At 58.9% G+C, this 57,671-nt stretch carries 46 protein-coding genes (2 of these 46 cut by a window edge); 16 read left to right on the top strand and 30 right to left on the bottom strand.

The genetic code is table 11. From position 1 onward, the window contains the following. From ACURWW_RS01880 to ACURWW_RS01910, 7 genes are all read left to right on the top strand, one after another. Positions 1-522 carry the final stretch of a glycosyltransferase gene (locus ACURWW_RS01880; protein WP_445615315.1) on the top strand. Its footprint begins 588 nt before the window's first position, so 522 of the gene's 1,110 nt are visible here — the last part of the coding sequence; its start codon lies beyond the left edge, outside the window; it ends in the stop codon at positions 520-522. Between the two features lie 20 nt (positions 523-542). After that, positions 543-1,775, top strand: a complete 1,233-nt coding sequence (locus ACURWW_RS01885) for a glycosyltransferase family 4 protein (protein WP_445615316.1) — start codon at positions 543-545, stop codon at positions 1,773-1,775. A 366-nt stretch (positions 1,776-2,141) separates the two neighbouring features. Further along, positions 2,142-3,401: a polysaccharide pyruvyl transferase family protein gene (locus ACURWW_RS01890; RefSeq protein ID WP_445615317.1), complete on the top strand. Its 1,260-nt coding sequence runs from the start codon at positions 2,142-2,144 to the stop codon at positions 3,399-3,401. A 93-nt stretch (positions 3,402-3,494) separates the two neighbouring features. Further along, positions 3,495-4,685, top strand: coding sequence for a glycosyltransferase family 4 protein (locus ACURWW_RS01895; RefSeq protein WP_445615318.1), 1,191 nt, complete (start codon positions 3,495-3,497; stop codon positions 4,683-4,685). Between the two features lie 124 nt (positions 4,686-4,809). Beyond that, positions 4,810-6,276, top strand: coding sequence for a lipopolysaccharide biosynthesis protein (locus ACURWW_RS01900; protein ID WP_445615319.1), 1,467 nt, complete (start codon positions 4,810-4,812; stop codon positions 6,274-6,276). Positions 6,277-6,497: 221 nt separating this feature from the next. Continuing rightward, entirely contained in the window at positions 6,498-7,472 is a 975-nt protein-coding gene (locus tag ACURWW_RS01905) for a hypothetical protein (protein WP_445615320.1), read from the top strand. A gap of 295 nt (positions 7,473-7,767) precedes the next feature. Beyond that, entirely contained in the window at positions 7,768-8,739 is a 972-nt protein-coding gene (locus ACURWW_RS01910) for a hypothetical protein (protein WP_445615321.1), read from the top strand. 76 nt (positions 8,740-8,815) lie between these two features. On the opposite strand, the gene ACURWW_RS01915 is transcribed toward ACURWW_RS01910, so the two are convergent. The 4 genes from ACURWW_RS01915 to ACURWW_RS01930 form a co-directional block, all read right to left on the bottom strand. Beyond that, positions 8,816-10,135 (bottom strand): phenylacetate--CoA ligase family protein, encoded by a 1,320-nt coding sequence (locus tag ACURWW_RS01915; protein WP_445615322.1) that lies wholly within the window; start codon positions 10,133-10,135, stop codon positions 8,816-8,818. Further along, positions 10,132-11,316 carry a glycosyltransferase gene (locus ACURWW_RS01920; protein ID WP_445615323.1) on the bottom strand — a complete coding sequence of 395 codons (1,185 nt, stop codon included), beginning with the start codon at positions 11,314-11,316 and terminating at the stop codon, positions 10,132-10,134. The genes ACURWW_RS01915 and ACURWW_RS01920 overlap by 4 nt, the downstream gene beginning before the upstream one ends. A 242-nt stretch (positions 11,317-11,558) precedes the next feature. After that, positions 11,559-12,899 (bottom strand): O-antigen ligase family protein, encoded by a 1,341-nt coding sequence (locus tag ACURWW_RS01925; protein WP_445615324.1) that lies wholly within the window; start codon positions 12,897-12,899, stop codon positions 11,559-11,561. Beyond that, positions 12,883-13,452 carry an arsenate-mycothiol transferase ArsC gene (locus ACURWW_RS01930; RefSeq protein ID WP_445615325.1) on the bottom strand — a complete coding sequence of 190 codons (570 nt, stop codon included), beginning with the start codon at positions 13,450-13,452 and terminating at the stop codon, positions 12,883-12,885. The genes ACURWW_RS01925 and ACURWW_RS01930 overlap by 17 nt, the downstream gene beginning before the upstream one ends. 308 nt (positions 13,453-13,760) lie before the next feature. Here ACURWW_RS01930 and ACURWW_RS01935 point away from each other — a divergent pair, with 308 nt between their 5' ends. Next, complete coding sequence (locus tag ACURWW_RS01935) at positions 13,761-14,729, top strand: carboxylate--amine ligase (RefSeq protein ID WP_445615326.1); 969 nt, start codon at positions 13,761-13,763, stop codon at positions 14,727-14,729. A gap of 52 nt (positions 14,730-14,781) precedes the next feature. Here ACURWW_RS01935 and ACURWW_RS01940 read toward each other — a convergent pair whose 3' ends face one another. After that, a complete protein-coding gene (locus tag ACURWW_RS01940; RefSeq protein WP_445615327.1) occupies positions 14,782-15,951 on the bottom strand; it encodes a glycosyltransferase in 1,170 nt (389 codons plus the stop codon). A 202-nt stretch (positions 15,952-16,153) separates the two neighbouring features. Between ACURWW_RS01940 and ACURWW_RS01945 the strand changes: the two genes are divergently transcribed. The 4 genes from ACURWW_RS01945 (at position 16,154) to ACURWW_RS01960 (ending at position 20,427) form a co-directional block, all read left to right on the top strand. Beyond that, positions 16,154-16,984 carry a polysaccharide deacetylase family protein gene (locus ACURWW_RS01945; RefSeq protein WP_445615328.1) on the top strand — a complete coding sequence of 277 codons (831 nt, stop codon included), beginning with the start codon at positions 16,154-16,156 and terminating at the stop codon, positions 16,982-16,984. Between the two features lie 114 nt (positions 16,985-17,098). After that, the gene (locus ACURWW_RS01950; RefSeq protein WP_445615329.1) at positions 17,099-18,061 is read left to right on the top strand and encodes a polysaccharide deacetylase family protein; all 963 of its coding nucleotides are present in this window, start codon (positions 17,099-17,101) and stop codon (positions 18,059-18,061) included. A 3-nt stretch (positions 18,062-18,064) separates the two neighbouring features. Further along, positions 18,065-18,964: an XrtA system polysaccharide deacetylase gene (locus ACURWW_RS01955; RefSeq protein WP_445615330.1), complete on the top strand. Its 900-nt coding sequence runs from the start codon at positions 18,065-18,067 to the stop codon at positions 18,962-18,964. Further along, entirely contained in the window at positions 18,955-20,427 is a 1,473-nt protein-coding gene (locus tag ACURWW_RS01960; RefSeq protein ID WP_445615331.1) for a FemAB family XrtA/PEP-CTERM system-associated protein, read from the top strand. The genes ACURWW_RS01955 and ACURWW_RS01960 overlap by 10 nt, the downstream gene beginning before the upstream one ends. A gap of 136 nt (positions 20,428-20,563) precedes the next feature. On the opposite strand, the gene ACURWW_RS01965 is transcribed toward ACURWW_RS01960, so the two are convergent. The 6 genes from ACURWW_RS01965 to ACURWW_RS01990 form a co-directional block, all read right to left on the bottom strand. Beyond that, a complete protein-coding gene (locus ACURWW_RS01965) occupies positions 20,564-21,568 on the bottom strand; it encodes an ExeA family protein (protein WP_445615332.1) in 1,005 nt (334 codons plus the stop codon). Positions 21,569-21,579: 11 nt separating this feature from the next. Beyond that, positions 21,580-22,887, bottom strand: coding sequence for a hypothetical protein (locus ACURWW_RS01970; RefSeq protein ID WP_445615333.1), 1,308 nt, complete (start codon positions 22,885-22,887; stop codon positions 21,580-21,582). An 11-nt stretch (positions 22,888-22,898) separates the two neighbouring features. Then, positions 22,899-23,750: an XRE family transcriptional regulator gene (locus ACURWW_RS01975; RefSeq protein ID WP_445615334.1), complete on the bottom strand. Its 852-nt coding sequence runs from the start codon at positions 23,748-23,750 to the stop codon at positions 22,899-22,901. A 3-nt stretch (positions 23,751-23,753) separates the two neighbouring features. Continuing rightward, entirely contained in the window at positions 23,754-25,277 is a 1,524-nt protein-coding gene (locus tag ACURWW_RS01980; RefSeq protein WP_445615335.1) for an XrtA system polysaccharide chain length determinant, read from the bottom strand. 93 nt (positions 25,278-25,370) lie between these two features. Continuing rightward, complete coding sequence (locus ACURWW_RS01985; RefSeq protein ID WP_445615336.1) at positions 25,371-25,991, bottom strand: XrtA/PEP-CTERM system exopolysaccharide export protein; 621 nt, start codon at positions 25,989-25,991, stop codon at positions 25,371-25,373. A gap of 77 nt (positions 25,992-26,068) precedes the next feature. After that, positions 26,069-27,487 (bottom strand): TIGR03013 family XrtA/PEP-CTERM system glycosyltransferase, encoded by a 1,419-nt coding sequence (locus ACURWW_RS01990; protein WP_445615337.1) that lies wholly within the window; start codon positions 27,485-27,487, stop codon positions 26,069-26,071. 1,215 nt (positions 27,488-28,702) lie between these two features. Here ACURWW_RS01990 and ACURWW_RS01995 point away from each other — a divergent pair. Both ACURWW_RS01995 and ACURWW_RS02000 read left to right on the top strand, forming a co-directional pair. After that, positions 28,703-29,983, top strand: a complete 1,281-nt coding sequence (locus ACURWW_RS01995) for a nucleotide sugar dehydrogenase (protein WP_445615338.1) — start codon at positions 28,703-28,705, stop codon at positions 29,981-29,983. After that, entirely contained in the window at positions 29,984-30,991 is a 1,008-nt protein-coding gene (locus tag ACURWW_RS02000) for an NAD-dependent epimerase (protein ID WP_445615339.1), read from the top strand. Positions 30,992-31,009: 18 nt separating this feature from the next. Here the strand turns inward: ACURWW_RS02000 and ACURWW_RS02005 are convergent, their stop codons facing one another. From ACURWW_RS02005 to leuB, 16 genes are all read right to left on the bottom strand, one after another. Next, positions 31,010-33,046, bottom strand: a complete 2,037-nt coding sequence (locus tag ACURWW_RS02005) for a transglutaminase TgpA family protein (RefSeq protein WP_445615340.1) — start codon at positions 33,044-33,046, stop codon at positions 31,010-31,012. Then, on the bottom strand, positions 33,043-34,041 hold the full coding sequence (locus tag ACURWW_RS02010; protein ID WP_445615341.1) for a DUF58 domain-containing protein: 999 nt from the start codon (positions 34,039-34,041) through the stop codon (positions 33,043-33,045). The genes ACURWW_RS02005 and ACURWW_RS02010 overlap by 4 nt, the downstream gene beginning before the upstream one ends. Before the next feature lie 89 nt (positions 34,042-34,130). Then, positions 34,131-35,054 carry an AAA family ATPase gene (locus ACURWW_RS02015; RefSeq protein ID WP_445615342.1) on the bottom strand — a complete coding sequence of 308 codons (924 nt, stop codon included), beginning with the start codon at positions 35,052-35,054 and terminating at the stop codon, positions 34,131-34,133. Positions 35,055-35,154: 100 nt separating this feature from the next. Beyond that, positions 35,155-36,342 (bottom strand): O-succinylhomoserine sulfhydrylase, encoded by a 1,188-nt coding sequence (locus ACURWW_RS02020; RefSeq protein ID WP_445615343.1) that lies wholly within the window; start codon positions 36,340-36,342, stop codon positions 35,155-35,157. Between the two features lie 501 nt (positions 36,343-36,843). Next, positions 36,844-38,382, bottom strand: a complete 1,539-nt coding sequence (gene purF / locus ACURWW_RS02025) for an amidophosphoribosyltransferase (protein WP_445615344.1) — start codon at positions 38,380-38,382, stop codon at positions 36,844-36,846. A 96-nt stretch (positions 38,383-38,478) separates the two neighbouring features. Further along, entirely contained in the window at positions 38,479-38,976 is a 498-nt protein-coding gene (locus ACURWW_RS02030) for a CvpA family protein (protein ID WP_445615345.1), read from the bottom strand. A gap of 194 nt (positions 38,977-39,170) precedes the next feature. After that, positions 39,171-39,764: an SPOR domain-containing protein gene (locus tag ACURWW_RS02035; RefSeq protein ID WP_445615346.1), complete on the bottom strand. Its 594-nt coding sequence runs from the start codon at positions 39,762-39,764 to the stop codon at positions 39,171-39,173. Between the two features lie 51 nt (positions 39,765-39,815). Further along, positions 39,816-41,129 carry a bifunctional tetrahydrofolate synthase/dihydrofolate synthase gene (gene folC, locus ACURWW_RS02040; protein ID WP_445615347.1) on the bottom strand — a complete coding sequence of 438 codons (1,314 nt, stop codon included), beginning with the start codon at positions 41,127-41,129 and terminating at the stop codon, positions 39,816-39,818. A 15-nt stretch (positions 41,130-41,144) separates the two neighbouring features. Continuing rightward, the gene (trpA, locus tag ACURWW_RS02045; RefSeq protein ID WP_445615348.1) at positions 41,145-41,951 is read right to left on the bottom strand and encodes a tryptophan synthase subunit alpha; all 807 of its coding nucleotides are present in this window, start codon (positions 41,949-41,951) and stop codon (positions 41,145-41,147) included. 38 nt (positions 41,952-41,989) lie between these two features. After that, a complete protein-coding gene (gene trpB, locus ACURWW_RS02050; protein WP_445615349.1) occupies positions 41,990-43,204 on the bottom strand; it encodes a tryptophan synthase subunit beta in 1,215 nt (404 codons plus the stop codon). 22 nt (positions 43,205-43,226) lie between these two features. Continuing rightward, the gene (locus ACURWW_RS02055; RefSeq protein ID WP_445615350.1) at positions 43,227-43,904 is read right to left on the bottom strand and encodes a phosphoribosylanthranilate isomerase; all 678 of its coding nucleotides are present in this window, start codon (positions 43,902-43,904) and stop codon (positions 43,227-43,229) included. Positions 43,905-44,055: 151 nt separating this feature from the next. Next, entirely contained in the window at positions 44,056-44,931 is an 876-nt protein-coding gene (gene truA, locus ACURWW_RS02060) for a tRNA pseudouridine(38-40) synthase TruA (protein ID WP_445615351.1), read from the bottom strand. 87 nt (positions 44,932-45,018) lie between these two features. After that, the gene (locus ACURWW_RS02065; protein WP_445615352.1) at positions 45,019-48,306 is read right to left on the bottom strand and encodes a FimV/HubP family polar landmark protein; all 3,288 of its coding nucleotides are present in this window, start codon (positions 48,304-48,306) and stop codon (positions 45,019-45,021) included. A gap of 370 nt (positions 48,307-48,676) precedes the next feature. Continuing rightward, positions 48,677-49,687, bottom strand: coding sequence for an aspartate-semialdehyde dehydrogenase (locus tag ACURWW_RS02070; RefSeq protein WP_445615353.1), 1,011 nt, complete (start codon positions 49,685-49,687; stop codon positions 48,677-48,679). A gap of 76 nt (positions 49,688-49,763) precedes the next feature. Further along, positions 49,764-50,870, bottom strand: coding sequence for an aspartate-semialdehyde dehydrogenase (gene asd, locus ACURWW_RS02075; RefSeq protein WP_445615354.1), 1,107 nt, complete (start codon positions 50,868-50,870; stop codon positions 49,764-49,766). Between the two features lie 204 nt (positions 50,871-51,074). Next, positions 51,075-52,151 carry a 3-isopropylmalate dehydrogenase gene (leuB, locus tag ACURWW_RS02080; protein WP_445615355.1) on the bottom strand — a complete coding sequence of 359 codons (1,077 nt, stop codon included), beginning with the start codon at positions 52,149-52,151 and terminating at the stop codon, positions 51,075-51,077. 212 nt (positions 52,152-52,363) lie between these two features. Here leuB and ACURWW_RS02085 point away from each other — a divergent pair, with 212 nt between their 5' ends. After that, a complete protein-coding gene (locus ACURWW_RS02085) occupies positions 52,364-54,802 on the top strand; it encodes a hypothetical protein (protein ID WP_445615356.1) in 2,439 nt (812 codons plus the stop codon). 9 nt (positions 54,803-54,811) lie between these two features. Here ACURWW_RS02085 and ACURWW_RS02090 read toward each other — a convergent pair whose 3' ends face one another. The 3 genes from ACURWW_RS02090 to ACURWW_RS02100 form a co-directional block, all read right to left on the bottom strand. Then, on the bottom strand, positions 54,812-55,330 hold the full coding sequence (locus ACURWW_RS02090) for a regulatory protein RecX (protein WP_445615357.1): 519 nt from the start codon (positions 55,328-55,330) through the stop codon (positions 54,812-54,814). 44 nt (positions 55,331-55,374) lie between these two features. Further along, a complete protein-coding gene (recA, locus tag ACURWW_RS02095; RefSeq protein ID WP_445615358.1) occupies positions 55,375-56,415 on the bottom strand; it encodes a recombinase RecA in 1,041 nt (346 codons plus the stop codon). A 191-nt stretch (positions 56,416-56,606) separates the two neighbouring features. Further along, positions 56,607-57,104, bottom strand: a complete 498-nt coding sequence (locus tag ACURWW_RS02100) for a CinA family protein (protein ID WP_445615359.1) — start codon at positions 57,102-57,104, stop codon at positions 56,607-56,609. A 111-nt stretch (positions 57,105-57,215) separates the two neighbouring features. Here ACURWW_RS02100 and ACURWW_RS02105 point away from each other — a divergent pair, with 111 nt between their 5' ends. Next, positions 57,216-57,671, top strand: partial view of an MFS transporter gene (locus tag ACURWW_RS02105; protein ID WP_445615360.1) — the beginning only. 849 nt of this gene lie beyond the right edge of the window; only the first 456 of its 1,305 coding nucleotides appear in the window; the start codon lies at positions 57,216-57,218; the stop codon falls past the right edge of the window.

Raw genomic sequence — 57,671 nt, forward strand, 5'->3', positions numbered from 1 at the left:
GGATTGGTGGGGCGACTCGATCCGGTAAAAAGGATCGATATCTTCCTGAGAATGGCCGCTATCCTACTGGCTGAAGCTCCGCACCACAGGTGGCATTTCCACGTGTTCGGCGAGGGGCGTCAGGAGGCTGCCCTGAAGCAATTGGCGCACGATCTTAATATCGCGCGATCGGTTCGTTTCCACGGTCACCGCTCGGATGTGCGCAGCTGCATCGCCGGCCTCGACGCGCTGGTGATGCCTTCGGACCACGAGGGCCTGCCCATGGCCGCTCTCGAAGCTCTGGCCCTGAACACTCCGCTCGTCGCGCACGACACAGGAGGGCTTCGGGAATTGCTGATCAAGCAACCGGAGTGCCTCGTGCAAGACCACGAACCCTCAGGCTACGCACGGGCGCTGCGGCGGCTGATTGAGGGTGATACGCCAGCTCCGGTGCTGGCGGCGGACTACCTGGCCGGCAGCAACGCGGACCGCGTCCTCGCATTGTACGTACCCGTCCAGGCAGTTTGCACAGCGCCGGGCTGAGGCCCACAAGAGGAATGTCGATGGATAAAGTCAATGTTTTGATTGTGGACCAGTCCCTGGCGTTCGGCCGCTCACTGGCCTCTGCCGTCAGCCTCTTTCGGGGCATCGATCGCAGGCGATTCCGGCTGGTGTTTGTCAGCGCAGCGGATGAAAGCACAGCCCGCGACTCTCTCGCCGAGGTCACGACCAACACCCGGCTCATTTTCAGTCGCCGAACCCTTCATGACGACAAACTGCAGGCATTGTTGCCTCGCCTAGGTCGCTCCCGCTTTGCCGTCCTTCGGAACATGCGAGCCATTGCCCTTTATACGGCCCGGATGCTCGCCAACCTCTCATACATGGTCAGGATCGCCCGTATTATCCGGGCATTCGACATTCAGATCGTCCAGCTCAACGACGGCATCAATGACGAGGTTGCCCTGGTGTGTCGGCTCCTGAAGGTTCGCCAGGTTGTCTACGTTCGTACCCGTGCTTCGTTCACGCCGTTACAACGGCACCTCCTGGTCCCTTTCGTAAGCCAATTCCTGACTGAGTCGCACTTCCTGCGCGATGAGATTGTGCACCATGTAGAACCCGGACGGGTCATGGTGGCCACGCCCCCCGCCGTGCGCCAAAAGCTGCCTGCGCGCGGCGTCGAGAGACTCAGGCGGCATTACCGGCTTTCGGGCACGGACACGGTGATTGGCATATTCGGCCCCATTTCCCAATGCAACGGGCAGCTCCAGTATCTGCGTGCAGCAGCCACTGTCCTGCAGCACCAGTCGAATGTAATGTTCGTTCTTGTTGGAGCTATCAACGAAGACACGCCTTATTTCCGGAGCCTGGAGAATTTCATCGAGACTGCCGGAATGCAGGATCGCACGCTGTTCACCGGGAAGGTCGATGCCGCCCAGGATTTTTACCAACTCGTCGACCTTGTGGTGCAGTGCTCCTCAGAGGCGGAGCCGTGCTGCCCCGCCATCGTCGAGGCTATGAGCCACGGCAAGCCGGTCATCGCCTCTTGTCTCGGCAGTCCAGGGGAGTTCATTGACCACGGTGTCGACGGCTACCTTGTCGATGCACACAACCCCGACGCGCTGGCTGCGCGCATGCTCGAGCTCATCCAAGACCCCGGCACTGCAAAGCAGGTGGGCGCCGTGGCGCAAATCAAGATGGAACACCTTTACAATAAAGCAGCTTACGCCCAACGTCTTGAAAGCTGCTACGAACGCTGCATTATTGGCAACGTGCCGCATATCCCTGTGGAGTCTTGATCGCTTCCGTTCCCGCTCGGGAAATTTTTCAATTCGACAGAACGATTTTCAGTCTTTCCCCTGACAGGCACCCCTCCCCACCTCGGAAATCAGTGCTGCTCGAAGCGCGTGGTTCCTCAACTTTCACGTTTCCCAAGCACAACCTCATGCATTCGGCATGCTTATCGCATCGACTTCGCCGTTGGTTCATGGGAGCTGACGACGCACTCCGCATGACCGTTGATTGTTGGCGAATAACCATCCCTGGACTCGTGGACTTGTGTGGAGCGGCGCACCCGCCAGTCTTGGCACCTCGAACCGCGGGGCGGCTTGGGCATCTACCTCACAAAATCCACCTCCGACACCCAATCATCAAAGGATCTGGCAATGCATGAAGAGATGAAACAGGACGTGCTGTCCGACTCCCTCGAGAATCTCTCCTGGACCAGTCAATCGGACGGCGACATTTCCGGTGATTTCCTTCCACCGCGCATTCTGATGCTGGCGGACATTTCCGGGGCCGGTCCGGAATACCACGTTGGCGACGAGGCGATGGCCGAAGTGGCCATCAACCGCCTCAAGGCCCTGGTCGGTGCCGAGAACCTGGTCATGGCCTGCGCAAAACCCGCGGCCGTTCCCGCCACCTATGGAATCGCCGCCTTCCCCTTTTACAGTCGAACCGATCAGGAACGGCGAAAACTCTGGTGGCGACGACCGCTATCGGCTGTGAAAGCGAACCTCTTGATGTTTTATCACCTGCTCCGGTGCGACGTGGTCTTCGTGTGCGGCGGGGGCAACCTGACCAGCGTGTGGCCGGGTGTTCTCGAGGCCAGACTGCACCTGCTCAAGTGGGCCCGACGGCTGAAGAAGCGCCTGATCCTGGTGAGCCAGACGCTGGGGCCCTTCTCCCCGGAACATGAGGCGCGCTGCCGCGACATTCTGTCTGGAGCGGACTGGATCGGAGTGCGTGATCGCAAGTTCTCCGCGAATCAACTGGGGCTGCCGGTGCACTTCGCGGTGGACGACGCTGCGTTCCTCGAACCGAAGCACTCTGCCGGCACCCGCAAGGTGGTGAGCGCACAGGCGCCGGCCATGGCGCTCTCATTCCGGCAGTTCGGCGGCGTCACCCGTCATCATCTCCTCGCACTCTGCTCCCGCATCAACCGGGTAGCGCGACACAATGGTCTCAACGCCATCTTCATTCCCCACCACTCCCCGGGTGGAGGCGGCGATACGGCGATCGCCAAGGATGTCCAACAGCACTGGGACCGTTCCGTGGGGTTCACCGTTATAGACCCAATTCCCCTGGCCTCGGAACTCAAGGCCCTCACAGGAGACTGTGAGCTGGTAATCAGCATGCGCTACCACCAATTGATATTCGGCCTGTCCATGGGGGTCCCCTCCATTGGCATCTACGTTGACAAGTACACGAAGGCCAAGCTGAACGGTGCATTCGAACAGTTCGGTCTGGAGCCGCGGATCATCTCCATTGACCAGGCTCACAAGCTGGAATCCCTCGTGGAACAGGTGAAGGCCGACAGGGTTCTGTTTCGCAGCGCGGCTGCCAAAGTGGCGAGTGATTCCCTGGGGGGCAACCTTCAGGGATACCGGCAGCTACAAGAACTTAGCGCCGCGCGTGCTGACTAACACGCTGACACTGAAGCCCGGAACCACGGCGAGGCGCAGATCTCATTTACGGCGACCCCGAACAGGACATCAATTCAACAAGGATGAAGAGCTTTGGTTGGGATACTGATCTTCTTTCATTGCGAATCCAACCCCGGTTTCGCGGCAGCGAGTCACGAAATCACCTTCTACAACATGGCCAGGCGGCTGGTGGGTGATCCTGCCAATATCCATTTCGCCTATCGCACCACCGAAAATGGTCGTTCTCCCACTCTGCCGGAGGATCTGGTCCATGTGTTCGAATTTGATGCGGCCTCCCGTTCCCATGAGTACCTGAGTCAGATCGAAGCCTACGTGCGCAAGCACAATATTCAGATCGCCTTCGGCTTTGATCAGCCGGTACGACGGCTGTCCCATAAATACTTGCGCCGGGGTGGCGTCAAGCACATTGTGTCCTACTGGGGCGCACCAATGAGCAGCCTCAATCATGGTCTCAAGCTTGCGCTGAAAAAACTCTACGTAAGCCTGTGCCGTCACCGGCCGGATCATTTCATCTTCCAGTCCGAGGGTATGCGGCTTACCGCCACTCATGGCCAGGGTATCCCTGTCGAAGCTACCTCCCTGGTCCGGAGCGGAATCAATACGGAACGCTTCTGTCCACCCAGAGGTCGGGACTGGTACGCCCATGACATCTTCAATATCGACCGGAAGCGGAAGATTGTTTTTTTCTCGGGGCACATGGAGGAGAGAAAAGGCGTCGACGTAATCATCCGCACCGCCGTTCACCTGTGTGAAACGTTGGGCCGCACGGATGTGCACTTTCTATTGCTCGGAAACAGGGACGGTCAGGAGAAACACTTCCTGCCTCTCTACCAGGGCACTGCGGCGGAGCAACACATCACCTTCGGAGGATATCGCCACGACGTTCCCCAGTTGTTGAAATCCTGCACCTTGGGGATGATCGCATCCACCGAATGGGATTCCTTCCCCATGTCCTCGATCGAGATGGCGGCGACCGGTCTGCCCCTGGTCGTATCGGATCTTCCCGGTCTGCGGGAAGCCGTTACTCCCGAGACGGGCTTCCTCTACCCGGTCGGCGATCACGAAAGCGCCGGCGCACAGTTGCGAACCCTGCTCGATGACGAGGTTCTACGGGTGCGGATGGGGCGTGCCGCTCGGCACCGGGCAGTCACTGAATTTTCGGTCGAGCAGCAAATGCTCGGGATGGAGGCAGTGGTCCGCCAGGTGGCCGGCCACCTGCTCCCCGAGGATACACCGGATAACGCAACGTTCGCGGTGACCTGAATGCGAGTAGCGGTGCGGGGAAGCACCCGGCTGCCCCTATCCTCGCATCTATTACCCATGTCACACGCAGAAACCTCCAGCTAATCACGGTCGCCCGCCGCTAATTGAGGCTACGACGCAAGCTATGCATCAGACCAAGCGGATGTTGAAGCACTCTTCAATCTACGCCATCGGCAACCTCAGCCGCCAGCTGGTGGGCTTTGTTATGCTGCCTGTGTACACCCGCTATCTGAGCCCGGCCGATTATGGAGTAGTCGGCTTGCTGATATCCATGGTTACGCTGATTGAACTGGTGTTCGGCGCCCGCATGTTTCACGCGGTGCCGAAGTTCTACTACGAACAAAAGGACCCTGGCAATGCCCACCGGGTGATTTCTACCTCACTCATGATTACGGCCCTCGCAAGCATGGTTACGGTGGCTGCAACCGTCGGCTTTCGCGATCCGATCTCGGGAGTCATTTTCGGCACGGCGGACCATGGCTTGCTCGTAGGTCTTTTTTCGTTGCTGATACTGACCCAGGGTCTGGAGAATTACTGCCTCGGGTATATCCGAATTCAGCAAAGGCCCTGGCTGTTTATCAGTGCGACCAGCGCCAAGCTGGTGCTACAACTGACCCTGAATATCGTTCTGGTCGTGGTACTCGAGATGGGCGTCCTGGGCGTGGCCATCAGCAGCGTGACCTCCGCCCTGATCTTCGTCCTCGCGTTGACGACTTACACCCTTTGGAGCACCGGTCTCGGGTTCAGTCGCCACATCGCCGGCCGCATGCTCGCGTTCTCCTGGCCGCTATGGCTGTCCGGTCTGGCTGCTCTCTACATCGGCTCGTCGAACCGCTACTACATCCGCATTTTCAGCTCGCTGGATGATGTGGGCCTCTTTGAACTGGCGGCCAAGTTCGGAACCATGATCGCCCTGCTGGTATGGATGCCATTTTCCCAGTACTGGCAAACCGAGCGCTTCAACGTATACCACCAGCCAAACCCGGTTCCCATATACCAGTCGGTTTTCCGCTTTATCAGCACTTTACTGATCATGGTGGCCCTGGGTGTGGCCATATTCGGGGCACCAGCGGTGCGAATCATGGCCGCCCCGGAATTCCATGCGGCTGCCCAGGCGATTCCCTTCCTGGCCTTTTCGTCTGTATTTCACTGTTTTGTGTACTTCAATAATTTCAGCTTTCTGGTGAAGGAAAAAACCGGCTGGATGACGCGGAACACCTACCTGACCGCGGTGTTCGCCACCGCCTTTTACCTTGCGCTCACCCCTGTTCTTGGTTTTGTGGGCGCCGCCCTGGCGCTGATGCTCGCCAACGCGACCCAGTTTCTCATCGTCCATTTCGCAGCCAAGAAGCAGTACGACATGTGTCTTTCCCTAAGGCCGGTGGGGTTCTATCTTGCTGTGTCGGTGGTGTGCTGCGTGCTGGCGTTCCGCCTGGAACAACCCAATCTTATTCAGGATATCGCCCTGAAGGTCGTGATCTACATGAGCGGTTGTGCTTTGATGCTCGGATCTCTCCTGTTGAAACCGGAGGTGCGGGACTACCTCGCGGGCTTGATACAGGAACGCAGGTTCTTGCGCAGCCGGCTCTGACCCTGTCGGGCCGCCAACGGGTGGAAGAGGCCCGACACGGGGTTTCCGGGTTCGCTTCGAGCCTCCAGTGGGACCCACGTTTGAGTTGCCCGTGCATCTCGTCACAAAAATCTGAATCACCAGGCTGTCGATCCTGTTTTCTTTGTTTTCCCGGACGCGAGTTCCGTCTTACCGTCTATATTCAACCTGACGTTTAAAAGCACTCAAGGGTCCAGAAGTAAATGAAACCTTTTTCAAAATGCCTGATTTCCATGGCCTTTCTCACAGCCGCGTCCGCCCAGGCGCAGACTGTTATTACAGACTCATTCGAATCCAGAGACCTCAGTGCCCGATACACGAGCGGTCTGAAGTGGAACGGGACCAACCGCACTTCCCTGGTTACGCGCGATCCGATTCTGGGTGACCTGATCGTCTACAACGGTAGCGGGAAGGTCGAAATCCAGGAGGGATTCAATAAAGACTGGGTCGCAAAGGATGGCGACTATGCCATGCGTTTCGACTTCCCGTCCGGCAGCAACAGTTGGGCCGAGCAGCGGTTCAGTCTCGATAGCGCCTATAAGGATATCTGGCTTGGATTCTGGCTGAAAGTGCCGAACAACTACAAACATTCATCCCGCTCGCCCTCCAACAGCAAATTGTTTGCTTTGTGGATGGACGGCTACTCGGCCAAGGGTCTCGGCCCCACTGTCATCTGGGAATTCTGGAATGACGGTTCCGGCGGAAGCCGTCTCGCCTACCATTACAGCCCCGGCGGCTACAAGACGGCGAACAGCCACAAGCAGAACACCCCGTTCATTCGCTACCCGGAAGACCAGGGCCGCTGGATGCAGATCGTGCTGCACGTAAAAGCCGCGCGCACAACTGGTTCTGATGATGGCGTAATCGAAACCTACCGGCGCTGGGAGAATGAAACTGAATTCCAGCTCATGCATAAAGACTACGGTGCAGACATCGGTCCGCCCAGCACAGGCCCCAACGGGTGGAAAGCTGGCTACATTCTGGGCTGGAGCAACCCTGGATACGATCAGCAGACCGAGTTCCTGCTGGACGACTTCAAGGTATCCAGTACCAGCCTTCTGGATACGGCGGATTCCCCTTCACCGTCACCAGAGCCTGCCCCGGAACCTGCACCTGAGCCCGCTCCGGACGACTCGGCCGAATGTAGAACACCACGAATCCCCAACATCTTTTCTTAAGGGATTTACCCCCGGCACCCGTTGGGTGCCGGATTTCCACCCGACTCTGTGGTCGCGACTATTCGTGGATCACCAGAGAAAAGTCCCTCAACGTTTTGCTCGGGCTCATCAATAAACTCCTTTCGTGCAAACAAAGATCGACGTCATTGCAGAGTTCGGTCGAATGAAGCACACGCCACTTTTGTGTCCCCCATCACACATCACCCAGTCTCAGGTAGTATCAGCCGCCAAAGTGAAAGCTCAGCCATTTTTGCTTGGCTAGTCTTGGAGCGTGTCAACAACATGGCTGGATCTGATGAAACTAAAATCTCTGCTCTCACTTCCTCTGGTATTTGCGATTTCCACTCCTTCGCTTGCCCAAATCAATTTCATGGACTCATTTGAAACGCGCGATTTGAGCGCGAACGTCTCCCCGGATTTTACCTGGGAAGGTATGAATCGCACCTCCCTGGTAAGCAAAGACCCCATACTCGGAGACCTGATCATCTTCAATCGATCCGGTGCCGTCGAACTGCAGCAGACGTCCGACAAGGGCTGGTCGGCGAAAGCGGGTGACGTTTCCATGCGATTTGATTTTCCCGCCGGGAAAGGCACCTGGTCGGAACAACGATTCAGCCTGGCCATGCCCCAGGAGGATATCTGGATTCGCTATTGGCTGAAGGTTCCCACGAATTTTAAACATGGTTCCGGCAGTCCCTCGAACAACAAGCTGTTCGCCTTGTGGATGGATGATTATTCCCACAAAGGAGCCGGTCCGACCGTAATCTGGGAGTTCTGGAACGACGGTTCCGGCGGCAGCCGCTTGGCGTACCACTACAGTCCCGGCGGGCATAAAGTGGCGGGGGGGCATAATCAGGAAGCGCCGTTCATCCAATATCCCGCTGACCAGGGTCGCTGGATGCAGATCGTCATGCACGTAAAAGCGGCAACCGGTCCGTCCGCAAACGACGGCATCATTCAGCTGTATCGACGCTGGGATGGGGAAGAATCGTTTACTCTGCTTCACGACGATCAGAAAGCCAACATCGCCATGCCAGCGGGTGGCCCCGCAGGTTGGAAAGCCGGTTACTTCATGGGATGGAGCAACCCCGGCTATGAACAAGCTACCGAATGGCTGATGGACGATCTGGTTATCTCCAACAGTAACCTGCTGACCAACCCGGATTCCATGGACGGCCCCAGTGGCCCACTGGCCTCGGCCCAGAACTCGGGAGCCGGTGCCAGCTGCAGTAAATCCAACATTCCCTCACTGATCAAGCCTGCATAAAAGGCGGCGAACAATAACTGCAAACCTCACAGCCCCGGTCCACGCCGGGGCTTTTTTTGCCTCCGTAGAACGAAATTCAGGCGGCCACCTCACTCTTGACGAGTCGCATTTTTCCGGATTTTTCCCGCTCGATGCCAGCAACCAGTTCGACCCGGTAATCCATGGCCGCGGATAGTTTTGCCTTCATCCGCTGAACCAGTTGCCCGGCACAGTCTTCTGTCCAGGCGCTGTTGGGCACCACATAAATGTCCACCTGGCGATGGGAGCGCTGGATCGCCTGAAACTGCGTGATTACATCCCGCTCGGACTTGAAGTCTTCCACCACATAGATAAGGGATTCCGGATGAATGGAGGTACCATTCTCCAGAGTGAGTAGATCGTAGGCGCGACCGTAGACTTTGTCGAGCACCGGCAGACCACGGCCACACGAACAGGCCGAATCAGACAGGCGACCGTAATCCCCGACACGGTAGCGAATCAGCGGCGTTTTATAGTTGAAAAAGTCAGTCACCAGCAACTCCCCTTCCCTGTCCCCGTCCACTTCCACAAACAGATTGTCCGCCATGAGATGAAGTCGACCATCCTCGCACTCATGTGCCACCGAACCCACCTCGCCGCAGCCGTACTCGTTGAACACACTCACCTGGAAAGCAGCTTCGATAACAGCCCGGGATTTCGGGTAGAGGATCTCCGACGTGGTAATAATGCTTTTGATCCCTACTATGGGGCCGAGGCCCTGGTCGCGAATGAATCGGGCAAGGGCTTCGATCACACTGACATAACCGTAAAGGTACCGGGGCCGGAAGGCCTGCAATTCCCGATAGTAATCCGCCATCGACTGGTCGTTCAGGTTGAAGGCGGACAAACGTTTGCGATTGGCAACCAGGTCCGTCAACCAGGCTTTGGCACGCGCCTTCCGTGTGTGCGGCACACCCCAGAAGCGCCCCTGAGGATCTCCCACACTCACACCCGCCCACTCGTAGGCACGCCAGGTGACAGCGCGCTCCATGGCCAGTGCATTGGCGTTTTTGACAACTCTCACTGGGTGGCCCGTGGATCCTCCGGTCGTCTTGGTTTCGCATTTCCCGCCGATTTGCGTGACCATCCGGCCCTGATTAAGGATCAGATCCGTCTTGCTGATGCTCGGCAAGGTCGCCATGTCTTCCAGAGTGAGAATCCGGTCCGGATTCACCTGGCGGTACAGATCTGAGTAGAACGGCGACTTCTCCTTGGCCCAGCGCACGATATCCCTGACCCGTTCTATCTGGTAGTCGCGAATCCTTTTTTGGTCGAGCCACTGGAACTGCCGGCTACGTTTCAGCGCCGGCCCGATCCGCTCGCCCTTTAGCAAGGTGGCCGGGTAGTAACACAGATAACGGGAAATATATCTATTCACGCCTTTGCCGCAATCTCCCTGTAGTAATTGCACAAGGTATCTCCCACACGGCGCGCTTCGTACTTCTCGGCGATCAGATCGTGAGCGCGCTGTCCGATCTTCCGAGCCCGATCGGAGTCTTGTAGCAGATCAGTGATGGCCCGCGCGAACTCGTCCGGATCCCCGGCAATCATCGCGTGTTCGCCCTGGCGCACGTCAATACCTTCACAGGCCTCCGGATAGCCGACCACCGGCAGATAATGGGCCATTGCGTCCAGAACCTTGAGCTTGGTACCGCCCCCATCGCGAATGGGACAGATGAATATGTCAGCTTTCCGATAGAAGGCTTTGATGTCGTCGACGAAACCGTGCACTCGAACACGAGAATCATTCCGGACACGATCCAGAACGTCCCGATCCGGGTTCTTGCCCACGATGTCCACTTCCACGTCCAGCCCGCTGGCACGGAGCCCGGGCCAGATATCCTTCAGGAAATGCAGCACGGCATCCCGGTTCGGATACCAATCCAGGCCACCGATAAAGAGAAGGCGGCCGACACGACCGTCCGTGTCGATGCGGGTGAAGCTTTGGTCCACCCGGACAGAATTGGGAATCGCCTGTACATCAATGTCGCCGCCGATTCTCAACAGGCGCTCACTATCGATCTCGGAGCAGGTGATGTGACCGTCGAACAGATTCAGCACCTTCTTCTCATACGCCTGAAGCCGGTAGCCTTCCTGGTAGAAGTAAAGCTTTCGCGCCAGATTGGGTTCCTTCTCTGCACGGCGCAGCATCATGTGCGATTCCACATTGTGATGATCAAGTACCGTTGGAATGTTCTGAACGAGGTCGCGATACTGGGCGAGGCCAACTGTATCGAAGTGAACCAAGTCGTATCGCTCCCGCGCCAGACAATCAGCAATCGCCCCAGCCAGGTCCTCGGATTTCAACCACGCCACCGAATAGGGAAGCTCGGAGAACAGGGATTTAAGAGCCAGCAAGCGTTTGCGACCGTCGCTGCCGGCCGTGTCAAAGTCAAAAAAGTACAGTTTATTGAAATTTTCTCCCAAGGCTTCCCTTGCGGCTGTCAGCCCCTCCTCGAGGGTACTATAGTACGCGCCCAGCAAACGGGACTGGTTCAATGCTACCAGGTCCACCGTATGATTTCTGGCCAGTTCAGTAGCCAGATAGTTGCTCCTCATTAATACGCCGCCTTTGGGGGGGAAGGGAATCAGGTGCGAAACCCACAGGATTTTCAAACGCTCCCGAACTGTTGGCATAGGCCTCCTGCCAATTGGTTGAAGTGGATGATTTGGTGGACGTCTTTCGACCCTTGTACGGGATGACAGCGCGCCACCCCAGAACCGCGAACGAACAACGAACTCCGCCACGCGTGCAGGTTGGCCGTAATCAATGAAGGGCGCCGAACCCGCTCTCACGGAAATCAGTGGATTCTGACGGTTCCGTTCAACGACACGGCCCCCTCGCGCTCGGGAAAAACCTTGCGGTTCGGCTCAGTGACCTCGTGCCGAATGGCTACGTTGTTGAGGGCCACAATAAACGACAGGCCAATCCACAAAAACGGGTAGTAGGCGACGGTGACGAATTGCCCCGCAATCACGAAGCCTATGATCCCGTATCCCAGGCCTGCGGCGGTGCCACTCAGTACCGAATCGACGCCAGGTTCCGAGCGAAGTCTGAAGGCCGTGCGAATTCCGGTCAGAATCAGCATCATAAAGACGGCCAGACCAACGAAACCGGCGTCAGTACCCACCTGGATGAAGATGTTGTGCGCCAGTTCGGCCTGCTCGTTGACAGTAATGATGTCCTCCGGGTAATGCATGGCAAAGTATGGTGGGAAGTTGAAGTAACCCACACCCAGCACCGGGTACTCCTTCATCATCTCCCATCCATTCTCGAGGTACAGCATGCGTTGCTGCGATGTTCTGTCCTCCCCGATCTGGGTGAAGCGCTCTTTCTGCTCCTCAGGAAGCAGGAAGACGCTCGCGACCAGGAGAACAGCGACCGCGATCATGGGCTTGATGCGAAAGATGTTTCGCCGGTACATGAGAACCAGCGTTACCGCGAGAGCGATCTGAGCACCCCGGCTGCTCGCACCCAGAATGGTGAGCAGTGGCGCCGCAAAGAATGCGAACAGGAGCCCCTTTTCCCACCACCGAACCTGTTCCTTCTTGCGCATTTCCAGGAACAGATAGAACGCCACCGGGAACAGCGTCAGCATCAGGATTGCGAGTTCTCCCGAGTTCTGAAAATAGCCGCGCGGGCCCATCAGGCCCCAGTCCGTAAAACTGAATCCGCGGGAAGCCCAACTCAGCGAAGTCCCCAGGGCGATCTTGGCGGCGCAGAACAGAAATATCATCAGGAAAATGTAAAAACGCTCCTTGGTGTTGACGATATTAATAATCAGAAAGTAGATAACGAACCAGCCGTAAAAATCGATGTAGTACTCCCGCGAGACCTCGGGGAAGTACGCGAACACACTGGATAGATAAATGATCCCAGCAAACAGCACCATCCAGAAATTAAGTCGGTGCGAAACCCAGGTCACGCTTCGATCGAACAATGCGCCCACCAACGCGGCGATGATGAAGATCTGGGCCCAGGGTGCCACATCAATGACCGGGTAGATCGCCTGGGGGCGGAAGTATTCGAAGAACAGATACAAGCAGATCATCCAGAAGGAGAAATGATCGCGAAAAAAGTGCCCCAGCATTGTCCAGGCCCGGAAGGCATAGAAATCCCCTATGCTAATCGTCCTTGCCATCTAATCGCTCCTTGAGGTTGTCAAGTGCCGTTCGTATATGCGTCCCGCATTTATCGAAGTAGTTGATGTTGCCTGAGAAGGGATCATGTAAGTACAGATAAGGTTCCCCCATCCAGAGGGAAATAAGGGTGACTTGTGCAGTTGTCGTGACTTCGTTGGGAAGACTTTCCACGTGTGCAGGCTCCATGGCGACCACCAGATGGTCACTGGCGGGCCGATAGTCCCGAATGTTCCTGGTGCGATGCCCCGAAACATCGAGTCCCATTGTGGTTGCCACCTGGATCATCCGTCCGTCAGCGGGATCGCCACCCCGACATTCCAGCCCGAAGGACTCCGCATCCAGTCCTATACTCCGTGCGTACCACTCGGCAAGGGGGCTGCGACACAGATTTCCTGCACAAACAAAAACCAGTTTGCGAACACGGGCGAACTCCACCTCTCTAAGTTCGCGCAAGTAGCCCATGCGGTGTAAGCAGTAGTACTTGCTGCTGGCAAGGAAACCCCGTTTGGAGCCGTAATTGTCGTTGATATAGGTCTTGAGAACACTCAACATAACTTCACAACCAGGCGGAATACATGATGTCAGTAGAAAAGCCTACAATCCTTGTGCTCGATGCCAACCAACGCAGTGCCCTCGCGGTAACCCGGTCCCTGGGCCGATGCGGAGCGGGACGAATTCTCACGGCAGACAGTTCGCCGCGGTCCCTGGCGGCAGCGTCCAGGTTCTCGGCAGGCTATTTGCGATGCCCGCCTCCGGATCGGAGACCGGAGGACTTCCTTCAGTGGCTACGAAACGCCGTTTCCTCCTACAACATTGATGCCATTTTTCCAATTACCGAAATCACCAGTCAGCTGGTGTTGATGAATCGTGAAGATATTCACTGCAATCTACCTTTTGCCGACTACGAAACTGTAATGGCACTGGCAGACAAGGGACGTCTCCTGCAAACGGCGCGAAGCGCACGACTCCCCGTGCCCGATTTTTCGATTTTCGATCGGGCCAGCCAAGTGGATGTCAAACGGTTCTCCGGCTATCCCCTGGTGGTTAAGCCTTGTCTTTCTCATATATGGACGGGGGACCGGTGGATCAGCACCACCGTCCGGGTGGTCAACAGCAGGGAGGAATTGAGCGAAGTTTTGAGAGCCACGCCATACCTGCGTGATTATCCGTTCATGATCCAGTCTTTCATCCCCGGCTCCGGCGCGGGAATTTTCGCCCTGTTCGACAGCGGAGAGCCCGTCACCTGGTTCGCCCACCGTCGGATTCGGGAGAAGCCCCCGCGCGGTGGGGTCAGCGTTCTCAGTGAAAGCGTTGCAGTCGATTCCCGCCTCAAGGACTACGCGGAGGTGCTGCTCCGCTCCGTCAACTGGCATGGTGTCGCCATGGTGGAATTTCGGGTCGCCGAGGACGGCACGCCCTATCTGATGGAAGTCAATACCCGATTCTGGGGTTCGCTCCAATTGGCCATAGATGCCGGTGTTGATTTCCCGCGCCTCCTGTGGGAGGTGTCGACGAACAAGTCTGTCCCCCACCACGACCCTTACCGCGTCGGCCAAAGGCTGCGTTGGCTGCTTGGCGATCTGGATAGTCTGTATCTTAGTTTGAAAGATCGGAAGTTTAGTGGCCGGGAGAAGCTGGCACGCGTGCTGGGCTTCATCACACCGGGAGGAAGCCGGTGCCGTCACGAAGTCAACCGCTGGGATGATCTGCGACCGGCTCTTTTCGAGCTACGTCAGTACCTCCGGGATCTGTTGGGCAGGACTCCAAACGACTCACAAGCTCCCTCTCGCTACCGGGAGCATACTATCAAGTCAAACTCGGCGCGTTGACCTTTGCGGACATACTCCGCAAGCCCGGGTTAACAGCTTGCAATGCCCTCTTTCACGACACATCGTTCCAGCGGGCGATCCCCGGGCTGGAGCGATGGTGGTCCGTGAGCCTGTATACGTCGATATAGCTTTCGAGCATGGCATCCAATCCGAAGGTCGCCCGCGCGTGACGCTGACCCGCGGTCGCCATGGCAGCAGTCTCGTCGGGGCATTCGATCATCTCCAACAGCCCCTGTGCCAGGGCTGCCGGATCCCCGGGCTCCACAATCCGGCCGGTGTGGCGATGGGAGACGATCTCCTCCGGCCCACCGCACCGGGTCACGAGGACCGGCAAGCCGGCCATCATGGCTTCAATCGTGGCGATTGAGAAGCCTTCCGACCGGGAAGACAGAAGGAAATAATCGAGCTGAGAGAGAAACCCGGCGCTGTCCTCGAAGAACCCCAGAAAGTGCACCCGATCCCCCGTACCCCGTGCGTCCATCAGGTCTTCCAAACGCTTCATGAGACTCGAACGCTTATGACCGGCTACCAGGAAATAAATGTCCTTGCGCTTTTTGGCAACCAATGCGGCCGCTTCCACAAGAACACCATAGGCCTTGGCCGGCCTCACATTCCCCAGACTGCCCACCACAATCGCATTGTCAGGCAGGCCCAGTCGCGCGCGCAGGTCGTCGGTTCCCGGGTCCTTTCGCTTGTATCGATCCGCGTCGACTCCGTTATAGACGATCTCGGTCTTGTCGGGGTCCAGAAGACCTTGGTCACGAATCTGCGCGGCCAGGCTGCGGCTGACCGCCACGTAGCGGCTGATACCCCATTTCATGGCCCAATTTTTCAGTCGACGAAACCTCTCATTGGGGTTCACATCGACCATTCCGTGATAGGTCGCTACGACGGGTCGGCGAATCAGAATACCAAGGAGTGCCGCGTAAACATTGGACCCAAGAAGGTGTGACTGAACAATGTCAACTTTTTCGCGCTTCGCGAGTCGGAAGAGCCGGTAGAGGAAGCCAAAGGCAAAACTACCCTTGGCATCGAGAACGATCGGGTTAAGACCGCGCCGACGCAGCTCCTGATCGACCCAACCCGGTCCGCGAATAACCACGACCGAACGAAAGCCCCTCTGGCGCAACAGATCGGCCAGTTGAACAAAAACTGTCTCGGCACCCCCCGGCCCGGTCGTGTCGATCAAGTGCAATATGGTTTTTCCCGAAGTATCCAGCATGTCATCGCTACCTGATTCAGTCTGAAAAGGTTTCAACATGGTTGTAAACAGTGCCAAGAACCTCGTACGCACCACTCTGGACAGAGGAGCAATGCTGTTCGGACCACAACGATCGGTTTCCGCTCAGCCGAAGTTATGGATTCTGATGTATCACCGTGTGCTTCCGAAACATGATCCCCGGTACGCCGCCGAGGAGCCCGGCATGGTTGTGGAACCCGAGACCTTCGCCATGCATCTGAATCTTCTCAGGAAGCACTTCAGTATTATCCCACTGGGCGAATGGATCGACCGACGACACAATGGACAGGCACTGCCCCCCAAAAGTTGCTCCATCACCTTTGACGACGGATGGCTGGACAACTACGAGTACGCATTTCCCTTGTTGAAGGAGCGGCAGATACCGGCCACGATATTCGCGGTATCGCATATGATCGGTACTGATCGTCATTTCTGGCCGAACCGTGTGGCACAGTTGCTGGAACGCAGCGAAGAGGTCCTGCATTCGTTACCGTGGTTGGCGCCACACCTGGACGCAATCAAAAACCCCGAGAACAAAAAGGAATCTCTATCATCCCTTGTGGCATCGCTCAAGCGATTCCCGGATGAACAGATCTACCAGTGGTTGGACGAATCCTCGATCCTTACCCCGGGTAACCCAAGTTTGATGAACTGGCAACAACTCAGAGAGATGGTGGCAAGTGGATTTATAGACATCGGCTCTCACACCTGCAATCATTCTCGCCTCCGTGAGGATCTTGATCCCGAGTCAATCCGGCGTGAAGTTCAGGACAGCAAGAAGAAGATCGAGGATGAAACAGGTCGGACGCCGACACTGTTCTGCTACCCAAACGGTGACGTTAGCAGATTGGCGCGGGAAACCGTCGGAGATACCTACAAGGCGGCGGTTACCACGCGCAGAGGCATAAATTCTGCTTCCAAACTCAAGCTCTACGAACTTTTCAGAATTGGAATACACGAAGACCGGTGCGATACGCCGGCGAAGTTCTGCAGTCGCCTGGCGAACTGGTACTAGCAGGCTAATGGCTGGCTGTGCTCTTACGAGCCAATCAATAACATGGACGGGATTCTCGCAATGTCTATATCACACGCGGTTTCTTACTTAAGCAGAAGCAGTGCGGCTCATGGATTGTCCTCTCTCACTTTCGGGACCCATGTCACCATCTTCTCCATTCACCGCCCCCTGTCTCCCGAGCATCGACACAAGGGCCTTTCACCTGACTTCCTCCGTACGGCACTGGACAGGCTGCGTAGCGAAGGTTACCGCTTCGTATCGCTGGAGAAAGTGCTGTCGAACCCCGCTTCCGTTCCGAGCAGATCAGTGTGCCTCACCATGGATGACGGCTATGCGGACCAGGCGGAGTTGCTTGCTCCCGTTCTCCTGGAGTACGAGACGAATGCCACGTTCTTCCTGATTACCGACCTTCTGGACGGCCTGGACTGGCCCTGGGATGAGAAAGTCGCGTACCTGGTCAGTGCCTCGAAGAATCGGCTACTGCATGGCCTGGAAGCCTACGGTCTTCCAGAGAGCCTCTCCATCGATAGTGAAGTCATGCAGGATTCGGTGCGGCGTCTCCTCCAGAAGCTTGGCAAGGACCTTCCCGCCGCCGAGGTTCCGGCATTCATCGAAACCCTGAGCGATGCTTGCGGGTTGCCGGTTCCCAAGTCACCGCCCAAAGGTTACAGACCGATCTCATGGGACACGGCCCGGTCGCTGGAAGCCCGGGGCATGCACTTCGCGCCTCACTCCTGCAACCACCACATCACCAGCCGGCTGTCGGCCGAAGATGCCAAAGAGCAGTTTGCACAATCCTGGCAACGCTTGCGCGAGGAGCTCAAGCAACCGACCAAGATCTACTGCTATCCAACCGGTCGCCTCCAGGACTTCAGCGTGCAGCATGAGCGGGCCCTTGCCTCGCTGGGTTACCTGGGTGCTGTCAGCTTTATCTCCAATCCACTGCGTTTACGGAACGTTCAGAGCCAGCGTTTTCGCTTGCCGAGGATCGCGTTTCCGGACAATCTGCCGGCGGTGTTCCGCTACGCCAGTTGGCTCGAAGCCCTGCGGAGCCTGGCGCAGCCCACAGCGAGGTAAGCCATGACAGACGGAGTCCCGAATTGCGCCATGACGGTCGATGTGGAGGACTACTTCCATGTTGCCGCCTTCAAGGATGTCATTTCCCCGGACGACTGGGACCGCTGGCCTGCACGCGTTGAGACCAACACACGGTGTCTTCTGGAGCTCTTTGAGGCTCGCGGGATCAAGGCCACCTTCTTTGTGCTCGGTTGGGTAGCGGAGCGCTTTCCCGGCCTGGTTCGGGAAATCGACGACCTTGGTCATGAGATTGCCTCCCACGGTTACAGTCACCAGCTGATCTTCGAACAGAGCCGGGAAGTCTTCCGCAATGAGACAGCAAAATCGAAGAGCATCCTTGAGGACATTACCGGGAAGCCGGTATACGGTTACCGGGCGGCCAGCTATTCGGTCACACGCGATTCGCTATGGGCCCTGGACGTTCTTGCCGACCTGGGTTTTACCTGGGACTCCAGTATCTTTCCAGTTCATCATGACACCTACGGGATGGTGGGAACTCCTGAGGAGCCCTATCACCTCGTAACGCCATCCGGCGCGAGCCTTACAGAGTTTCCCCTCACCACGGCCCGGTTATTCGGGTTCCCGGTGCCGGCAGCGGGCGGAGGCTATTTCCGCCAGTATCCCTACACCGTCAGTCGGTGGCTGCTGTCGCTGGCCAGTCGGGGTGGTCAGCGCCCCGTCATTTTCTACCTGCATCCCTGGGAAGTGGACTCAGGTCAACCGCGCATCGACGGTGCGAGCTGGAAGTCCCGGTTTCGGCATTACACCAACCTGTCTCGTTGCCTCCCGCGGCTCGAGAGTCTAACTCGGGATTTCTCCTTCACCACGGTGGAGCAGGTGCTTGCAAATGCGAGTATTGCCCAGTCATTTGATGTGAACTCAAACAAGTTGTTATGGACCTGAAATCGATCTACCGGGACCCGGAAGCGGCCGTTGGGCAACGCTGGGGATCCCCCGACAATTGCGACGTACACGACCAGATCCTGAGTTTGCTAGGGGAACTGAGGGACCTGAAGGCCACGGTTAAGGAAGCCAAGGACGAAAAAGGCCGTGTTTCCCGGCAATTTCGCGAGGCCAAAGCCGACCCTGATAGGTTCGCGGAACTCAAGGAGCGAATGGCGAAGGTGAGCCAGACCCTTTCAGAACTGGAGCAGCGACGCAAGAAGTGTGAGCGGAACCTGCTCGCCCTCTTTGGCGCAGACGAGCGACGCGAGCCGTCCCCCTTCCCCGGTCGATTCTCCAAAACTCCATCCGGAAAGGGTCCCGGGGACGGGCGGAAACTGAGAATAGTTGTTGCCGACGATCAGGACGCCGCTGCGTGGGACGCCTACGTGGCCGGTAATGAGCGAGCTTCCCTTTACCACCTGTTCTCGTGGAAAACCATCGTAGAGCAGGCCTTTGGTCACGACTGCTTCTATTTCGCCGCGCGTGATGATGACGGGCGAATCTGCGGCGTGTTGCCGCTGGTGAGCCTTAAGAGCCGCTTGTTTGGCAGCTACGGAGTTTCCCTGCCCTTCTTCAACTATGGTGGCCCGCTTGCCGACGACCAGATGGTAACGGAGGCCCTGCTTGAAGAGGCTCGGGGCGAAGCTCATCGTCAGCATTGGCAACACCTGGAATACCGCACCTGCGAACCGGGCATGTCGTTACCGGCGTCCAGCCGCAAGGTATCGATGATTCTCAACCTTCCAGACTCCGGAAAAACGCTTGATGCAAACCTGGGCGCAAAGGTGCGAGCCCAGTGCAACCAAGCCAATCGCCGTAAACCAGAGATCGCATTTGGCGGCGCGGAGCTTCTGGACGATTACTACACAGTGTTCTCGCGCAATATGCGTGATCTTGGAACCCCGGTCTACTCACGGCGGTTCTTCGAGACCATGCTGGACAACCTTCCGAATCACTGCACGGTTGTTACTGTTCGCATCGATGGACGACCTGCTGGCGCCGCGTTTCTCGCAGGTTACCGCGACATGCTGGAAATTCCCTGGGCATCCACGTTGCGCGAATTCAATGACCTGAACGTGAACATGTGGATGTACCGCAAGATCCTGCATCACGCGATCGACAGCGGCTTCGGCTATTTCGATTTTGGGCGCTCCACCGTGAACGCCGGCACCTACAAGTTCAAGAAACAATGGGGTGCCCAGCCACTGAAGCATTATTGGTACTACCGGATGATGCCCCAAACCTCCGCGAAGGAGGATACGCTCGCCTCATCCACAGAAGCGTCAACAACCGGAACCTCAGCCCTTCCGGCGCTGAACCCAGACAACCCGAAATTTCGACTGGCAATCGCCGCCTGGAAGCGACTTCCCCTGTTCGTCGCGAACACATTGGGTCCACATATTGTGAAGAATCTTCCCTGACCGGCTGTTGGAACATGCTTCTCGACAGCCGGGCAGTCCGAACACGGAGATGCGGTTCGCTAGGTGGGCCTGTGCGCTTCAGTCAACTTGGAGGGTTTTGCGGACTGGTCCTGCCGGCCCGGGCTGAAGAAGGCCGCTATTTCGCCTTCCTCTCCGGACTTTGGCTGCCCCCGATCTGGCGCAGACTTTCAGCGATATCGGCCAGATGGGATTCAATTCTAATCACTGCTGCTGCCAGATCTTTGTTGAGGCCAGCGCCGTCCTGAACGTTCCCGCGCTGAAGTTCCACAACCTTACCGCCCGTCGCCCTGCTTTCCCTGTTCCGGGTCAAGGGCGGGTGGCGATCCCAGCCCAGTTCAAGCTTGGCCTCCTCTACCTGACGGGAGGATATCGCATAGAAGCCGTCCGCGTATCCGCAGGTGAGGGCCGTGTCCGCCAGAACGTTGATCAGGCGCGGTACCCCTCCGCTGATTTCGTGAATCCTCTTCACCGCGTCCTGGGTGAAGATTTCGAGCTGCTGACCCGCCTTGGCCACACGGAAGCGGATGTACTCCCGGGCCTCAGCCAGGTCCAACGGCGTCAGATGGAAGCGCAACTTGATTCGCTGATTGAGCTGCTCAAGGCTTCCTCCCTCGACAATATCCTTGAGTTCCGGCTGGCCGCAAAGAATGATGTTGACATTAGTCTGAGCGTTGAAGATATCGATTCCGGCCAGAAGGCGCAGCTCCTCCAGCGTCTCGCGGGAGAAGCTCTGGGCTTCATCCACCACGATCACGATATTCTTGTCCGACTGCATAATACGTTCGCTGAGTAGCTGGAAAAGTTTCGGCTTGGGCACGTCCTCCCCTGCAACCAGCCCCAACTGCTCGGCAATGTCGTAAAGCAGTTCATAAGGCGTCATCTGGGTCTGGTAAATTGTCAGGACTTCCGCACTGTCAGGCATTGTTTTCAGAAGGTGCTGGAGCAAGATTGTCTTGCCGGCACCGATCTCCCCGGTAAGCAAGGTAAAGGTATCCTTGTTCCAGAGCGCGTAGCTCAGGTAAGTAAAGGCCTTCTTGTGGGCTTTGCTCAGGTACAGAAAATCCGAGTTGGGAGCGATATCAAACGGTTCCCGCCTGAATCCGAAGTGTTCCAGATACAATGTTCGTCTCCTTAACCGCCTCTGGGTGAAAAGCGAACGCCCACCAAAGCCGAGGCTTCGTCCGTGTGGGACATTGGACCCGTGCCACTGGTATTGCGGGACCGGACCTCGAAGAAAAAATGGGTGCTTCGAGTCGCAAAGTAGTTCAGGCGCACAGCAGCTTCGTTGATCTCATTCTGTTCATTTTCGATATTGAATCTTTCGTCTACGTACCGGTAGGTGGCTCCTATGCCGAAGGCGGACAGGTCGTAGTACTGGCTCGGAAACCGATAGTCGAGGCTCAGGTTGGCCGAATAGCGATCCTCATCCACATCCATGCCGATGGATACCGCTTCTTCACTGGACAGTCTCCGGCCGTCCAGGCGCATTATGCCCTCGAGGTTGCCCCGCCCGAAGTCATAGGTCAGGGTCAGCTGCTTCTCTCGGGCCAGCTCATCGGCAAAAACAGCATCACTGTTCGGTACAAGCCGGGTAAGGCGGCCGCTGACACTACTGTCCACCACATCACTGTACCCGTGGTGATAGAAAACACCCAAGCCCGAGAAACTGTTCAACTGCCTGCGCAGCGAGAAATTTATCAGGGCGTGATCCGTATCGCCGGCCTCCACAACGCGCTCCTGCCCCACGTCCAGCATCCATGTGGTCAGGTCTCCCGAGTAGGCCCAGCGAAAAAAGGCGCTCTCCTGATCCACCTGCTGCCCGCTGTCAGTAAAATCAATATCCGATCGGCGGGCGTTCAAGGACCAGTCCGAAAGATCAGAAACGCTGTACTCGTATCCCACGGTGGTCGCATTCACTTCTCGCGATGCAAGGTCGATCTCATCGTCAATGTTAGAGTAACTGTACGAAGCGCGAACGCGTGATCGAGTAGTCAGGTCGATGTGATAGGAAGGAACGATGGAGAAGACATTAACGTCCCTGAGATTATTGACGGTTCGAACAGCTCGTCGATCTTCCTGAATCTGCTGTATCGACTCAAGCACTGCGAGACGGAAGTTGTTGCTGCGCGGCTGAACCAGCAGACCTGCATCCAGGAATTTTCGGTCCTCGGCTTCCAGCCCACCCTCGGAGTAGTATCGCCTGGAGAAATCCCCCACTGCATCCACCGCCACCACGGCGCCAGGGCTGTTGTTCACCCCGAAATCTATTCCGCCAGTGAGGATTCCCCCTGGATCGTCCTCGTCGATGCTTCCCTGGCGAACGTTGTCCGAATACTCGGCCGAGGAGTAGAGCGTGTAATCATACTCAAGCGCCGCAAGCCCGGGGGCGCACAGGGCGCCAAACAGTCCTAGTGCAAAACGATTGTACTTATGTGTCACGCGTCATCCCCTTAGAATTGGTCGAGAACAACCCCCACCAGCTTCTCGCTTCCGATGGTTTCCGCAGCCGTACGGATCTCCTGTTCGGTGCACTCACCGTAGGGAACCACCAGGACAACCAGGTCGCACAGGTCCAGAAGAATGCGCGCGTCTGCCGAATCCTGAACACTGGGTGCGTCCACAATCGGATATCGATCGGGGTAGCGCGTCAGAATTTCCTCAATGGTTCCGTGCATTTTCTCGGATGTGAAGTACTCCGCCGAGTTCTCCCGCAGTTGACCACTGGGAATGAATCGAAGGCGTGGTATCCCCGTGGGGTGAATGACCTCGGCAATGGAGCGTTCCTCCGCCTCCAGGTAATCCATCAGCCCGTCGGTTTCAGGGTCCAGGTCAAACAGTCGCGCCAGGGATGGAGAATGGACATCCCCTTCCAGGAGCATGGCCGTTTTCCCCTCGTCGAACGCGAAGCTCGCCGCCAGGTTCGCTGCAATTAGCCCCGTGTCTGTGCCCGGAACCACAGAGGTCACTAGGGTCGTGAAGTTGCGTCCGTTAGCCGCCGCAAGCAGCTTCGTCCGGAGGTTGCGGTAGATGTTTAGAAGACGCGTGTCCTCCATTCGCGGATAGATCAACCCCTTGGTGGCCAGTTCGCTGTCGGAAAGGCTGAACCGCTCCGTCATGGCTTTGATCATGCCACGGGACGAGACGACGTTGCTCAGGCCGCCGCGTTTGCTGGCGGGCCGCCCGGCCCCCACATTCACCGGCGGCCGACTCAGATCTCTTCGTTCGGATGGCGCCGGTTCCGTGCTCTGGCCAGCGCCCTGTTCCTTCATTGCTTTTGAAAAAGCAGTTTCCAGTTTACTCATAATTCACCCATTCGCCTTAAGCCACGCCACATAACCGTAAGCTATCCAACTCACCAGAATCGCCACAAATATGATCGATTTTTTGAAGGTACTCAGGGTGTACTCGGTGGGCCGGTTGGTATGATAGACCGACGCGAGCACGGGTAGACCCAGGGAATCGCCAATTACAGCTCTCGACCGCACCTTCTGGTCGAGCATCGTCAATCCATAAATCAATCCGAAGGGCAGTACCAGACTGGCGACAAGTCCCGCCGCCATGAAGTGAGAGAATCGAATGCCTTTTGGAGTGAGTGGCAGCGCCGGCGGTTCCTGAACCTGGAACGTGAGACCCTGGTTTTCCATGTCGATGTTCATGGAAATGCGAGCGTTTTCACGTTGTCGTTGCAGGGACTGATAGATGTCCTGGTTCACCTGGTAGTCACGCATCAGCTCGGAGAGCTGCGCCTCCACTGCGTTTACCCTCACAAGGCGCTGCTCCGCCCGGTTCAGCAGTCGATCAGTTTCTTCCAGACGCTGCTGCAGCGTGGCCAGCTCGGTTTCAGTGGCCGCGTATCGACTGCGCAGGTCACTGAACAGATCTCCACTGGCACCGCTGATACGGAAGGGAGACCCCTCATCGCCGCCGGTCTGCTCCTGCTGCCGGGCCATCGCCTGCCGGATCGTTTCAATCTGCCCCTTCAGGACTACGATGTCCGGATAGGTGTCGTGATAGCTCAGGCGAAGGGTCGCCAGCTCCTGCTCGAGCTGTTCCAGTCGCTCAGCCTGCTGCCCTGACCGGTCCACCTCCGCTGACAGGGAAGCCCGGCCGGAAAGCTGTCTGGCGAGTGTCTCCCGTTCGGTTTCCAGCTCGCGGATTGCGAGCTCCGTGGTCTCCTTGCGTCCTTTCAGATCTGCAATCCGGCTGGTCACCTCGTCCTGGGATCCAGGCTGCGCGTCCATGTTGCGGGAACGAAACTGCTTCAACGCTTCTTCCGCTTCCTTCAACTTCGCCTGATACTGCAGCACCTGTCCGTTGATAAATTCATAGGCATCACGACTCTCGCGCTGCTTGTCTACCAGGCTGTGGTTGATGAAAACCTCAGTGAGCTGCTGAGCGGTCTGATGGGCGCGCTCAGCATTCTGATCCATGTAGCTGATGCGGATCACGTTGTCACCGACATTCTCGATTCGCGTTCGGTATTCGATGGCTGCGGCCAGCCGCTCTCGTTCGAGGTCCGTTTCTTCCCCATCGAGCCAGCCGCCGTTCTCGAGCACCTCCTGCATGGCGCGCCGGCTGAAGATGATTTCCCGGGCCACGCCGGCCTTGTCCATGGCGTTGGTGGTAACTGCAGTACCCTGCATGAGGGGCTCGAGAATGCTCTGCTGGTCAACCACAATGGTGCTGGACGACGTGTAGAGCTTGGGCCAGTGCCACCCCACCACAAGAAACAGGATAGCTGTACCAATATACACGCCCGCAAAAAGCCGTCGCTTGATCCACAGTTCGCGACGCATGAGCCGCATCAGTTCCCCTAAGTCCGTATTCATAAGCTCCCTTTGTTTCCGCCGTCCGGTTGATGTCTTCAGGCCGCCTTCACCAGCCCGCGATGAATTTCATGGCAGAGGTCGAATCAGTGGCCCCTAGAACAAGCGTTCCGGTACTGTCAGGATATCTCCCGGTTCAATGGCGTAGTTTGTATCCACCTCACCGTCGTTGAGAATGTCCGCAAGCTCAATGGGAATCGCTACCATGCCCTCGCTTGAATGCCTGTAGAGCTTCGCGCTGTTGCCCGCCGCGAAATCGTTCAAACCACCCGCTTCGAGAACCAGGTCCAGAACCGTCATTCCCTGGCGATAGGGCATTGACGAGGGCTCATTGACAGCTCCGGATACCCGAACGCGAGAGAGAAACTCGTGGCTGCGCAGCTCGGTGAGAATGACCGCAACCTGCGGGTCCCGGATATAGGTTGACAGCTTGTCGGTAATTGCCGCTGCCACATCCTCGGGGGTTTTGCCTCCTGCGACCACTTCTCCGGCCAATGGCATGGAGATTCGCCCGTCGGGACGCACGGGAACAGTCACCGAGAGGTCGGGGTTCTTCCAAACAGTAATCTGAACCAGGTCGTCAACGCCGATTCGATACTCGTCGACCAGGAGCATGGGGTTCGTGTTTCTCTCTGGCGCATAGTCAGCCCGATTGGGCGAGGTACTGCATCCGGCCAGAAAAACCGTTGCGATCGTGCAGGCTGTTAGTAGTTTCATAGCAGTTCACTTATCCCCGTAATGATTGAGTTGAACACAGGATTTCTTTTATCAAGGACTCGTGCGAGTTCCTTCTCTCAACGGGCGCCCTTTCCAAGAACAACCACTTCGATCGTTTGCAGGAGCACCAGAAGGTCCATAAAGAATGTTCGATTCTTGATATAGAAAAGATCGAACTGCAGCTTGTTGTATGCGTCTCGCTCGTTGGCGCCATAGGGGTACTTGATCTGTGCCCAACCGGCCAGCCCGGGTTTGACTCGATGGCGCAACCTGTAATATGGAATGCTCTTCTCCAGTTGTTCGACGAACTCGGGACGCTCCGGCCGGGGGCCAACGATGCTCATGTCCCCCTTGAGAACGTTAAACACCTGTGGAATTTCGTCGATTCGGGTTTTTCGAATGAAGGCACCGACTTTTGTGATGCGAACATCATTCTTACTCGCCCACACCGCCTTTCCGTCCTTCTCCGCGTCAACACGCATGGAGCGAAACTTCACCAGCTCGAAAACTTCGTTGTTGAATCCAACCCGCTTCTGGCGGTATAGCAGTGGACCTTTGAATCCACTCTCCACATAAATGGCAATAGCGGTGAACAACAGAATCGGGGCGGTGGAAACAAGAATTGCGAGGCTGGCGCCAATGTCGAATGCGCGGCTCACCAGGTGACGGATATTGCCGGTCTCATAGCCCTCCGAAAAGATCATCCAGCTGGGTTGCAGAATGTCGAGGTGCAGCATGCCCTGCTCCCGCTCATGGAAGGAGATGAAGTCAATCACGTCGACCCCGGACAGCTTGCAATCCAGAAGCGCATTGGTCGGCAGGTTCTTGCGACGATCCTTGACAGCCACGACAATCTCGTCCACGTCTCTGGCGCGACAGAACGCAAGCAGGCCCTCTGCTGGGTTGACGCAGTAACTCTCCGGGACGACCACTGGCTCGTTATTCACAGGAACGAAGCCTTCGATCAGGTAGGACCCATTGGGCGGCATCAGAGGGTTCTCCCGATCCCCTTGCGCCAGAAGACCCGCTGCGGGATCGCCTGCCCCATAGACGAGTATCCGGCGTCGCATTACCCCGCTGTCCACAGTGGAGTAGAAGAACCAGCGCAACAGCGTAATGACCACCCAGCTGCAGAACAGACTCAGGGCCAGTACCCCGCGGCCGATAAGCAGGGCCGGGAAGACATAGTAGAGCACCATCAATCCCAGAGTGCCTATCAATAACCCGACCGCGACGCGAAAGCTGATGTTCGCCAGAAGAACCCGACTTGCGGGCCGCTGGGCCTGGTACATCCCCATGGCAACCATGCCCAGCAGCAATACCAGGGCAACAACAGCCGACTTCGCGGCCAGATTCTCGATGGGCTCCGAAGAAAGCCGGCCATAACGCAGGAAAAGCCCCAGATAATTGCTCGCGAAAAAAATTCCACTCTCTATGGTCATCAAGATCAGGAACGGTACTCGAAGATGGTGCTTGAAGATCTTTACTGTCGTCATGACATTACTGCTCCTGGTCATCGTCGCAATTCGTTCTGAATTGCCGCGTCCTTCCTTTTGTGACGTCACGAACCGTGTTCAGTACATTCCCGGCTTCATCTACCGGTCGCAGCAACAAGCAACCGGTGGCGGTAACGAGCAATCTCGCCCAAGGTGGATCTGGTAACCCGATGTGACTAACGCAATTGCGCGGTGCGATTGATTCCCGCACGCATTCAGACGATTCTTCCGCTTCTGGCGAAATGGCGGTGCCAGAACATTCAGTTTTCGATTTCTGTGGCGCCGGATTGACAGCGGTGTCGGATTCAATCCGCGACATGGCGCGGATTCGGTGTTCCCGTCGGCAGCGCGTACGTAAGAGAAGATCCCCCGACAACCTGCTAAACCCGACAGTGCCCGAGTCCCTTAGTTTCCTATTGGCATGTAGCCCGGGGTGGTTATCGGTGCGCTCAGAACGAGAGATTTCACCGCCCCGCTCACTCAATGCCGCCAATGATGCAAAACGCTCGCCAATGAGTTTCAGCGCAGGGATTAATGTGATGGGCGTCGGACAGATCGTTAGGGTCCGCACAAACAGAAGGGAAGGAAGATTGTTGATGAACGAGTTCCGCGAACCTTCTTCAATGAAGAAGAACCGTCGCAATTGTAATTGGCGCGAACAACCGGGGCATAATTTGCATCGTCTGCTTTACGAAAGACGAATCTCTTGATTGTCCCCACCTTTAATCACGATGCTGCCCCCTCAGCGGCCATCGTAAATGCTACACGGGATTGTAAGATGAAACGTGTCGTCTCTGGCTAGCTGGTGAGAAACTCTCCGCCGGTGGGTCGAGCCGGGCGTTTGACTCACCCATCAAGCTTCTGGATTGTATACTCGACGTGGACGGACACGCGCAATGGAAAGCGCGGTACGGACTTTACAACAGGCTCCCTGGCACGCCTTCCCTAATTCGCGCGCGGCGCTGTTCCGCCCTAGGGACGGACAGGAAATCTCCTCAACCGGATGACCGAAAGGAATGGAGTCGCCCGTGAGTTGTCACACTGGCAGCCGTCGCCCGGGAGGCCGGTCACCTCGAACGCTCTCCGTGATGGCCGAGCGGCATCTATCCCACGATCAGATCATATTTCAACCAACCGCCTGGAGCCCTGTCACCTGGGTTTTGTCGGGGACTGTGGCATAATACCCCGCACTTGAAAATGGAGAAGGAAGTCATTGTGAACAGAAAGATTTCCGTGATTGGTCTGGGCTACGTGGGGCTACCCGTGGCCGTCGCCTTCGGTCAGAAGCACCGGGTGGTCGGCTTCGATGTTAAACCCCGCCGTATCGCCGAATTGAAGGCCGGAAAAGATTCCACCCTCGAAGTGAGCAGTGAGGAACTGGCTACCAGCGACATTCTTTTCACCGCTGATCCGGCGGACCTGAAGGACGCGGACTTCCACATCGTGGCCGTTCCCACGCCCATCACCGAGTCCAATCAACCGGACCTCACTCCCTTGCTCCGGGCGTCCGAAACCGTCGGCAAGCAGTTGAAGCAGGGGGACATCGTGGTTTTCGAGTCGACCGTCTATCCCGGTGCGACGGAGGAAGACTGCCTGCCGATTCTCGAACGCGAATCAGGTCTCACGGCCGGGCGGGATTTTACCGTCGGCTACTCTCCGGAGCGGATCAATCCGGGCGACAAGGAGCATACCTTTACCAAAATTACCAAGGTTGTGTCCGGGCAGGACCAGGAGACGCTCGATGTTGTCGCGGAAGTCTATGCTTCGGTGGTTGCCGCGGGAGTCCACAAGGCGCCTTCGATCAAGGCTGCCGAAGCGGCCAAGGTGATCGAGAACACCCAGCGTGACCTGAACATCGCGCTCATGAACGAGCTGGCCATCATCTTCAAACGCATGAATGTGGATACGCTTGACGTTCTCGAAGCTGCCGGCACCAAATGGAACTTCCTGCCATTTCGCCCCGGCCTTGTGGGGGGCCACTGCATTGGTGTGGATCCCTATTACCTCACATACAAGGCGCAGAAGACAGGCTACCATCCGGATGTGATTCTGGCGGGTCGGCGGACCAATGACTCCATGGGACGCTATATCGTCTCGGAAGTCGTCAAGGAGATGCTGCTCAAGCAGGTTCCGGTCATTGGGGCGCGGGTGGCCGTGCTGGGCCTCACCTTCAAGGAAGACTGCCCCGACCTTCGAAACTCCCGCGTGGCCGACATCATCAATGAGCTGCGAAGCTACAAGGTGGACCTGCTGGTGCATGATCCCCTGGCCGATCGCGATGAAGCCAAGGAGGAATACGGAATTGATCTGTGCGACTGGTCCCAATTGACGGAGCTCGATGCAATCATTATCGCAACGGCACACAGGGAGTACAGGCAAATACCCGTCACGGATTACCAGGCCAGATTGAAGGCGTCCGGCCTCGTATTTGACATCAAAGGCGTCATCGATCGCACCGCCGCGAGCGCCGCTCAACTGAGTTTGTGGAGACTGTAAATGAAAGTACTGGTTACCGGTGCCGCCGGATTCATCGGATTTCACCTCAGCCAACGCCTGCTGGCGAGGGGTGACGAGGTAGTGGGCCTCGATTGCCTCAACGACTACTACGACGTAAACCTGAAGTTGGCACGCCTTGCCCAACTCAAGAGCCACCCGTCCTTCAAGTTTGTGAAACTGGACGTGGCGTACCGGGAGGGCATGGCAGCGCTGTTCAAGGACGAACAGTTCAATCGAGTGGTTCATCTGGCCGCCCAGGCAGGGGTCCGATATTCCATTGAGAATCCCCAGGCCTACATCGATTCCAACATCGTCGGCTTCGGAAACATTCTGGAAGGCTGTCGCCACAACAATGTGGAACATCTGGCCTACGCGTCATCGAGCTCGGTATACGGCGCCAACGAGGCGCAGCCCTTCTCCGAGCACCACAATGTGGATCACCCCATAGCGCTGTACGCCGCGTCAAAAAAAGCCAACGAGCTGATGGCCCATGCCTATTCCAGCCTTTACAAGTTGCCCACAACGGGGCTTCGTTTCTTCACCGTTTACGGCCCCTGGGGTCGCCCGGACATGGCTCTGTTCCTGTTTACCAAGGGCATCCTCGAAGAACAACCGATCAATATCTTCAACCACGGCAACATGATCCGCGATTTCACCTACATTGATGACATCATCGAGGGCGTGGTCCGCGTCCTGGACAACACCGCGACGCCGAATCCCGATTGGGACGGCAAGAGCCCGGACCCGGCCACCAGCTACGCTCCGTACCGGGTGTATAACATCGGCAACAACAAGCCGGTAAAGCTCATGGACTTTATCGAAGCCATTGAAAAAGCCGTCGGCAAGAAGGCCATCAAGAATCTGATGGAGATGCAACCGGGGGATGTGCCGTCCACCTGCGCCGATGTTTCCGCGCTGGAGAGCGATGTGGGCTTCAAACCGGCCACATCGGTGGAATATGGCATCGAACAGTTCGTGAAATGGTACCGGGAATACTATCAACAGTAGGGTCGGATACAACTGCGCTCAGCGAGTGAAAGATCCGGAGCCGAAGCCGAGGGTTTTCCGCGGACGTCGTACGAGTCTGCGGAGCCTTGGCAGTTCTTGAACATTGTCCCCATACGCGTAGCGTTCGAAAGACTCGGTCACTTCGGTCGCCCAGTCCGCCAGGTCGGGACGCTCCTGTTGCACCCTTTCCGCCAGCGCTCGCGGCCCCTCGTCGCCGCGCCGTGCAATGCCCTGGGTGCCCAGCCGCCGCAGGAAGCGCCGATATAGCTTCTCACCTGGGTCGCGCGGCGCGCGCTGGTCCCGGATGACGAAAACCAGGCCGATCAGCGCCACCACCACGAAGCCTGTACCGAGCAACAGACCGGCGACCCGCAGGGGTGTTACTCCACCCAGCAGGTCGTTCAACAGTCCACTCTGCTTGTCCTGATCGTAACTCAGAACCAGGCGATGCCAATCGTATTCGAGCGCGTCGAGACGCAAGCGAATGGCGAGTACAACAGGATACTGACCATAGTTCCGGAGCGAAAAGGGATTATCGCCGTCCTGGCTGCGTTCGCTGGCGGTTAAGGACGAAATCCCCGATTCGATACGATCCGGTGCCACCGCCGCGGTAGGATCCACCCGCTTCCAGCCGCGGCCTTCCAGCCACACTTCCGTCCATGCATGGGCATCCGCCTGCCGCACCAGAAGAAAATCCTTCACCGGATTCACCTCCCCCCCCTGGTACCCCACGACCACGCGAGCCGGAATGCCCGCTGCGCGCATCATGACGGTAAAAGCGCTGGCGAAGTGCTCGCAGAAACCCGCCCTGCTGTTCCAGAGGAAGTCGTCCACGGGGTGCTCGCCCAGCAAAGGCGGCTCCAGAGTGTAGGTGAACTCCTGATTGAAATGCTGCAGCACACGATTGATGTAGGCGTCGACGCTGCCCGCATCCGCCCGCCATTCCCGCGCGAGTTGGCGCGCCCGCGGATTGGTGTTGCGCGGCAAAGCCAGCTCCCGCCGCCGAACTTCGGGAGCCAGCGTTTCAGGCGCCAGGGAATACTGTGGGCGAGAGGTCACCTGATACTGGAAACGGTTGCGAACCGGCCTGCGGCTGACCAGGCGGAAATCCCGCGTAAAGCCGATCTCCGCATCGCGGGTTTCCGCCAGCGGCAGCCCATAGAGCCAGTGCTGCTGGGTGGCTTCCAGAATGACTTCGTATTTCAGGGCCGGGCCTTCGGTTCTGACAAGGCCGCGCCAGTCGGCGGGATACTGGCGGTTCCACTCCACCGCCTGCAGGTCGTATGCATTGAAGCGAGCCTGGGTCCAGCTCCGGCCATCGAACTCCGAAAGCACGAGCCCGCGCCAGTACAGATCCCGCGCAGGCGGAATCTCGCCTTCGAAGGTCACCCGAAATGCGCGGCTGTCATCCTGGGTCAGGGAGCTGAAATCCCCCGGTGACATGCTGTCACTCACCCCGCTCTGCGCCGTGTGCTCCTGTTGGGGAACCGCCCAGATGCTACCGATGCGGGGCATGACGATAAAGAGCACCACCATCAGCGGCACGCTCTGGGCCAGCAACTTGGCCGCCGTCCCAAAACTGCGCAGAGGGTAACGGTGGCCCTGGGCCTGGTGCAGACCGAGCAACGCGGTAGTGAGGACAATGAGGCTCAGCACTGCATAGGCGGTGGTCCACAGCCCCTGCCAGAACAGAAACTGGGTGGCAGCCACAAAATAACCGAGGAAGATGACCACCAGCGCGTCGCGCTTTTGCTTCATTTCCAGCAGTTTGAGCAGGAAGGCGGTGATCAGCAGTCCCACCATGGGCTCGATCCCGAAGAAGCGGCGGTACTCGGACAGGAGCCCCGCAAGACACAGGGCGACGATAAGGCTTTTGATCCAGCCGCCCGGGAACGGCCACTGCCCCCGATAGATCTGCACACGCCAGATCATGGTGGCAAGCCAGGCCAGCAAGATCCACACAGGCAGGTGCACCAGATGAGGGATCACCAGCAAAGTCTGTGCGACCAGCAGCCATACCAGACTGTTACGGGGCACCTGGAAGTGCGGAATCATTGCCGACCTCCCCCGGCCCGCGTCCGCAATTCGCCCGTTTCAAACAGTGCGAGCATTTGCAGGGCCTGGTCCCGATGCGTCGAACCGCGACCCGGAGGCAGCGATTCTCCCGGCAGGCGCAATCCATATTCCACATTACCTCTGTCGGCCTCCAGAACCCAGTAGCACAGGCGGGAAAGCCGCGCCTCCCGATCCATACCGCCCAGATAGTCCCAGTCCAGCCACAGGCGTCGGTCCAGATACGCGCTCGAATCCTTGGTATGCAGCCCCATCCCACGCGCGTAATGCTTCCAGGCCACGTCCCGCAGGGAATCTCCCGCCTGGTAGTCCCGGTACCCGGCAAACTCATCGTGGCCGCGGGAGGAGGACTGTTCTCCTTCGTCGCGCAGGCTTTCCGCCAGCGGCAAGGGCCCGGCCGGAACCGGCCTGGGGTAAACCAGGATTTGGCAATCCATGTTGAGGCGGGTCCAGCAGCGCAGCAATCCCAGCGGGTAGCGGGTTTCCACCACCAGACGCCCGGGGTTGAACCAGCCCCGGCCCGCAGTGGGCACAAAAACGCTGACCGTTTCCTCGTCCTGCTCAAAGAGACTGAGCACCACCGGTTCACTGCCCGCCCAGCGCAGCACTACATTGTCCCGGGGGCGGGACCCGGACCGCCGGACCAGCAGGCGCACCTCCGATTTTTCGCCGCTGATGGCCGGGCTGCCGCCCAGACGGCGCACGGAGATACCACTGAGATTGGCGAAGGTGTGAAGAATGGTGACCACGAACAGGGCCACCATCAGGAAGGCGAGACCGAGCACCAGATTATTTTCGTAATTGGTGCCCACGAGCCAGAGGGTGAGGTTCAGAACCAGGAAGCCCAGCCCCGCCCGGGAAGGAAAGATGTACAGAGATCGGCGGCCAAGGCAGTGCTCACCGGATGCCGGCTGACGGGAATCCGCCCAGGCCCGAAGCTGGGCCCGCAAACGGCGCGCGGGGGTTAGAGCGTTCATGGTGCGTGTCCGGCCTGGTTATGTCCGGAATGACTGTGTCCGGAATGACTGTGTCCGGTTTGCTTGACCATCTGCCCGGAACCTCGCGCCTAGGCGCCCATGACGTCGACGTTGTTCAGCAGCCGCTCCACCATACCGAGACCATTGCGGTCACCGAAGTTGCCGCCGTCCTGCACACGATGCCCCACCACAGCCGGTGCGACGGCCTGCACGTCCTCGGGAATCAGATAATCCCGTCCTTCGATCAGCGCCCAGGCTTTGGCACTGCGCAGCAGCGCAAGGGCGCCTCGGGGCGACAGGCCACAACTGAACTCCGGTCCAGTGCGGGTGTAGTCCACCAGACGTTGCAGGTAATCCAGCAGACTGTCCGAAGCGTTGACGGTATCCACCTGCCCCTGCAGTTCCCCGAACTCCTGAAAACTCAGACAGGCCTGCATGTCTTCCAGACGGGATCGCGGATCGACCCCCATCAACAGGGCTCGCTCCGCCCGCTTGTCCGGGTAGCCCAGCTGAATGCGCATAAGAAAGCGATCCAGTTGCGATTCGGGCAGGGGAAAAGTCCCCGACTGGCTATTGGGGTTCTGGGTGGCAATCACGAAGAAGGGCTGCGGCAGGGGGCGGGTCTCCCCTTCCAGGGTCACCTGGCGCTCTTCCATCGCTTCCAGAAGAGCGCTCTGGGTCTTCGGGGTGCTGCGGTTGATCTCATCGGCCAGCAACACCTGACTGAAAACCGGGCCCGGATGGAAGTTGAACCGGTTGTTGTCGCGATCAAAAACAGAAAAGCCAAGGATGTCGGCGGGAAGCATGTCACTGGTGAACTGCACCCGCCGGTAGGTGAGCCCCAGCGCATTGGCCAGTGCGTGTGCCAGAGTGGTTTTGCCCATGCCGGGCAGGTCTTCGATCAGGAGGTGGCCCCGCGCCAACAGACAGGCGAGGGAAAGTTTGACGGCCTCATCCTTGCCCAGCAACACAGTGCCGATCTGGCTGATGATACGATCCAAGGAATTTTGCATGGTACGACTCAACCCATTCCCGTTGATTGTGCCGACGCGAGCAGGTCGGCACTGTTTATTTTATCGTTCTGAATTCAGGCGCATTCCGGCAGAGAACCGATCAACAGGCAGCGAAGCCTCGCTCCAGATCGGCGATCAAGTCTCTCACATCTTCCAGGCCAACGGATACGCGGATCAAATTCTCGGTGATCCCTGCCACTTCCCGCTCCTCGGCAGTCAGCCGGCCGTGGGTGGTACTGGCGGGATGCACGATGGTGGACTTCGCATCGCCCAGGTTGGCGGTCAGTGACATGATAGTCGTCCCGTCGATGAATCGCCATGCGGCGTCCCGATCTCCGCGCACACAGAATGACAACACACCGCCAAACGCACGCTGCTGCCGCGCCGCCAGCGCGTGCCCCGCATTGCTTTCCAGGCCACTGTAGTAGACCCGCTCCACCTGGGGATGTTGTTCCAGGTAGCGGGCGATTTCCAGTGCATTGGCAGAGTGGGCCTCCATGCGCAATCGCAGGGTTTCCAGGCCTTTCAGAAATACCCAGGCGTTGAAGGCGCTCATGGTGGGGCCGGCCGTGCGAAGAAAGGCGAGAACTTCGTCCATGTGGGCTTTGGAGCCAATGGCGGCGCCGCCGATACAGCGCCCCTGCCCGTCTATATATTTGGTGGCCGAGTGTACGACGATGTCGGCACCCAGCTGCAGCGGTCGCTGCAGTGCCGGTGTGCAGAAGCAGTTGTCCACCACCAGCAGCGCGCCGTTGGCGTGGGCGAGCGTCGCAAGTCGGCTGATGTCGGCGACTTCGCAGAGCGGATTGGAGGGGGTTTCGACAAATAGCATTCGAGTTTCGGGGCGAACCGCTGCTTTCCAGGCGTCAAGGTCGGTCAATGTGACGAAGGTGGTGGTGACGCCGAATTTGGCCATGTATCGGTTGAACAGGCCGGTGGTGGTGCCGAAAACGTCACGGGAGCAGATGACATGGTCTCCGGCTTTGAGCAGTGCCATGCAGGTGCTGAGGATGGCGGCCATTCCGGAGGCGGTGCCCACGGCCGCTTCACCACCTTCCAGGGCGGCGATTCGATCCTGGAAATTGCGGACGGTGGGGTTGGTGTAGCGTGAATAGACGTTGCCCTGTTCGTCGCCACGGAACCGTGCCGCAGCTTCAGCCGCGGATTCAAACACGAAACTGGAGGTCAGAAACAGCGCTTCGTCGTGCTCGCCCTCGTGGGTCCGGCACTGCCCGGCCCGCACTGCCAGCGTGTCCAATCCTGCTCCATCAAGATAGTCGTCGTTCATTCCTGTTGTCCTGTTCTGAAATTCTGTGGGCTCAGGTGTGGCGCTTCAGCCGATTTGCAATTCCGCTGAACGTTTCCTGCGCGCGCCCGAAAGAGCGGATTGTGCGTGAATGTAGGCGAGGTCGGTGCCTCAACCCGTTTGCCGGTGCCTCAACCCGTTTGCCGGTGGGAGAGTCTGTTTCGGAAACGCGGTGAATACATCCCTGTAGCTCCTTCGCTTCATCCCTGAAGCGAAGGTTCCGAAACAGACCCTCCCACCGGCAAACTCATATTGTGCCTGCCCGATGAGTTGAGTTCTTTCCTTTGGGGGATGGCCTGGATTTCAGCGTCGCGGGGCCACTCCGATGCGAGTTTGGGCTGGGGTTCCGCTTCTCGAAACCCTCGCGTCAGGGATGGCGCGCGGGAGCTACATGGACGTATTCACCGCGTTTTCGAGAAGCGGAACCCCAGTCCAAACGGATTAGTGGCACCCTCTCCGCTCTGACGACCACCAACTCCGCCCCTAGATTCCCCCTTCGGAGGCATCGTTGTGAAGACTCATCACACCCGTATTATCGTCATCCACGTCTTTGTGTTTAAGTGAACGCACCTTGTCGTTGCGCTCGGCGGCGAGTTTGTTGAGGTAGTCTTCGTTCACATCGCCGGTTACGTATTCGCCCGTGAAAACCGAACATTCGAAGGCCTCGATGTCGCGGTTACCCTCACTGGAGGCTGCGACCAGATCTTCCAGGTCCTGATAGACCAACCAATCCGCGCCGATCTCGGTGCACACTTCCTCGACAGTTCGATTGTGGGCGATCAGCTCGCCCGCCGTCGGCATGTCAATGCCGTATACATTGGGATACTTGACCGGAGGCGCAGCGGAGGCGAAGTACACCTTCTTAGCTCCCGCCTCCCGAGCCATCTGAATGATTTGCTGGCAGGTTGTACCGCGCACGATGGAGTCGTCCACCAATAGTACGTTCTTGCCGCGAAATTCCAGCTCAATGGCGTTGAGCTTCTGGCGCACGGACTTACGTCGCTGTTGCTGGCCAGGCATGATGAAGGTGCGGCCGATGTAGCGGTTTTTAACCAGACCTTCCCGGAATTTTACCCCCAACTGATGAGCGAGCGCCTGCCCGGCGACGCGGCTGCTGTCCGGGATGGGAATGACCACGTCGATATCGTGCTCGGGCATCTCCCGGAGGATTTTTGCGGCCAGGTTCTCACCTTGCCGCAAGCGGGCTTTATAGACGGATACTCCATCCATGATGGAATCCGGGCGGGCGAAGTAGACATGCTCGAAAATGCAGGGGCGAAGCTGTGACTTCTCAGCACACTGGCGGCTGTGGAACTGTCCGTCCTTGGTGATATAAATCGCCTCGCCGGGAGCGACGTCCCGAACCAGTTCAAAACCCAGCACATCAAGAGCAACGCTTTCGGACGCGATCATGTATTCGTCGCCTTTGGCACTGGTTCGTTTGCCGAATACCAGCGGCCGGATGCCAAAGGGATCGCGAAAGGCGACAATTCCGTAGTTGGCGATGAGGGCAATGGCCGCGTAGCCGCCGCGGACCCTTTTGTGCGCGGAGCATACCGCGGAAAAAATGTCCTCCTCCGAGGGGTTCAGTTTGCCCAGTTCCTGAAGCTCGTGGGCGAATACATTGAGCAACACCTCGGAATCCGAATCCGTGTTCACGTGGCGCAGATCGGCCTTGTAGAGGTGTTCGCTGACTTCTTTGAAGTTGGTCATATTGCCGTTGTGGGCCAGGGCAATACCGTAGGGGGAGTTCACATAGAAGGGTTGTGCGAGTGCGGGACTGGAGCCGCCGGCGGTCGGATAGCGGCAATGCCCCACTCCAACGTTGCCCTTCAATCGATGCATGTGGCGGGTGCGGAACACGTCGCGCACCAGGCCGTTGGCCTTTTGCTGGGCGAGGCGACCGCCGTCGCAGGTAACGATCCCGGCGGCATCCTGTCCCCGATGCTGCAGAACCGTGAGTGCATCATACAACTGCACGTTCACATCGGTTTTGCCCACAATACCTACAATGCCACACATAGATCGACCACCCGGAAAACTGTTTACAACAATGGTTTACTTGGCGCTTTGGCTCGAGAACCTTGGCTACTTGAACCTTGGCTACTTGAACCTTGGCTACTTAAACAAAGCGACTACAAAATCGATGACGGAACCGGCCACCTGGCGCGACCAATGTTCCATCGATAAAAAATGGGGTATCAGACTTGATTCGCGCCACCAGACTTCCTGGTCGAGAGGTATGATGGGCGGAACAAGGAGAATTATCGCCATCACAACAATAAGGCCGCGAACCAGGCCGAAAATCATTCCGAAGGTGCGATCCGTGCCGGATAAACCCGTCATTCGGACCACTTCCGCAATCAGGTAGTTCGCCATGGCCGCTACGACCAGGGTCGTCGCAAAGAGAATGGCAAACGCGACCATTTCTCGGACCGAAGGGGATTCAATGGAGTTGGCAAACAAGGTGGCAAGCGATCCGCTGAAGAGCATGGCAATGATAAAGGCCGCGGCCCAGCCAGCCAGTGAGAGAGCTTCCTTCACAAAGCCCCGCCTGATGCTGATAAGACTGGAAACGAAGAGGATTCCGAGAATAGTGAGATCGGCCCAGTTCATAAGGGAGTCAGAAACCTGCTGCCTGGAGCGGGAGTGCGATGGCGGCGCTTTGCGGTCCCTGGCGCCAGATCCGGCCCGATGTGAGATCGAGCAGCTTGGAATCAGTCAGTCGGTTCAAATCGGATGTCATTACCCGCGGCTCTGGTGAGCGCGTATGCTAAAGGTAAACCGGCGGCGAATCAATCGCGGCCCCATCAGGGTGCGAACTCAACAATCAGCGATTTGGTCTTGAAATCCTCATCGATGCGCTGCTTGTCGGCCTCGGCAACGGCTTTGTCGATCTTGGGCCCGACGAATACCCGATGAACCCTGCCCTGTCCGGTACTGCCCTCGCGAATGTAGCTCTTGTAACCGGCGTCGAGCAGGCGCTGGCGCATGGACTGGGCGCGTTCGGCGGACCGAAAACTGGCGACCTGCAGGGACCAGCCCCGGGGGACGCCTTCGTCTGTCAGGGTGGGCGCCGGCCGTTGCGCGGGCTCGGCCGACGTGACCGGTTCGGCCGCATCGTTCGCTGGCTCTTCATCCGCAGTTTCGTCCTCGGTCGCCGCAGTTTGCGGCTCCTCGTGGGGGTAATTCTTCTCCAGGGGCTTTGCCGGTGGTATGTCCTGCGGCTGGACGGGATCGGGGATCTCAAGCATCTCGGTGCGCAGCTCGGGCTCCGGCGGAATTTGGGTGGTCAAGTCCACGGAACGACGCGCATCTTCCCGGAACAGGCTCGGGAGAAAAAGCACCGCTACCGCCAATAGAACGATTGCGCCAATGAGACGCTGCTTCAGTCCGTCATCCATCTGCTCTACCTGTTGGTCCCGCCGTTGAGTGTGTTTACGAAGACGTCAGCTTCAGAGCCCCTTGGCTTCCGGCGGCTCGTTCGAAGCACCGTTCTCGTTCAACCGTGTCAGCACTGCCGCAACCGTATAGAAGGAACCGGCCACCAGTATTTGATCACCGGGTCGGGAGTCGGCCATGGCTTGGGCAAACCCGGCCTCAACACTAGCACAGGAGCGGGCAACGAGGCCAAGCCCCCGTGCGCAACCGGCAAGCTCTTCCGGGGCGGCCGCGCGGGGCAGCTCCGGCAAGCCGCAGAGATACCACTCATCCACCGATGCACCGAGCGTTTCCAGCATGGTTCGATAATCCTTGTCCTGCATCACGGCAAAGACCGCTCTCAGGCCGGTCGAGCCCGTGTCCAGCAGTCGCTCATTGAGGTAGTTTGCCGCCGCCGGATTGTGGGCCACATCCAGAATGATCTGCCGGCCGCGATAGTCGATTCGCTGACAGCGCCCGGGCAGTCGACACTCGCGAAGGACACGCGCCAGACGATTCTCATCCACGGTGTTGCCAAGCAGCACAAAGGCCTGCAATGCGGCCGCGACGCTCGCCAGAGGCAAATGAGGGAGCGGCAGATCATTAAAGGTCAGCGGCTTGCCCTGCGCACTGCAACCCTGCCAGCTCCATCCACCAGCAGCCCGGGACCAGCTCAACTCCCGACCTGCAAGCAACAGATGAGCGCCCTGTTCCGCGGCGATATTCAGCAGTGACCGGGGCGGGTCGCTGTCCGCGCAGATGGCGGGTCGACCCGGCCGGATGATACCTGCTTTTTCGGCGGCGATGGCCTCGCGGTTCGAGCCCAGCCAATCCTGGTGATCCAGATCGATGCTGGTAATGACTGCGACATCGCAGTCAAGCAAATTGACTGCGTCCAGCCGCCCACCCAGCCCGACCTCCAGAACCAGAGTGTCAATGCCTTCGCGTGCGAAGATCATCAGAGCGGCGAGGGTGCCAAATTCGAAATAGGTCAGGGAAATCTCTTCCCGAGCGGAGTCGATTCGATCGAAGGCTTCAATCAGCGCCTGATCGGCAACGGGTTCGCCATTGATGCGAACCCGCTCGTTGTAGCGGAGAAGATGGGGTGAGGTGTAGGTTCCAACCGTTTGGCCGGTCGCCAGACACAGCCCTTCCAGAACAGCAACGCAGGACCCTTTGCCGTTGGTGCCCCCCACGGTGACCACGCGCGACTGGCGCCCTTCCCGGAGCGCGGCCAGTTCCGGCAAGCGGTCCGCCACGCGCCGCAAGCGCTCCAGGCCCAGGTCGATGGATTTGGGGTGGAGAGACTCGAGCCAGCTCAGCCAATCGGCCAGGGTATCAAAGCGCACGACTCACGCTCCGGTTCAGGAGTCCAGAGCGCTGCGAATCGGCGCGACCAGTCGGCCTACCGCATCGGCAACCGCTTCCGGACTTTCGCCAGCCATCTGGCCCATGGTGTCCACAAACAGGCTGCCCACAACGGCGCCGTCCGCACGCTCAGTAACGGCCCTGGCCGCTTCGCCGCTCTTGATCCCGAATCCCACGCAGATGGGCAGGTCTGTCAGCTCACGGAACTCGGCAATCTTCCGGTTCACTGAATCCACATCCAGATGGCCTGCCCCCGTCACCCCCTTCAGGGACACGTAGTAGAGAAAGCCACCCGCAAGAGAAACAATGTGGCGGGCGCGCTCGGTGGTCGTGGTGGGGGCCAGCAGGAAGATGTTGGCAATATCCACTTCCTTCAGGTGGGCGTTGAGTGCCTCCGCTTCCTCGGGCGGCAAGTCAACGATGATGACTCCGTCGACACCGGCGTTGGCAGCCTCGCGGGCAAACAGCTCGTAGCCCATGCGTTCGATGGGATTATCGTAGCCCATCAGAACAATGGGTGTGTCCTGATCGCTTTCCCGAAACTCTTTAACGGTTTCCAGAGTGGATCGCAGACTGACCTTGTGCACCAGCGCGCGCTCGTGGGCGAGTTGGATGGTGGGGCCCTCCGCCATGGGGTCGGAGAAAGGAATGCCCACTTCGATAATGTCGACTCCTTCAGCCACCATCTTGTGCATGGTGGGCAACGTCGCTTGCGGACTCGGGTCGCCACTGACCAGGTAGCTGACCAGGGCCTTGCGTCTGGCTTGTTTCAGGGCATCAAAACGGCGGGAAAGTCGATTCATTTATTCTTCCAGAAGATCGTTCAGGTGTTGTTTGGCTTTCAGAGTTTCAGGCCGTCAATCTCAGCCACGGTCATGAGATCCTTGTCACCGCGACCGGACAGGTTCACCACAAGGATCTGATCGGTCGCCATGGTGGGGGCCAGCTTCTCCGCATAGGCGAGGGCGTGGCTGGACTCCAGGGCAGGAATGATACCCTCGGTGCGGGTGATCTTGCGGAACGCTGCGAGCGCTTCGTCATCGTTGATGCACACATAGTTCACCCGGCCGATGTCCTTCAGCCAGGCGTGTTCCGGGCCCACACCCGGGTAGTCCAGACCCGCCGAGATCGAATGGGTCTCGATGATCTGCCCGTCCTCGTCTTCCATGAGATAGGTGCGGTTGCCATGGAGCACGCCTGGAATGCCCGCATTGAGCGGTGCGGCGTGCCGGCCCGTTTCGACACCATCGCCACCCGCTTCCACACCATACATGGCAACCGCCTCGTCATTCAGGAAGGGGTAGAACAGCCCGATGGCATTGGAGCCACCGCCCACGCATGCCACCAGTGCATCCGGCAGACGGCCCGCCTGGGCGAGGCACTGCTCCCGGGCCTCCCGGCCGATGACGGATTGAAAATCCCGTACCAGTTGCGGGTACGGGTGAGGACCGGCAACCGTGCCGATGATGTAGAAGGTATCGTCCACATTGGTGACCCAGTCGCGCATGGCTTCATTCATGGCGTCCTTGAGCGTGCGGGAGCCGGACGTTACCGGAATCACTTCCGCGCCCAGCAACTTCATGCGGTACACATTGGGGGCCTGGCGCTTCACGTCTTCCGCGCCCATGTAGACCTGGCATTCGAGCCCGAGCCGCGCCGCGATGGTCGCGGTGGCAACGCCGTGCTGCCCCGCGCCTGTTTCCGCAATCACACGTCGCTTGCCGGTGTGCTTCGCGAGCAGGGCCTGGCCGATGGTGTTGTTGATTTTGTGGGCGCCCGTGTGATTCAGGTCCTCGCGCTTGAAGTAGATCTGCGCTCCGCCCAGTTCACGGGTGAATCGCTCTGCGAAATAGAGCGGCGACGGACGGCCTACATAGAAGCTGAGATCCCGGTCGAATTCCGCCAGAAACTCCGGGTCGTCCTTCATGCGCTGATAGAGCTCGTTGAGCTGGTCGAGCGCGTCGATCAGGGTCTCGGCTACGAACCGACCGCCGTAGGGCCCGAAGTGGCCAGAGGCCGTGGGAAGTGTGCCGTAATCTTTTGTCGAGGAAGTCATTCAGCAAGAAACCTGTTTTCCGCTATTGATCGGGGTTTGCCGCGTGGGCTGCCTGGATGAACAGGCGCATTTTTTCTGCATCCTTGAGTCCGCGGGAACGCTCAACACCGCTGCTCACATCCACTGCGTAAGGACGGGCCACCTGCACTGCCCGGCCAACGTTATCGGGGCCAAGGCCACCGGCAAGGATCCAGTTGATGTGTTCGTCGCGAGGTACACATTGCCAGTTGAAACTTTCGCCGGTGCCCCCGTGCCCTTTCGCGCTCAAGGTGTCCAGCAGAATACCTTGAGCGTTCCTGTAGGCCCGGGCCTGCTCGAGGATTTGCCGGCGGCTGTGCTCCAGCGCGGCTTCATCCGGGTATGGTGAGTCCAGCTCCGCAACCTTCAGGGCTTTGATGTAAGGCCGGCCGAATTGCTCGCAGTATTCGGGTGATTCATTGCCGTGAAACTGCAGGAGCTGGAGCGGCACACGCTGCAGAACTTCCTTTACCTCTTCCGGAGCGGCGTTCACGAACAGTCCAACCAGGGTGATGAAGGGCCCCGCGGCGAAGGCAATCTCCCGGGCGACCTCCGGTGAAACGCAGCGAGAGCTTTTTTCGTAGAACACCAGGCCGATTGCGTCCGCCCCGAACTCGGCCGCCAGCAAGGCATCACTTGGTGCTGTGATGCCGCAGATCTTGGTCCGGGTGTAACTGGGCATAGGGTCCTTCAGGAATCGGGAGAGTGTTGCATGAGGCCGAGAGGCGGCACCACAAGGGGAGGAATATTAACAGAAATCCGGGCCACTTTCCCCTCGGCCTGGACCCGGCCCGGCAAGTCCGGCGGGAGCACGTGCTTGAGCGACTCAGCACTCAGCACTCAGCCCAGGTGAGAGTCTCCGGAAGGAAGTAGGGCCCGCCCTCCCCCGCCGGCAAGTCGAAGGCTTCCGGGTACTCCACCCGGACCAGGTAGAGTCCCGCAGCGGGCGCGGTCACTCCGCCCTGGGTGCGATCCCGGGCTTCCAGCACCTGGGCAACCCATTCCGCGGGTTTGTCCCCGCAGGCGACGGTCATCAGCACACCCATGATGTTGCGAACCATGTGGTGAAGAAAGGCGTTGGCCCTGAGCTCCACCACCATCAGCTCCCGGGTGCGGGCAAAGCGCAGTCGCTGCAGGTGACGCACCGGACTGCGAGCCTGACACTGGCTCGCCCGAAAGGAGCTGAAATCGTGCTCGCCCACCAGACAGCGAGCTGCTTCCACCATCCGCTCGAAATTCATGGGACGCTTTTGCCAGGTAACCTGATCCCGCATCAACGCCGGACGTGTGGGGGAGTTGTAGACGATGTAGCGATAACTCCTCGCCACAGCGCTGAAGCGGGCGTGAAACTCCGGCCCGATCTCGCGCGCCCAGCGCACGCTGACACCCTGGGGCAATCGGGCGTTCACCCCCAGGGACCACGCTTTCAGGGGTCGCTCGGCGAGGGTATCGAAATGCACTATCTGAGAACTGGCGTGGACGCCCGCATCTGTCCGGCCCGCGCAGACCAGTGTGATCGGCTCGTCCGCAACGCTGGACAGGGCCGCTTGGAGACTTTTCTGCACCGTATCCACCGCAAATTTCTGGGCCTGAAAACCGTGAAACTGGGCACCGTTGTACTCTACACACAAGCATACCCGGCGCATGCCCTCAGGAAACATCATGCCGGGCTTCAGTTCGCAGTTGCGCGTGTAGTTTGCTGAGGTCATACAGGTCCGCGTGGATAGGGTTACAAATAAAAAAGCCCTGTGGATTTTCACCCACAAGGCTTGTCGTCGCGTCCGGGTGGGCCCGGGTCAGTCAATCTTCTCGAGCAGTTCCGCAGCTTCCCGCTTCTGGTCATCGCTTCCTTCGCTGCTCACTTCCTCGAGAATATCCTTGGCCCCGTCCTGATCACCCATGTCGATGTAGGCGCGCGCGAGGTCGAGCTTTGTGGCCACTTCATCCGCATCGGAGAGAAAACCCAGTTCGCTGTCCAGGTCCTCTTCAACCCCGAGGTCCTGGTCCTCACCGAACTCGTTGCTGTCGAAGTTGAACAGCTCTTCCTGCTCTTCTGCTTCGCCGCCTGTGGACAGCCCGCCCATGTTGAGCGCAGAGTCTGTACTGGGCTCGGTAGCCGGAGCAGCGGCAGCTTTGGGTGGGGCGGCAACAGCGAGATCGTCATCGAAATCGTCGTCCACACCGCCTACCAGCGCATCCATCTCCTGATCCAGAGCCTTCAGGTCCAGGTCGTCCAGGTCCATATCAAAAGCATCATCACCATCGTCGCCGACGGCGGGCGCTGCGGCTTCAGCGGAGGGCGCAGCCGCGGGTTGTTCACCGCCGAGGTTCATGGCGTCGTCCAGCGACTCGGAGCCGAACTCCATGTCGGAGAAGATATCCCCTACTTCGTCGTCTGCTTGGTCCGCCGAGCCACCCAGGTCCAGATTCAGCAGCTCATCAGAATCATCGGCTTCGGTGTCCAGCGAGAACTCGAGCTCTGGTTCTTCTCCGGATTCCCCCTCGACTTTTGTGTCCAGCGACGGGATGTCGGACTCCTCTGCATCCAATGAGAGCTCATCCAGCTCGAGGCTGAAATCGAGGCCGCTCTCGTCGCTCGCTTGTTCCGCCGCAGCGGATTCTTTCGCGTCTGCACCGTCCGCCTCGAAGGAAAGATCGAGTTCATCATCGCCCTCGGTGGCAGTAAAGGAAAAGTCATCGCCCAGATCGAACTCATCGGATTCGGGCTCTTTCCCGGCGCTTCCCGGGCTCTCAGCCTCCGCGTCATCGCTCAGGTCGAGATCGAAATCAAAATTCATTTCACCGGCAGAAGCTTCCTGAGCTTTCGATCCGGCGTCCGCACCTGCTTCGTCCAGGTCGAAGCTCAGCTCACCGGCGTCGCCGTCCAGGTCGAAGCTCAGCTCACCCAGGTCGTCGGAGCCGCTATCTTCCGCCACGGTGCTGTCGAGGGTAAGAAGCGGCTCCTCCTCACTCTCTGTGTTGCCACTGGCAGAGTGGTCGTCGAGCGACAGGTCGCCCAGGTCCATATCCCCGTCGTTGAAACTCAGATCGTCGTTCGATCCCAGGCTGCCTTCCGATTCCGAGGAAGCGCCGGCGCTCGGGGCCGCTTCCAGATCACCGACATATGGCGCTGCGCCTGGAATGCCCGCGCGCAACTCGCCAGCGCGGGCGCTTGCAGCGCCGTCGCCGAGGGAGAGCAGGTGCCCATACTCCCGGTCGAACTTGTCGATGTCCTTCGTTTCCGAGTACACCTCGAGCAGCTTCAGGCGCGCTTCGATGTGATTGGGCTCCTGAACGATGGCCTTCTGCAACATCTCCTCGGCCTGTTCAAATTTTCCATAGGCGATGTAGATATCCGCCTCCCCGACCGCGTCGCCGGTTTCTGCCTCCACCGGCTCTTCGGTTTCCTCAAACTCCTCCTGCGAGTTGAGCGGATCTTCGGCGCTGAAGTTTACGTCCTCATCGAACCCGCCTGACTCTTCCAGGCTGAAGTCGTCGCCGTCTTCGTCAAAGTGATCAAAGTCATCGTGATCAAGAGCCTCGAATGCGGCCATTTCCGCCGCCTGGCTGCGTCGGTGGAGGAAGTAAACCAGGCCGCCCAGCAGCGCCAGCACCGCAACAAGGATGTACCAGAGGTTGGCCATCACCATGTCCATCACAGTAGGCTGCGGCGGAATCTGGGGCACAACAGTATTGATAGGCTGGGCCACGGGCTCAGGAGCCGCTTCGGCAGCTTGCTCTTCGGGCGCCGCTTGCTCCTCGGCCGCAGTATCATCGGCGGCTGCGGCGCTCTCGGCGGAATCAACTTCGTCTCCGCCCTGCTCCGCTGTTGCCTCCTGCTCGGCATCCGCTGGGGTGGTCTCACCATCCGCGGGGTCGCCTTCCTGCTGCTCCCTGTTCTGTTCCGCCGCAAGCTGCATTGTGCGCAGTTCTTCGCTGCTGACTTCCAGCAGACGCTCCATGGTCGCGATCTGTTCTTCCAGGTCCGCGACCCGCGTGCTCAGCTCCTGGTTCTCCCGGCGGGCTGCATCCAACTCTTCAGAGGTAATTGCAAGCTCGTTTTCGAGTGCTTCCGTAGTCGCAGAGCTATCCCCCGCGCCGGACCGCTCTCCGGCCTGATCGGCCTGACCCGGAGCCGCCAGGGTCAATTGCCCACGACGTCCTTCATCCCGCGTCTGAACAGGAGCACGGCTGGAGGACGCGTCCAGCTCGGCGCCAGCCGTCTGGCCATCCCGGGCTGCGCTCCACTGACTGTTCTGGTAGGCAACTTCCGAAACAGCGGATTGCGCATCAAGGGCCTGGAATTCGCTTTCGCTGGGGATCCGCAGAACCTGACCGCTCTTCAGAAGATTGATGTTGCCGTTAATGAAGGCATCCGGATTAGTGCGCTGCAGGGCGAGCATGGTCTGCTGCATGGTCACGCCCGTGCCTGGCCTCACTCTTTCGGCGATTTCCCAGAGCGTATCGTTCGCCTGTACCGGCCCATAAACCTCGACACCAGGCTCGGGAGCTACCCGGCGTGCGGGTGCGGGTTGCGCGCGCGGCGGCTCGCCTTGGCGCTGCTCCGGTTGCGCGGGGCGAATGGGCTCAGGCTGGGGAGCGGCGCGGGGGGCCTGGGCCTGCTCACGGGGAGCGGGGCCAGCCTGCGCGCCCTGAACGGGCTGTGCGGCGGCGTCCTCCGCGAAGACGGGCAGGTCCATTAACAAGGTGTATTCCCGCAACAGGCGTCCGCCTGCGGGAGACTGAGCTTCGAGGAGAAAGATCAGATAGGGCTCGCGAACCGGTTCGTCCGTGGTGACTCTCACAACCGGGCCGCCCGGGTGGTCCAGGTTCACGTCGAAGTCGAGATTCTGCAGGAAAAAGATGCGATCCACCCCGAACCGCTGGAAGTCCTCGGCCTTGGCGAGATCCACGAGGATTTCTTCTTCGGTGAGATTGCGAACCTGGAGCAGCTTGATTTCCGCATCGAGGGGCTGGTTGAGCGTGGATTTCAGCGTAATTTCACCCAAGCCGAGTCCGTAGGCCCATGTCGTGCACATGGCTCCCACCAGCCCAACGGTAAACGTCAGCTTACGAAGATGCATAGGATTATCCTTTTGTTATCTCCTCGGCCCCAGTGCGAACCGCCATCTTGGCAGTGCCAGCGTCTTTGACCTCTAAATACCGAAACGCTTTCACGCGCCAGACTGACGCGGGAAAAAAGTGTTCACTTACGGGCGCGCGGCCCCCGTGCATGGTAGCTGCCGGAAATTGCTCGCGCTGCCCACTGGATTCGATTTTGAACCCGTTCACAATCCAGCCCCGGGATCGCCGCATCCGCACCCGGTCGCAGGCTGCTATTCGGCCGAAATGGCGCGTTTATAGCCAGCGGAAGGGGCGGCAGAGCGGTTGGCAGCGGTGGACGGCGGCTGGCAAAAGCTAGAATATTTCTTCACTCATTGCCGTAAGTATTCATTACAGATGGGTTTTTAGCAATATTTCGGCGATTTGTACAGCGTTGAGCGCGGCGCCTTTGCGCAGATGGTCCCCCACACACCACAGATTTACTTCCCGCTCGTTATCGAGCGCCTGGCGAACCCGCCCGACCATCAGCAGGTTTTCGCCCGTCGCGTCCTGGACCGGGGTGGGTCCGCCATCGTTTTTACGGTTCAGCTTGAGGCCGGGCGCTCTGGACAGCAGAGCACTCACCTCGCCTGCGGGCAGCGGACGGTCCGCCTCCACGCTGATCGCCTCCGAGTGGGCGTAAAACACGGGTGCCTGGACACAGGTGGGATTCAGGGGCAGATCTGGAAGATCCAGTACTCGCCGGGTTTCCGTCAGCAGGTCTATCTCCTCCGCCGAATAACCATTGGCGGACAGGGCCGAGGTCTGGGGGAGCAGGTTGAACGCCACCTGCTTCGGAAAAACCTCCGCATCGGCACCCAGGCCATTGAGCAACCGTGCCGTCTGCCCGGCCAGTTCATCGACTCCGCCCCGCCCCTGGGCGGATACCGGGTGCATACTGCAGACTCCGACTCGCGTCAGATTGGCGACGGCGACCAGCGGTTTGAGAACAAGAGACAGAAAAACACTGGCGGGCGAAGGGCTGGCCACCAGGGCCCCGGGCTGCAGGGCCTCGAGCAGCTCACCGTTGACCTCGGGAACTACGAGCGGCACGTCCTCGGCCGAGCGAAACTGGGCCGAGCAGTCAACCACGAAGGCACCGGCCTCGCTGGCCCGCGCGGCAAAGTCCGCCGACAGCGCCTGGTCGTCCACGAAGAACACCAGCCGGACGGTGGAAAAATCAAAATCCCCGAGGCGCTCGGTAGGCAGGGGTTTCCGATTGCGCACCACCTGTTCCTCGTCTTCGGGGTTTGGAGCGAGAATATGCAGTCGATCGATGGGCAGTTTTAGTTCGTCGATGACCTGCAACAGGACTTCACCCACGGCGCTGTTTGCACCGACGATCGCGATATTGCAACTCATGTGTGGACCACTGATGGGATGGGAAGAGTGAACGGAAACAGCGCGGGCACCCGAGAGGTCCCCGCGCTGATAAATGTTATTGCTCGCGAAGAATCCGCAGCATGCGGCGAAGCGGCTCGGCCGCCCCCCACAGGAGTTGGTCTCCCACCGTAAATGCCGACAGATACTCGTCACCCATGTTCATCTTGCGCATGCGGCCCACGGGTATATTCATGGTCCCGCTCACATGGGTGGGGGTCAGGCTCCGGAGCGACTCGTCCCGATCGTTGGGCACCACAGTCGTCCAGTCACTGCTCGAGGCGACGATGGCCTCTACATCGGCGAGAGGCACGTCCTTGGTGAGCTTGATGGTGAGCGCCTGGCTATGGCAGCGCATGGAGCCCATCCGCACACAGATGCCGTCAATGGGCACGGCCCGGGTGTTGCCGAGGATCTTGTTCGCCTCCGCCTGTGCCTTCCATTCTTCCCGGCTCTGGCCATTGTCCAATTGCTTGTCGATATAGGGCAGCACACTGCCGGCGAGGGGCGCAACGGTGTTGTCCACGGGAAAGGACGGATCGCGCATCCGCTCAATCACCAGCCGGTCGATCTCTAGAATGGCGCTTTGCGGATCGGCCAGCTTGTCGGCCACGGAATCATGAATGGTGCCCATCTGCTGAATCAGTTCGCGCATGGATTGGGCGCCCGCGCCACTGGCCGCCTGGTAAGTCATGGCGGTCATCCACTCGACCAGACCTTCGCGAAACAGGCCGCCCAGGCCCATCAGCATCAGGCTGACGGTACAGTTGCCACCGATGTAATCCTTGACGCCGCGGGCAAGTCCATCCTTGATGACGTTTGCATTAATGGGGTCCAGAACGACGATGGAATCATCGGCCATGCGCAGAGTCGACGCCGCGTCGATCCAGTAACCCTGCCATCCGGATTTGCGCAGTTGCGGATGCATTTCGCTGGTGTAATCCCCGCCCTGACAGGAGATGATCGCATCCATGGGCTTCAATTCGTCTACGGCTTTTGCATCTTTGAGAGCCGGGATGTCGAGGCCAATGTCCGGCCCCTTGCCGCCCACGTTGGAGGTGGTAAAAAATACCGGCTCGATGCCCTCGAAATCTGACTCGGCCAGCATGCGCTCCATCAATACGGAACCTACCATGCCGCGCCAGCCTACAAATCCTACTCTCATATACGGTCTCCAGTCGCGAGTCTTTCGTCAGCGCCTTTCTCGAAAATGTGACAGCTCGAACGATAAAGCTGACGTCAATTTTTGCGGGTCGGGATCAAAGAACCCGATCATCCAGAGCGAATATTGCGCCGGTTTTTCACCGCGCCACCGCCTGGTAAACGGAGCAAAAAACGGTCTCTGACGAACTAGTGTGATTGCACCATTCTACGTGAGTGCGGCCACAACTGCATCTCCCATCTCGGAGGTAGACACCTGCCGACAGCCGTCAGACTGAATGTCAGCGGTGCGCAGGCCCTGGTCCAGCACACGCCCAACCGCCTGTTCAATGCGGGCCGCCGCTTCAGCCTGACCCAGCGAGTACCGAAGCATCATCGCCCCGGACAGAATGGTTGCCAACGGGTTTGCCACTCCCTGACCGGCAATATCCGGGGCCGAGCCGTGACAGGGTTCGTACAGGCCGGCACCACTACCGTTCAGCGACGCAGAAGGCAACATCCCGATTGATCCGGTGAGCATCGCCGCCGCGTCGGAAAGGATGTCGCCAAACATGTTGCCAGTAACAATCACATCGAATTGCTTGGGCGCACGGACCAGTTGCATAGCTGCGTTATCCACGTACATGTGTGACAACTCCACATCCGGATAGTCCTTCGCCAACTCAGTCATAATCTCCCGCCAGAGGATGGTCACCTCGAGTACATTGGCCTTGTCGACGGAGCACAATTTTTTGTTGCGCTTCTGCGCGAGCTCGAACGCAACCCGGCCAATGCGCTCAATCTCGTGTTCAGCATAACGGTAGGTATTGAAACCCTCCCGTTCGCCGTTCTCCAGGGTATGAATGCCCCGGGGCTGCCCGAAGTAGATACCGCCGGTAAGCTCGCGCACGATAACGATGTCGAGACCGGACACAATCTCCTCTTTCAATGAGGACGCCGCGGCCAGTTGGGGATAGAGCAGCGCCGGACGGAGATTGGCAAACAGGTCCAGGCCGGAGCGCAACTGCAGCAGGCCCTGCTCGGGGCGCAGCGACCGCTCGATATTGTCCCACTGCGGGCCGCCCACCGAACCCATGAGTATGGCGTCCGAGCGGCGGGCCTGTTCAAGCGTCTCTTCCGGCAGCGGCTGGCCGGCGGCGTCCGTCGCACTGCCACCCAGCAGAGCCTCGGAAAACTGCAGATCCAGGCCCATGAGCGCGTTCGCCTTCTCAAGCACCTTGCGCGCCTCGGCCACGATTTCCGGGCCAATGCCATCACCGGGCAATAACAATATCTGCTTGGACACAGCGAACTCCTGTTGAAGTGGGAAATGAGGGGCGCGATTATAGACTGATTCCCTCCCCGCCTGAACCGTGAGTCGAAAACCCGCCTTACGGTCCTTTACCTGTATTTGTGACGTGGTCTATCGCGCCACGTGATCCGCTCCACCGACTTTCCTGACAAAGCCGCTAAGCTGCCGCACCCACAACAAAAAAGACGCGAGACGGGGCGATCCAGATGCAATTCAGTGTCATTGTGGCCGCAGGCAATCGCAGCCTTCATACCGAAGGGGACCGTTGGGACGAACTGGTCCGCTACCTCCAGTCCGCCCGGATTCGACCGGAACTCATCACCCGCCTGCGCGCCGGCAAACCGCAGGTCCTGAAAAACCAGCTCAGTTATGAGCAGGCTGTGACCCTCAGCGATCGGCTTGCCGACCTTGGGCTGGACACAACCATCGATCCGCCGACCAAACACGAAGCCAGGCCGGTTCAGAAACGCTCTTCCGCCACTCGACCGGGAACGACCAGCCGGCATGCTACAAGTGCCGGCAACCCGCCCCGCCGCAGCACACAAGAGGCAGGCAATGGGCGGCCCGCCCCCGGGAAATCCGCAAACACGCCAGGGAAGCGGCCACTGTCGAACCATTCGGTTGCCGCCGCAAGTGACTACATAAAAAGTCTGTTCAAGCTGCCGCCCAAAGGAGATCTGCAGGTCAAGCGCCCGGTTGCAGCCCGGTTACGGCTCTGGTTCTCCTGTCTGCGGAGCCTGCTGAATCCCGCAACCCTGGTTTCGGGTTTGATCATCATGCTGCTTGCGGTAAGCGGCGGCTTGTGGGTGCTCCGGGGCGCTTTGACGGATTTGTCACCATTGCTGGGAACTCTTTTTCTGCCTGTGCCTGTTCTGGCCATGCTGGCCAGCCTCGGCTTCATTGCACTGCTGGTGTGGCCCCGCAAATCACGCCCCCCGGCCCGGTTGAGTGTAAAAACCAAGGAAGATCCGCAGCTGGTGGTACTGGTGGCCGCCATCTGCAAATTGCTTAACGCTCCCGTTCCCGCCGGCATCTACCTGACCCCCGAGCCGGAACTGCGCGCCCGGCTTCGCAGCAGCCCCGGTCAATTGCTCGCTCTGAGAAAACCACTGGCGCCGCAGGTCGACCTGTATTTGGGAATGCCGCTCGTGGCGGCGCTGAGCATCAGCGAGCTGGGCGCACTGATCGCGCGCGAGTGCGGCCGCTACGGCCCGGAAACCGACCGCCGCCCCTACGGACTCATGACAGCAGTCGCTATGGGGCTGCGCTCATACGGAAGCGCCCGCATCGACCGCATTCAGGAGTTCCGTGCCAAATTGAGCACACAGGGTGTGGGCGGTGTATTGCGGAAGCTGCTTTCATTGGTGGAGGGGCTGGAAGAACTTCGCATCCGAAGCGTCCGGGCCCAGGAGGCCAGGATTACGCGACGCCTGTCGGAGCGTGATCCAATCGCCAACGGTTACCAAGGTCTGGTGTTCGGCTCGGAACAAAGAATGCTGCGCGAAAAAATCCGGTCCGTAGAAGCCGCCTGGCTGGAGGCGCTTCAGGACATGCTACAGCGCACCTCCAGCGAGCCGCTCGTGGACAGCCTCTCCAGCTATGTTGGCTCACGCACCCTTCCCTCGAACACCAGTGCGAAACCCACCGCGCCTGCTGCAACCGGCGTTCTCCGCTCCGACCGGCCGGCACACTCGCTCGTGAGCGAGTTTTCCCGAAGGGACACGCTCATCACCCGCAGCGTCTACCAGGCTCACGGACTGGACTTATCGAGGCTGATGCCTCTCGATGCCCTGCAACGCCGCCAGGACAACCAGGCGCGTCTGCGCGCCGTAGCCCGGGATTATTTCGTGGGCTGGTTTCACCCCAGCCAGTTCTGGGACCTGCCCGCGGAATCCGAGCTCGTGGTCAGTGACCGCAGACAGCAGATCCAGAAGCTCGAACAATGTATTGCGCAACTCCGTAATCTGCTCCCGGACCGTCCGCAGGCTTTATCCAGGTACGAGCGCCTGCGTAAGCAGTTTGTGGAGTTGTCGGCGGCGAAGAAGATCACCTTGGCCGGTGTCAGGTTTCGCTATCAGCACAATGGGGAGAACCCATCCGATCCTGGGCGTGAGACCAGCCTGCTGGAGCCCAAACTGCGGGAGAAAGGCGAGGAGCTGCGGCACCAGAACCGCCTCATGGGGGAACGACTGTGCCGCGCTTTGAGCCTCGACACAGCCAACCGGGCAACCGGCGGCCGCATCCTGACCACCTTGCGAGAGTTCAGCAGAATCGCGCAACGCGCAGGGAAACTGGCGACGGATCTGGAGGAGCTGGCGATAGTGCAAAGTTACCTGACGAAAGACGCGCCCAAGAACCTGGAACTGCACGCGCGGGAATTGACCGCCAAGATTGCCAATGATTACGCAGTCATCGCCAGGCGACTTCAGCACTGCCCCTACGGCTTCTACGATCGCCGCTTTCCCACCCTGCATGACCTGCTGCAGCAACGCCTGCAATCCGTCAATGCCCAGCTCGCCCAGGACAAGGCCCGCACGCTCCTGGCCCTCCTGTCGGAAGCCCACGAGCATTGCAGTCAGATGGCCGCCGGGTATGCCGCGCGCCTGGAGGCGGCTAACGGAGTACGGGGTGTGAAAAGAATCTAGGTTCTCAGACTAATCCACGTTCCGCCACAGTGAGCGAATCTGCTCGGCTGTGAACCCGCGGTACTGGAGAAACCGCATCTGCTTGGCCTGTTGAGCCGGCTTGCTGGCCAGGGACCCGTATTTTCGCAAGCAGATATCACGGGCACGTTCCCGCCAATCCTCATCACCCGGGTCCACATAACGGCTGTAAATGGCCTCGGGTATGCCGCGCATCTGAAGCTCGTTGATGATACGCACGGGACCCTGACCGCGGTTTCGGCGCATATTGACGAAGGCCTCTGCAAAGCGATCTTCGCTTTGCAGTGCCTCATCGGCCAGGTTCTGAATGACGGTGTCGATAAGCTCCGGAGCATCAAAGCGGCGATTCAGCTTCTGCCGCAACTCCAGGCGGGAATGCTCTCGGCGGGCGAGCAAGGACATGGCGGCATAGCGAACGGCCCCGGACGTAACCTGCTCCGCCTGGCCTTCCGCTTCAGCCGCCTGCTGCTCCTCCGCCCCGGCGTGGGAGGCTTTGGGTGTACTGATCATTATTCTTGTTGTCTCGTTTCCCGGTTCGATCGTTTCTGATCGGTTTACTGCTTGGCTTCCAGCTCAGCGACGTCCTCGTCGTCCTTCTTGACGGTCACGTCTCCGAGAAGCTCGGCGCGGATCTTCTGTTCAAGTTCCTGGGCAATGGATTCGTTCTCCTGAAGGAACTTGACCACGTTGTTCTTGCCCTGGCCGATCTTGTTGCCCTGGTAGCTGTACCAGGCGCCGGATTTCTCCACGTGGCCCAGCTTCACGCCGTAGTCGATCACTTCTCCGAGGCGGTTGATACCGCCACCGTACAGAATCTGGAATTCGGTCTGTTTGAAGGGCGGGGCCACCTTGTTCTTCACCACCTTCACCCGGGTCTCGTTACCGATCACCTCGTCGCCGTCCTTCACCGCGCCAATGCGGCGAATATCCAGGCGTACTGATGAATAGAACTTGAGGGCGTTACCGCCCGTGGTGGTCTCGGGGTTGCCGAACATGACACCGATTTTCATGCGGATCTGGTTGATGAAGATCACCAGGCAGTTGGCATTTTTGATGTTACCGGTGATCTTCCGCAGCGCCTGGGACATCAGGCGGGCCTGGAGACCCACGTGATGATCGCCCATCTCGCCTTCAATTTCAGCTTTGGGCACCAGCGCGGCCACGGAGTCCACAACCAGCACATCCACCGCGCCGGAGCGCACCAGCATGTCCGCCACTTCCAGGGCCTGCTCGCCGGTGTCCGGCTGGGAGACGACGAGGTCGTCCACGTTGACGCCGAGCTTTTCAGCATATATGGGATCCAGAGCGTGTTCCGCATCCACGAAGGCACAGGTTCCGCCCTTGCGCTGGGCTTCGGCGATCACCTGAAGGGTCAGCGTGGTTTTACCCGAGGATTCAGGCCCGTAGATCTCGACGATCCGGCCGCGCGGCAGACCACCCACGCCCAGTGCCACATCCAGGCCCAGCGAGCCGGTGGAAATGGATGGAATGGCTACCTTTTCCCTGTCGCCCATGCGCATGACAGTGCCCTTGCCGAACTGACGCTCGATCTGGCCCAGGGCTGCTTGCAGGGCTTTTTCCTTATTCTGATCCATAGGACACCTCGGTATTCAGTGGCTAGTCGCGATTTAGAGTTTCGTTGGCAGCCCCGTCTGGGGTTAACTGCTGTGTTTCAGGTGCGCCACATTACAGTATTTTCACTGTATATACAAACACTGGTAGGTAAATATACAGCTAAATATACAGCCATCGCCGCTTCGCGACGCGCGGCGCCGGTATACGGCACTCAGCCCGCCAATCCCAGCAGGCCCTGAAGAGCCGTCATTATAGCCTGTTCCCGCACCGCATCGCGGTTTCCTTTGTACACATGGCGGGCCACAACCGCCTCCTCCCCTGCCCGCATCCAGGCGAACCACACGGTACCCACGGGTTTGCTGGCGGTGCCGCCGTCCGGGCCGGCAATGCCGCTGATGGATACGGCCAGGTCCGCCCCGCTCAGCCGCAGTGCCCCTGCCGCCATCTGCCGGACCGTGGCCTCGCTGACCGCACCATCGGTCTCCAGCACCCGCTCCTCTACGCCCAGCAGCGCGGTTTTTATGCGGTTGCTGTAGGTCACGTAAGCGCCTTCCAGCCACCCGGAGCTGCCGGGTACGCTTGTGAGGGCAAAGCTGACCCCACCGCCGGTGCAGGATTCCGCCGTAGTCACGTTCCAGCCCCGGCGGCGTAAAGCCTCGCCGAGCTGAGCCGCGAGCAGGTATGCGGGAGATTCGCGAGAGAGGTCCATGGGCGGCTACGGTAAGACAGCGGCACGGGGAGATCAAGAGAAACCGGGGCCCGATTCCGGGCCTCCCGCAAAAGCTGATACTCTTGCATTTCACTTCTGGCTGAGGCGCTTATGACAGACCTTGTGAATCCGGCAGCGAGCGCTCGAACTGACCCCGCATCGCCCATGGCCCGGGTGAGCTGGGCGTTTTACGATTTCGCCAGCAGCAGCTTTGCGGCCATCATCGCCACCTTCGTATTCCCCATCTATTTTACCCGGCAGGTTGCCGCGGACGAGACCCTCGGTACCAGTCAATGGGGGGCCACCATGGGCTTTGCGGGGCTGCTGATCGCCCTGGGCGGGCCCCTGCTTGGCGCCGTGGCCGACCAATACGGGCGGCGCAAGCCGTGGCTTGGCTTTCTGACCCTGATTGCAGTGCTGGCAACCGCCTCCCTGTGGTGGGTGCAGCCGGACAACAACTGGGTCCTTCCGGCCATGTTGCTGGCCGGCCTGGCGACAGTGGCCGCCGAATTTGCGGCCATCTTCTACAACGCCATGCTCCCCGGCCTCGCCCGGCCGGATCACCTG

Source organism: Gilvimarinus sp. F26214L (genome assembly GCF_054401055.1).

Bases quoted from the DNA above. Each gene is read 5' to 3' on its own strand.
- ACURWW_RS02030 (WP_445615345.1), bottom strand. From the start codon at position 38,976: ATGAACTGGGCCGATCTCACTATTCTCGGAATCCTCTTCGTTTCCAGT.
- ACURWW_RS01910 (WP_445615321.1), top strand. From the start codon at position 7,768: ATGAAACTAAAATCTCTGCTCTCACTTCCTCTGGTATTTGCGATTTCC.
- ACURWW_RS01960 (WP_445615331.1), top strand. From the start codon at position 18,955: ATGGACCTGAAATCGATCTACCGGGACCCGGAAGCGGCCGTTGGGCAA.
- ACURWW_RS01885 (WP_445615316.1), top strand. From the start codon at position 543: ATGGATAAAGTCAATGTTTTGATTGTGGACCAGTCCCTGGCGTTCGGC.
- ACURWW_RS01955 (WP_445615330.1), top strand. From the start codon at position 18,065: ATGACAGACGGAGTCCCGAATTGCGCCATGACGGTCGATGTGGAGGAC.
- truA (WP_445615351.1), bottom strand. From the start codon at position 44,931: ATGACCTCAGCAAACTACACGCGCAACTGCGAACTGAAGCCCGGCATG.
- ACURWW_RS01920 (WP_445615323.1), bottom strand. From the start codon at position 11,316: ATGAGGAGCAACTATCTGGCTACTGAACTGGCCAGAAATCATACGGTG.
- purF (WP_445615344.1), bottom strand. From the start codon at position 38,382: ATGTGTGGCATTGTAGGTATTGTGGGCAAAACCGATGTGAACGTGCAG.
- trpB (WP_445615349.1), bottom strand. From the start codon at position 43,204: ATGACTTCCTCGACAAAAGATTACGGCACACTTCCCACGGCCTCTGGC.
- ACURWW_RS02035 (WP_445615346.1), bottom strand. From the start codon at position 39,764: ATGGATGACGGACTGAAGCAGCGTCTCATTGGCGCAATCGTTCTATTG.
- ACURWW_RS02020 (WP_445615343.1), bottom strand. From the start codon at position 36,342: ATGAACGACGACTATCTTGATGGAGCAGGATTGGACACGCTGGCAGTG.
- ACURWW_RS01985 (WP_445615336.1), bottom strand. From the start codon at position 25,991: ATGAAACTACTAACAGCCTGCACGATCGCAACGGTTTTTCTGGCCGGA.
- trpA (WP_445615348.1), bottom strand. From the start codon at position 41,951: ATGAATCGACTTTCCCGCCGTTTTGATGCCCTGAAACAAGCCAGACGC.
- ACURWW_RS01945 (WP_445615328.1), top strand. From the start codon at position 16,154: ATGGTTGTGGAACCCGAGACCTTCGCCATGCATCTGAATCTTCTCAGG.
- ACURWW_RS01980 (WP_445615335.1), bottom strand. From the start codon at position 25,277: ATGAATACGGACTTAGGGGAACTGATGCGGCTCATGCGTCGCGAACTG.
- ACURWW_RS01890 (WP_445615317.1), top strand. From the start codon at position 2,142: ATGCATGAAGAGATGAAACAGGACGTGCTGTCCGACTCCCTCGAGAAT.
- ACURWW_RS02010 (WP_445615341.1), bottom strand. From the start codon at position 34,041: ATGAACGCTCTAACCCCCGCGCGCCGTTTGCGGGCCCAGCTTCGGGCC.
- ACURWW_RS01925 (WP_445615324.1), bottom strand. From the start codon at position 12,899: ATGGCAAGGACGATTAGCATAGGGGATTTCTATGCCTTCCGGGCCTGG.
- ACURWW_RS01935 (WP_445615326.1), top strand. From the start codon at position 13,761: ATGAATCGTGAAGATATTCACTGCAATCTACCTTTTGCCGACTACGAA.
- ACURWW_RS01975 (WP_445615334.1), bottom strand. From the start codon at position 23,750: ATGAGTAAACTGGAAACTGCTTTTTCAAAAGCAATGAAGGAACAGGGC.
- ACURWW_RS02055 (WP_445615350.1), bottom strand. From the start codon at position 43,904: ATGCCCAGTTACACCCGGACCAAGATCTGCGGCATCACAGCACCAAGT.
- ACURWW_RS01990 (WP_445615337.1), bottom strand. From the start codon at position 27,487: ATGACGACAGTAAAGATCTTCAAGCACCATCTTCGAGTACCGTTCCTG.
- ACURWW_RS02100 (WP_445615359.1), bottom strand. From the start codon at position 57,104: ATGGACCTCTCTCGCGAATCTCCCGCATACCTGCTCGCGGCTCAGCTC.
- ACURWW_RS02065 (WP_445615352.1), bottom strand. From the start codon at position 48,306: ATGCATCTTCGTAAGCTGACGTTTACCGTTGGGCTGGTGGGAGCCATG.
- ACURWW_RS02015 (WP_445615342.1), bottom strand. From the start codon at position 35,054: ATGCAAAATTCCTTGGATCGTATCATCAGCCAGATCGGCACTGTGTTG.
- ACURWW_RS01930 (WP_445615325.1), bottom strand. From the start codon at position 13,452: ATGTTGAGTGTTCTCAAGACCTATATCAACGACAATTACGGCTCCAAA.
- ACURWW_RS02000 (WP_445615339.1), top strand. From the start codon at position 29,984: ATGAAAGTACTGGTTACCGGTGCCGCCGGATTCATCGGATTTCACCTC.
- ACURWW_RS02085 (WP_445615356.1), top strand. From the start codon at position 52,364: ATGCAATTCAGTGTCATTGTGGCCGCAGGCAATCGCAGCCTTCATACC.
- ACURWW_RS01900 (WP_445615319.1), top strand. From the start codon at position 4,810: ATGCATCAGACCAAGCGGATGTTGAAGCACTCTTCAATCTACGCCATC.
- ACURWW_RS02005 (WP_445615340.1), bottom strand. From the start codon at position 33,046: ATGATTCCGCACTTCCAGGTGCCCCGTAACAGTCTGGTATGGCTGCTG.
- asd (WP_445615354.1), bottom strand. From the start codon at position 50,870: ATGAGAGTAGGATTTGTAGGCTGGCGCGGCATGGTAGGTTCCGTATTG.
- ACURWW_RS02070 (WP_445615353.1), bottom strand. From the start codon at position 49,687: ATGAGTTGCAATATCGCGATCGTCGGTGCAAACAGCGCCGTGGGTGAA.
- ACURWW_RS01940 (WP_445615327.1), bottom strand. From the start codon at position 15,951: ATGCTGGATACTTCGGGAAAAACCATATTGCACTTGATCGACACGACC.
- ACURWW_RS01905 (WP_445615320.1), top strand. From the start codon at position 6,498: ATGAAACCTTTTTCAAAATGCCTGATTTCCATGGCCTTTCTCACAGCC.
- recA (WP_445615358.1), bottom strand. From the start codon at position 56,415: ATGGATCAGAATAAGGAAAAAGCCCTGCAAGCAGCCCTGGGCCAGATC.
- ACURWW_RS02090 (WP_445615357.1), bottom strand. From the start codon at position 55,330: ATGATCAGTACACCCAAAGCCTCCCACGCCGGGGCGGAGGAGCAGCAG.